Below are 57,671 nucleotides of genomic sequence, written 5' to 3'. Positions count from 1 at the left end.
TTTCAATAGCATAACAGTCAAAAGTTAATAATTAGCAACTTTTGACTGTTATGCTTTGACATAGTTATTTCTTTTAAATTTTCTGTTATATCTGTATCTTACGCTTATAAAATCGAACGTGTTAGAAAAAACGCCCCCGATTTGAGCTATAATCACAAACAGAGTTTATCTAAACTTAAATGCACGCTAGTTTGTTTGTAGTAATAAAATAAACCTAAAATATAGCAACGTTATACGCCCTTAATTAGCTGCAAGTGCAATAGTGTTGCAAATAAAATGGTTTTATTTATCTCACAGTGAAACGATTACTTTTTGGAGACATCGCTATGTCACAGTTTAATTTAAAAACGTTATTACTCACGGGTGCTTTAATTGCGAGCCCTTTTGCGAATGCGACCCTTGAAGAAGGTATTATTGCGGCAAACGAAGGTCGCTTTGAATTCGCTTTAAAAGAATTTGAATACCTTGCCGACAAAGGGTTTGCACCTGGCATTTACGAGCTCGCTAAGTTATACGAAGAAGGCCACGGCGTTACACGCGATTATTACAAAGCAGCCGATCTATACAAAAAAGGCGTAAAAAAGAATCACGCAGACTCAATGTTTGCATTAGCGGTATTATACGACGAAGGCAAAGGCGTTAAGTTAGACAAACAAATGGCTTTATCTCTATTCGAAAAAGCAGCCAAAAAAAACATGCCTGCCGCACAGTTTAACTTAGGCGTGATGTATTCAAATGGTGATGGCGTTAGTCACGACTACAAACTTGCTAAAACATGGTACGAAAAAGCCGCTGGGAATAACTATTCTTTAGCGCAATTTAATTTAGCGCTTATGTATTTTGAAGGACTTGGAATGCCTAAAAATCTTGAGAAGTCATACATATGGAATACAATTGCGGAATACAATGGCAACATGCAAGCAAGCCATAGTCGAAAGTTAGATGAGCGTTCAATGCTACCTAAAGAAATTGAAGAAGCAAAAGAAAAAGCTGACGCAATTTACACTAAAATCCTTGCAGGTACCTACGCAGGTGAAGGACGTCTATATTAGGTTAAGCAAAAAAGTAAAGCTGAACTTAGTATCATTGCGCATACTTAGATCAGCTTTTTTTGGCTTGTTTTACTTAATATATAACCACTTTAGCAACCTGGTTAGTAGTTTACTTTGCTTAAGTAACAACCCTATGCGCGGGTTAAAAGAACCAGAAACGAGTGTATTTTTAGCGTGACTAAACGTTAAAAACCCTTCCTTACCGTGATAGTGCCCCATACCTGAATGACCCACCCCACCAAATGGCGCGTCGTCAGCAGTGACTTGTACTAAAGTGTCGTTAACCGCAACGGTCCCACTAAGCGTTTGTTTAATAATGTACTCTTGCGCCTCTTTATCTTGGCCTAAAATATAAAGAGCAAGTGGGTTAGGATGCTGTTTAATATAATCAAGAACGTCATCTAATTTCTTATAACTCTTAATTGGCAATATAGGCCCAAATAATTCGTCTTGCATAAGTTGCATGTCGTCGGTCACGTTCGTTACTAAATGCAGACCCATACGATGTTTATCTGCATCTTGTTGATTTTGTTCAAGTGGCTTAATAACATTTGCCCCAAGTTCTTGTGCTTGTACTAAGTATCCGGCTAGACGCGCATAGTGTGAGTCACTAATAATAGAGGTTAAATTTTTACCTTCAACACCTTGCTTAAAATGCTTTTTATAAAGCTCACATAACTGTTTAATAAGCTGGCTTTCTAAGGTTTTAGGCACAAATACATAGTCTGGCGCGACACAAATTTGCCCGGCATTTGCCATTTTCCCGAATAACAGTGCGTGTGCTGCTTTTGTAACATCAGCTTGCTCGGTAATAATCACTGGTGACTTGCCACCAAGCTCTAAAGTAACGGGAGTTAAGTTTTTACTGGCTGCTTTCATTACTAATTTGCCAACCCCAGTAGAGCCGGTAAATAATAAGTGCGAAAAAGGAAGAGACGAAAATTCGCTGGCAACGTCGCTGCCGCCTTGGACCACACATACATGCTGACTCATTTTGTCATCAAAAAGCGTTTCTAATACGGCATTAGTATGTGGTGTAAATTCGCTGAGTTTTAACATTACTTTATTACCTGCTGCGATTGCAGTTATCACTGGTACAACCGCTAGCTGAATTGGGTAATTCCACGGTGCGATAACACCTACCACGCCTTTTGGCTGATAGGTAACACTCACTTTAGATGGCCATAAGCTAAGCCCCACAGAACGTTTACTAGGCTTTGACCATTTAGGTAACTTTTTTATAATGTGAGAAAGCCCTTGTACGGTAGGCAAAATATCACCAAGTAAGGTATCAAACGCAGTCCGGTAGCCAAAGTCTTTAGATACTGCACTGATAAGTTCTTCTTCTAGCTCTACAATGCGCGAACGTAATTTTTTTAAAATGGCAATTCGAGAATGAACAGAAGGATAAGGATTATCTAAAAACGCATTTTGCAAACTATTAAACTGGGCTGATAAAGAAGCTGATTGTGCTGTGTCTGTTGTCAAAATAGATTACTCGATTTTTAAAGTTATTGTCGACTATAACCTTGTTATGTTTTTCGAGCAATAACACTAATTTACCTATTACAACAACATACCTACTGATTAATAGTCGCGTTGCTTGGGGTACTAAGCGACTCCATTTTAAAAATTAAATACTGTTTTTGCGAGTGTTATTGTTACAAGTGTAATTAACACGATAGCGACTAGATTAAGTGCAAAACCTGCTTTGATCATATCGCGAATTTTAATTTTTCCCGAGCCAAACACAATGGCATTTGGTGGTGTTGCAACAGGCATCATAAATGCACAACTGCATGCTATAGCAGCAGGAATAACCCACACTAAAGGCGAACCAAAAACACTTTCAGCAACAGGGCCTAATAACGGCAAAAAGCCCGCCGCCGTCGCTGTGTTACTCGTTATTTCAGTTAAAAAAATAATAAGCGCAACAACCACTAGAATTCCCATAACTAACGGAATAGCACTGGCACCTTCTATCATTTGTGCAATGTATTGCGCTAAACCAGAAGATTTAATTTGTGATGCTAATGATAAGCCCCCACCAAAAAGTAATAACACACCCCAAGGAACTTTAGACGCACTCGCCCAATCTAAAATTCGCTCGTCACTGCCCTTTTTAGCTGGCAAAACAAATAACACCAAGGCTGCTGCAATCGCAATAGCTGTATCTGAAATGCCAAGACCCGATAGGTCAGCTAATAGCGGTCTAAAAACCCAACATAGCGCTGCGAGTGCAAATACTGAAAGCACTCCTTTTTCAGCGCGTTGCAACGAACCAAGTGCTGCTAGCTCATTAACAAACATGGCTTTACTGTCTGGTATGTCTTGTGCATTTTTATCAACTTTATAGCTGAATTTAGTAAGCCATACCCAACATACTAACAACATGACAATTGCTAGAGGTACACCTACTATCATCCATTGCCCAAAGCCAATATCAATTTGGTAACTTTCAGATAGGTAAGCTGCCATAAGGGCATTAGGCGGTGTTCCTATTAACGTAGCAATGCCACCAATGCTGGCACCATAGGCAATTGATAACAGTAATGCCTTTGCAAATTCATCTTCAATAGAATCAGAATTACTTACTAAATGAATAATTGATAACGCGATAGGCAACATCATCACCGTTGTCGCTGTGTTTGACATCCACATAGATAAAAATGCTGTTACTAGCATCATCGCTAATATTTGTAAGCTCGGTTTTTTACCCGCATAGAGCATAGTGGTTAACGCAATTCGTTTATGTAGCCCCCAACGTTCCATAGCTATTGATATTAAAAAACCACCCAAAAATAAAAATATGAGTGGGTGTGCATAAGGTGCTGCCGTAATTTTAATAGGGGCGATACCTACAAGTGGCGTTATGACGAGCGGTAACAATGAAGTCGCAGGAATAGGCACAACCTCAGTTACCCACCAAGAGGCCATCCAAAACGCTAAACCGGCTGTTTTAAAGGCTGTATTAGACAGGCCACTTGGCGGCTCTAATAAACAGGTTAACAGCATGACAATGGGGCCAAGCCATAACCACAAGCTTCGCATAATAGAATGTATTTGATTAATATTATTTAGATTGCTTACCATTACTGCGCCAAAAGCTTTTAACAGACGTAACAGTAAATAAGATGGTGAGGACTTGTCAAATGAATATACATCACCCAAAACAATAAATATAAAGTAAAAAATTTAGAGCGTTTAGTGAGAGTGAAAAGATTTAAGGAATAAAAAAGGGGGATTTAAAGAAACGCCGTAAACAAAAGGCCTACGGCGAACATATCAAAATTAACTAGTCGCTAATGCTGATCTATTTTTTAGGTACTTATATAAACCAATTAATGAGGCTGCGATCCAAAATATTTCTATCACAAAGCTTGCCAAATTAAAGTTATAACAGAGGCTAATTAACAATAAAATCGCTCCTGTTAAGTTCATCATGTTGTATGTCAGGCTGGTTGGTGTTGTTTTACCTAACTGAAGTAAAAAAAACGACCCTACAACTAAAAAAGTGCCTGTCATACCGATGATGTCAAATAAGAGTGCTATCACGAAACTATCCTTTATCCATTTTTTAAATAACCCAAAAAACTGGCCCAATCCATGGGGAGGGTATATTTTCATTCATTGAAACAGCAAAACCGAGCGATCATAACAACAAAGTAAATTCAAACAAGGGCATATGTCCGCTTTTGTTTTTAGCCTATTTAAATGTAACTTTTCCACCAATCATTTTGTAGGCAGGTGCACCGCGAATTAAAGCGGGCCTTGCAAAAGCCCGCTCACATCTTGGGCAAATACAAGGGGTTTTTGTAAAGTCTTGAGATATACGTTCTTTAAAACACTTAACAAGTGCTCCTTTGCCTCCTTTACGGTATTTAAAAAGCCGCGTTTTGCATGAAGAGCAAAAAATATCAACGGTTTTTGTAGGGCCTTTTTTGTTTGGTTGTGCCAAAACACCTCCGTAACTGACAATTTATTTAAGGTTAAGTAAGGTAAGTTTAATTTTGTAGCCCGTAAATTAAAACAGCTGCAATGACTAGAAGGTATTTGAATCACGCAGTTATGACTTATTGGCCGTAGCTAAAACATGATCTAAGTGATCAGCGAGGCATTTAAGGCTAAAGGGTTTAACAATAATGCCAGATACTTTAGCTGCGATTACATTTTTTATAGTTTTAGAATTATCTTCGCATGTCACCATTAAGACAGGGGTTGAGGTAAGCTGTTCGTCATTTCTTATTCTATTTAGTAAATCTTTACCGTCCATTTTGGGCATATATAAATCAGTGATGACCAAATCAAAAGACTGCTTTTTTAACAGTGTAAACGCCTGAATACCATCGGTCGCTTCTACAATATCAAGATAGTTTAGATTTCTAAGCATATTAATTAATACATGTCGCATCAGTGGTATGTCATCAACAACAAGTATTTTCATATTATTTGATGCCTTAATAAGTAAAAAGATAAACAATTTTGTGTTTATAAATCAATTATGGCCACCCGCCTAAAATTAATCCCATTAAGGAAAATTGACTTACATAGTAACCACTGTTTATCAAAAAAAGTTTTACTGGACGCTGCTCATAAAGATAACTTAAACCCAAAGAGCTGCTCACCCAAAATAAACCAATAGCAAAACCAGTCCCTACACTCAAACCCAAGCTCGACTCGTTACCTAAAAATATCGACAGTAAAAATGCAGCCAAAAATGAAAATAAAAACGTGCCAACACATACGCGTTTTTTATTCGCACTTTGCAAATCAAGCTCGGTCAAGCCGCAACTTTCAAGCCAAGCTTGTCTAAATAATAAGTTTGAATACCAAACACTACTTAACGTAAACGAGGAAAGCGCAGCAACCAGTATCGAAATAATATTAATATCCGAAAAATTCATACCACATTGAAATTTCCTGAATCATAACGTCTTTTTAATGTAGTTAATATTAACTAAAGCAGCAAATACTAAAGTGTAATCGACACTTAAATACCAACAAACTATTAGAACACAGCAAACGTTGCTTTTGTTAACCCAACTATATCGTCTATGGCTAACTTTAACTCCAACCCACGCTTACCGGCACTGACATATATAACTTCAAACTCACTAGCACTGCTGTGAATATATGTTTTAAGACGTTTTTTTTGTCCTATTGGGCTTACACCTCCAAGTATATAACCAGTACTTGCATTTACTTTTTGAGGCGCGGCCAGGGCCATTTTTTTTGTTTTTGCCACTTTAGCAAGTTGTTTAAGATTAACTTGTTGAGATACGGGGGTGATGGCAACGATTAATTCACCTTCATGTGTTTCTAGTACAAGTGTTTTAAATACTTGCTCACTATTTAAATTGAGTTTTTCAACTGCCTCTAAACCATAGTGACCATTGTTTGCATTGTGCTGATAGCTCAGTATTTCGAACTTTATTTTTTGTTTTTCGAGCAGTGCGATAGCTGGTGTCATTGCGTTCTCACTTTTTCAGAGGTGTTAGCAAATTTAAAGCAAAAAAAACGGCGCTGTAAAGCACCGTTTTTTTTAAACAACACACTTGTTACTTTGTTAAGTCATCAAAAAACTTTTTAACACCATCAAAAAAGCCTTGCTCTTTAGGGCGGTTTTTTGAGCTATCTGTGCCCATGCTTTCTTCTAACTCTTTAAGCAACTCGCGTTGACGCTCGTTAAGATTGACGGGTGTTTCAATAACTACCTTACAAATTAAATCACCTTGTGCGCCACTTCGTACAGACTTAACGCCTTTGCCACGCATACGGAACATTTTGCCCGTTTGCGTCTCTGACGGTATTTTAAGTTTTGCACGACCATCCAGTGTGGGTACTTGAATTTCACCGCCTAAACCAGATGTAGTAAAACTAATAGGTACTTCACAATATAAATTGTTACCTTCACGCACAAATATATCGTGTTCTCTTACAGACACTTGTACGTATAAGTCACCCGCTGGGGCACCATGTACTCCGGCTTCACCCTCACCCGATAAACGAATACGATCGCCCGTATCAACACCCGCTGGTATTTTCACCGACAACGTTTTAGTTTTTTCTACACGCCCTTGCCCATGACATTTGTTACAAGGGTCTGAAATAATTTGACCTTGCCCCTGACACGTAGGACATGTTTGCTGAACAGCAAAGAAACCTTGGCGCATTTGCACTTGGCCTGCACCATGACAGGTCGTACATGTTTTAGGTTTAGAACCCGCTTTTGCACCGCTTCCATCACAAGGGTCACAACTTACCCATGTTGGTACTTTAATTTCAACTTCTTTACCACGAACCGCTTCTTCAAGCGTTAGATCCATGTTGTAACGTAAATCAGAACCGCGTTGCTGACGAGATTGACGTCGGCCACCGCCGCCACCAAAAATGTCACCAAACACATCGCCAAATACGTCACCAAAATCGCCATGGCCGCCACCAAAGCCGCCATGACCACCGCCACCGCCTTGTTCAAAGGCCGCGTGACCGTATTGGTCGTACATCTGGCGTTTTTGATCGTCAGTTAGAATTTCGTACGCTTCTTTTACTTCTTTGAACTTGGTCTCAAGCTCTTTATCGCCTGCGGTACGATCTGGATGATATTTCATCGCTAAGCGTTTATACGCTTTTTTTATGTCTCGCTCACTCGCATCTTTGCTTACGCCGAGGACTTCGTAATAATCGCGTTTTGACATATCTATCACACTACTCTTTCTATTTTGCAGCGTAAGCTGCGGGATAAACCGATAAATCTCATCGATTTATCATTGAATTATGAACCTTAAATACATGCAAAAGGCGCGACAAGCTATTGCTCGCGCGCCTCATTTGTTCATCCTAACCTAAACACCTAACCGAGTTAAGTGTTTTTGGTCAGTTAGAAGCGTCGGCAACAATTACTTGTCGTCTTTTACTTCTTCAAACTCTGCATCAACAACGTCATCATCTTGCTTAGCTGATTGTTGTTGCTCACCTGCGTCTGCTTGACCTTGCTGTGCTTTAGCTTGAGCAATTTCCATTAACTTTTGAGACTTTTCAGCAAGTGCTTGCGTTTTAGCTTCAATTTCGTCTTTGTTGTCGCTCTTAATTGCAGCTTCTAAGTCTACAACTGCCGCTTCAATCGCTTCTTTATCTTCACTTGGTAGTGCATCACCCGCTTCTTCAACTTGCTTACGTGTACCGTGAACCATTGCATCTGCTTGGTTACGAACAGCTACAAGCTCTTCAAACTTTTTGTCTTCTTCAGCGTGCGCTTCTGCATCACGTACCATTTTTTCAACTTCTTCATCGCTTAAACCTGAAGACGCTTGAATCGTGATTTTTTGCTCTTTACCTGTATCTTTATCTTTAGCAGATACATGTAATATACCGTCAGCATCAACATCAAATGTTACTTCAATTTGTGGTGTACCACGTTGTGCTGGGCGAATACCTTCTAGGTTAAATTGACCTAGAGATTTGTTGTCGCTTGAACGTTTACGCTCACCTTGTAACACATGAATGGTTACTGCAGATTGGTTATCTTCAGCTGTAGAGAAGGTTTGCGATTTCTTAGTAGGAATCGTCGTGTTCTTCTCAATAAGTGCTGTCATTACAGAACCCATTGTTTCAATACCTAGAGACAACGGAGAAACGTCTAGTAGTAGTACGTCTTTAACATCACCTGCTAGTACACCACCTTGAATTGCCGCGCCTACAGCTACAGCTTCATCAGGGTTAACATCTTTACGTGGCTCTTTACCGAAGAAATCAGCAACTGTTTTTTGTACTAAAGGCATGCGTGTTTGGCCACCAACAAGGATAATGTCGTTGATGTCGCTTACTGATAAATCAGAATCAGCTAGTGCACGTTTAAGCGGCTCTAAAGATTTAGTTACTAAATCTTCAACAAGTGACTCAAGCTTAGCGCGTGTTAGTTTCACGTTCATGTGCTTAGGACCTGTTGCATCAGCAGTTACGTACGGAAGGTTAACTTCTGTAGATTGTGCAGATGACAGTTCAATTTTAGCTTTTTCTGCAGCTTCTTTAACACGTTGCATTGCAAGTGGATCCGTTTTTAGATCTAAGCCTTGGTCTTTCTTAAATTCTGCTACTAAGTAGTTGATTACGCGGTTATCGAAATCTTCACCACCTAAGTGAGTATCACCATTTGTAGCTAGTACTTCAAATGTGTGCTCTCCTTCAACTTCATCAATTTCAATAATTGATAAATCGAACGTACCACCACCTAAATCGTATACAGCAACAATGTTTTCGCCTTTGTTTTTGTCCATGCCGTAAGCAAGGGCAGCAGCAGTTGGCTCATTGATGATACGCTTAACTTCAAGGCCAGCAATACGACCAGCATCTTTAGTTGCTTGACGTTGTGAATCATTAAAATATGCAGGTACTGTGATTACAGCTTCAGTTACCGCTTCACCTAGGAAGTCTTCAGCTGTTTTTTTCATTTTTTTAAGTACTTCAGCAGAGATTTGTGGTGCAGCGCGTTTTTCGCCGCCAGCTTCTACCCACGCATCGCCGTTATCTGCTTTAATGATTTTAAACGGCATAATACCGATATCGCGTTGTACTTCTTCGTCTTCAAAACGACGACCAATTAAACGCTTAATTGCAAATAATGTGTTTGTAGGGTTAGTAACCGCTTGACGCTTAGCAGATTGACCTACTAATGTTTCACCGTCTTGCGTGTAAGCAATAATAGACGGGGTTGTGCGATCGCCTTCCGCGTTTTCAATAACACGTGCTTTGTCACCATCAAGTACTGCAACACAAGAGTTTGTAGTACCTAAATCGATTCCGATAATTTTACCCATGAAACTTCTCCAACTTCAAAATTCGTTAATACGTTCGATGACTAGTAAATAGGGATGCCATAAAACTAATTCAACTGTAAAAATGAAAAAAAATTCATTTTTTATGGTTTATTTACAAAATAACCCTAATAACTGTAAGGAATGATGATTTTTAGAGCGTTTGACACGCCTTTAATTACTGGCCTGACCAGTTGGGTTGTGTTATAAATTTATTAAATTGCACTTTTAAAGGATATTTCCCATGCACTTTGACCAACTACTTGAGCAAGCCGCTAAAATAGGTCAATCAGATAAAATCGAACAATCAATGCTTACCATGCAATTTCCTGAAAATTGGTGTCAAGGAAGAACCGCTTTTGGTGGTTTATCAGCTGCATTGTTATACCAAGCTATTAGAGGTCAAGTGAGTAATGACCGCCGCCTTCTTTCATTGAGTACCAATTTTGTGGGGCCTTTATTGGCCGATACTCCTTTTTCACTTTACGTTGAAATATTACGTGAGGGTAAAAACAGTACGCAAGTACTCGCTAAAGCTATTCAAAATGAGCAAGTAGCCGTCATCGTTCAGGCTTGTTTTGCTAAAAATAGAGAGTCAGCTATTGATGTTCCTGTTTCAAAGACGTTAGGTTTAAGCCCCGTTAACGAGCGCCATACGTTACCCTTTATAAAAGGCCAAATGCCTGAGTTTTTTCAACACGTGGATTTATGCCCGCAACAAGGCGCAATGCCTTTTACAGGGGCAGACACATCACACTTAGGTGGATGGATGCGACTTAAACATACACCTGAAACCATTACAGAGGCGCATATCATTGCATTAACCGATGCATGGCCGCCCACGTTATTACAAATGTTTAAGCAACCCGGGCCTGCAAGTAGTATGTCGTGGTATTTAGAGTTTGTTCAATCCCCCAATTTAACGCCTGGCGAGTGGCTTGGTTTTGAAGCGATCACGCATCACTCTAAAGATGGGTATGGTTTAGAAGATGGGTGTATTTGGTCACAATCAGGTGAGCTTATTGCCCTTACACGCCAAACGGTTGCTGTTTTTGATTAGGGCCTATTGATCTTTGCGAATTAAAATGTGTTCAAACTAGGGGCTATTTAATCGCGGCGCGAGGTTTGCAACCCAGTTGGCTCGGTAATTGCTCTTGTCTTATTCTTCTGGCGTACATCTATGCAGGCAGCAAAGCGTAAATAGCCCCTAGGAAGCCCATCTTGGGCAGCGCCTGTTTGGTATTAATACTGCGTTATCGCCAATTTATGGGGAATAACCATGCTGAATAGTCTCTTACTTAATACTAATAGAGACTCCTGCAAATTTAACCTTCAAAGGTCAACAAACCCATATATAAAATGCAGGCCAATCAGATACTTTCTGGCTTGGCCTGTATTCAAAATTAACAGTTCGCGTTGTATTACAGCTTCAAATATTGCAAAATCAAATAAATGCATTATTGTTTGGTACTAAATTGCAAACTGTTTGCCCCTGTTGTGACCTGATCATAGACATACCAAGAATTATCGCTAAGCAAATGGCGATATGCCCGCATTGTCATCATAAATTATGCGAAGCCAACGTAAATCACGATAATCGCATAGTGGCGTTAAGTTTTAGTGCCCTACTCATGCTACTAAGCAGTATGTTTTATCCTTTTTTATCCTTTAGTAGTAATGGTATAACCCAAACTATCACCCTCCCCGACGCAGCCCGAATATTATTCAATTACGATAGTGAATTGTTAGGCCTTTTTATTGATTTAAGCATTATTGCCTTACCAATGAGTTTATTAATTATTTTAATACCCCTTCATTTAGGTGTTTTAAAAACATTGCCACAAGGCATTGCGCGTAGGTTGCTTAAGTTTACTTTGGCACTTGAGCCATGGATTATGTCTGAGATATTTTTAATTGGTGTTTTAGTCAGCATGGTTAAAATTATGTCTTTGGCTGATATAAGCTTTGGGGCAAGTTTTTGGGCTTATGCTGGCTTTGTTATTTTATACATTGCCGCTTTAGTACACTTAAATCGTCCAAGGTTATGGGCTCAAATAAAACCAGTAAAAGTGTTAGAAGGTGCCGAGCACGCTAAACGTGCTATTGATGAAAATATTAAAGCCTGTCATGTGTGTCATCAGCTTTGTACAGGTAAGTTCTGCCAGCGATGCCATACCAAAACACATGTACGTAATCCTCATAGTGTTCAAAAAGCAACAGCTTGGCTCATCACATCTATTGTTTGCTATATACCAGCCAACGTATTGCCTATCATGAATACAACAAGCTTGGGTGATGAAATCCCGTCCACACTTATTGGTGGGGTTATTTTACTCTGGAAAAGTGGTTCTTACCCTATTGCGGGTATTATTTTTTTTGCGAGTGTTGTTGTTCCTTTAGCCAAAGCATTTGTATTAAGCTTTTTGTGTATTATGGTAACAAAACCCGCAAACAGGCATACAAAAAGTTACACTAGAATTTACCAACTCACTGAGTTTATTGGTAAATGGTCAATGATTGACGTTTTTGTTGTCGCCATTTTAGTGGCTTTAGTACAGCTAGGTAATTTAATGTCAGTTACACCAGGCTTAGGCATTGCATTTTTTACCGTTATGGTAATATGCCAAATGATGGCTGCTCATTCATTTGATCCACGCCTTTTATGGGATTCACCTAAAAATAAATCATCAGAGACTAAAACATGACCGAAACTGCCCAAGTAACAGATGAACCAAGAATCTCTGCTATCTGGATTATTCCAGCCATAGCGCTTTTTGTCGGCGTGTGGATGCTTTATCAATATCAAGCAAATAAAGGCCCCACTATATATATTGAGATGCCGCAAGCCGAGGGCATTATTGCAGGTAAAACAGAAATAAAAGTGCGCAGTGTAAAAATAGGGCAAATAGACAGCGTTCGTTTATCCGACTCCCAAGACAGTGTGATTGCACGGGCTCAAATAGATAAAAGCTATGAAGACTTACTTACCGACGACGCAAAAATATGGGTGGTAAAACCACGTATAGATGAAACCGGCATAAGTGGAATGAGTACTTTACTCTCTGGGGTATATTTAGAATTTGCACCGGGCGAAAGTAATACACTTAAAGAAAATTTCACCCTGCAAGAAGAACCTGCATTAATAGGCAAAGACGTGCAAGGTGGTCGCTTTAAACTACTTAGTTATAACGCAGAAGTACTTGATGTTAGTACCGGAATATTTTTTAAGAATTATAAAATTGGCCAAATAGAAACCGCCACATTTGATTGGGAAAACCAAGCAATGAAGTACGGTATATTTATAAAAGCGCCTTACCAAAACTTAATTACCAACAACTCAATTTTTTGGGTCAACGCCGGTATAGAAATTGATTTATCTGCTGATGGCATAAATATTAATACAGGCTCTTTAAGTAAGCTTTTAAAAGGCGGAATTTCAGTTGGCTTACCCGATAACCAAACACCGGGGGAAATAGCTAACGATGGCCACAATTTCTCACTTAGCCAAAGCTATAAAGAAGCACTAGAAGAACGCTTTTACGACTTTGACTATTACATAATAGATTTTGAACAATCAATTAGAGGCCTCAGACCCGGTGCCCCTGTTGAATATCGTGGTATTCGCATTGGTACAGTAGTTGAAGCGCCTGCAAACATAATTGTTAATGGCAAACCTGCTCACTTTAAAAGTGCAAACACGTCAGTACCTGTTCTTATAAAAATAGAGTACGGGCGTATTTATCACCACAGCGCAACAGCTAAAGACTTTTGGAAAGAAAGCTTAAAAGGCTGGATAGAAATTGGCATGCGCGCCTCTTTAAAGCCCGGAAATCTTTTAACTGGTGCAGTTTATGTTGATTTTGATATGTACCCCGATGCCCCAGAAGCGGAGTTTGAAAAACTGGGCCAGTATACCGTTTTTCCTAGTATATCGAGCGGAATTACCGTACTTGCCGACCAGGTTTCTGATGTATTAAACAAGGTTAATAATTTAAAAGTTGAAGAAAGTTTAGCCCAAATACAAGTTGCCTTTGCCGACTACCAATCTCTTGCAAATGAAATGCGCACACTATTAAATGAAAAAGATACTCAAAACTTACCCGGTGATATAAATCGTAACTTTGCAAAAATGACCAAAAGCATGGAGCAATTTGAAGTGACCATGCGACAATTTGATAAAACAATGGCGAGTTATCAGGCTGGGTCTGAATTTCATCATCAATTACAACAAACACTGCGTGAATTTAAGCGCTTAAGTGAAGAAATACAACCTTTGACACGCGGCTTAAATGAGCAACCAAACATGCTAATTTTTGACAAATCACTGCCCGCAGATCCAATACCAAGGAAGCAATAATGAAAACGCTATTACTTATAACAGGTTTGCTTTTAGTATTGTCGGGCTGTAGCTCAGCAATACAAAATTCGACTCAGTATTATCAATTTGAACAGCCTATTGATTCATCATCACGAAATATTAGTGAAACCAACGCACAGTTGAGAGTGCAAACAGTTGTTTTAAGAGGCGCATTAAACAACTTGGGCATAGCGATGAAAATTGATAATAATCAAATTCATGCTGCAAATTATCATTTATGGGGCGAGTCTCCTGACGTTATGCTTACTGCCACTGCCCAACAAACTTTATTTAAAAATATGCCCACTTGGATGGTTATTAAAGGGCTACCTGTAATAACCGAGCTTGATCAGCAAACATTTTATGAGCTTGAGTACGAAATTCATCACTTTAATGGTGATATGCAAGGTAATGCTGATATCTCTGGCCTATGGCGCTTATATTATACTCACCCAGAAACCGGCCGCCGCTTGATTAGTGTGCATAATTTCTCACGCCTAGTACCCATAAAAGACGACGGCTACGACGGCTTAGTAGCCACGCTTGAACAAACCTGGCTAAACATAAACTTAGATGTGGCTAAAGCGATAGAGCGAGCACAGCTTTAATAACCATATATATCAACGGCGGTTTTATCATCACTAATAACCGCCTTGCCTACCCTGTTAAAATCTAACTTTAATAATAGACACTAATAAACATTGTTATTATCTGTATCACCATTTGCAGCAACGCGTTTTTTATTCAGACTTCACCATGCTTACAGCACTACGTTCTCGTTGTAACTTAATGAACTTTGGAGTTATGCAATTACCTTACACATTAATAGCAGCATCGCTGGCTGTTATGAGTTTTAAAGCATGAGATAAGTACTTTGTAGATATTGAAATAAATAAAAAACCCCAATGTATCAGTACATTGGGGTTTATTTTTTGACTTATTTATCAATCTTATTTTTGTAACTTAATGCCATTGTAATAAGCATCAAGCGTAGTGATTTTGGTTTGATTAGGTAAATCAGCAAAGTCACTTTCAATAAACTTAGTACCACGCAGCTGGACATTTAAACGCGCTGCTTGTGGGTTTAGCATAGTTTGCTTGTAGTACTGTTTTATATCTGCAAGCGTTACTTTTTCTACTTCATTAATTAACTTTTGTTTTGAGTCAAAACTAAAGTTTTCTCGGTACCAATCGTTAATTAAAGGACCCATTTCATCATTTAAGTTTTTTGGTTGCTCTTTAAGTGACACCAAAGTCGCATTTTTAAGCTGTAAAAATGTGTCTTCTGTCATGTTATCAAGCTCTACCGCGTACTCTTTTTTGAACTGGTCGAAGCGAGCTTGTACTTCTTTAGGCCCTTTTACAGGGGTTTGTATGAACAAACCAACAGCAGAATAATCTTCGATTGAGCTTGCAATAGCACCTACTGCATAAGCGAGTTGTTCTTCTGTTCGCATTTTGTCAAATGCGATTGTTCTAAAGTGATCGCGTAATACAGCAGCTTGAGCCTTTTGTTTGTAACCCGGTATTGGGTGAACGGTCATATCAACCACGGCAACATCGGCTACACCTATATCCTTTTGTAATACTAACGTTTCACCCGGTTGCGGCAACCACGCTTTACTACGTGCAAACTCGCTCACCGTATGATTTTTAGGTAAAACAGCTATGAGCTCGCCTGCTATTGATTCTATATCTTGCTGGTTATAATTACCGTAGCTAAATACACGCAAATCATTATTAGAAAATGTAGCTTGTTGTAACTTTGTTAAGTCAGCAACACGTAATGATTTTGCAGTTTTGATTAATTCATCGGTATCAAAGCTACCCGTACGAGTTAGCTTAGGGTAAGCACCAAAGGCTTGAGCATAAGGAAATTGCTTTTGTTGATTCAACAAGTCACGAGTGTAACGATCAATAGCTTGCTCGAATGCTTGCGCAGAAGCTTCAACGTTTAATCCACTCAATGCCTGCTTAAGCAATACATCTTGCTTATCAGTGAATCCATTAAGTGATAATACAAGCCCATTACTTGGTGCAAGTCTAACGCCCATACCGGCTACAGCAGCTTCAGTGCTTAATTGGCTTTGCTGAATGTTATATAAATCTGCCCACACAGAATAGAGTACTTCAGCACTGATATCGCTCAGACCTGGTTGTGTATTTATGTATACCTCAACTAACCCTTTAGGTTGCTCGGCAAATTTTTGGCTAGCTTGACGCCATACTTTTATGCCTTGTTTATCGTAAACAAGCTCTGGGTGTTTTTGCTCTTTAAATTCAGCCGTTTTAATTGCAAAACTTTCAGGTAATAAGTTGTTCACACTAGGGAGCGCTAATTTAAACTCACTTGGCTTATCCCAGCTTGCTATTTCATCAGCGCTAATATCGTTTATACGATATTTACCGTCGTAAAAATTTAACTGAGAGTCTGTTTCTTCTTGTTGTGAAATGTACCAAATACGCAGCGAATCTGCATTAAGCTGGTTTAGCACATTGTTAACAGCGTCAGCATCAAATTTTGCATAGTGGTAAGGTGCGTTAATCGTATGATTAAGTGGGTAAACCTGCATACTACCTGTAAGAGCACTTACATAGTTAAACTCATCGCCCTTTTCTAAAAATTTAAATTGGTTATTGAGCGACGTACGTATTTCGTTAAAGTACTTACTATCGACCCCTTCCTTTTTAATTAAATCAATATATTGCATAACAACTGCAACAATTGCTTCGCGGTTTTCCATACCTGAATCAGTAAGCTCTATATCAACCGTCAACGCACCATAGTTTGCATATTGTGTTGGTGAAGCTGATGCCGATAGCTGTGAAACCCAGCCCTTATCTCTGAGTATTTGCGCAGGACTACCCGGCATTTCATTGCTTAATAAATATGAAACAAAACGGTTAGGTTTAACAGCAAACTCATCACTGTTGTTGGTAATAGTAAAATCAAGCTTTAACTGTTTTACATCTTCATTAGGCGAGTAAAATACGCGTTTACCGCCCGCTTTATCAAAATCTAAATTAGCAGTAACACTTGGCTTTTCGATGTTTTTATTTTTAATGTCAGCGAAGTATTTTTGCGCTTTTACTTCCATCTCTGCAATTGGCAAATTAGAAATAAGTGCGACTTTCATAATATTTGAAGAATAATATTTATTGTAAAAATCAACGGTTTCTTGATGAAGCGAACTACCTTCTTTATCGCCTAGTGTTTCTAGGTTACCAATTAAAAAACGATTAGCTGGATGCTCACTCATCATCTTACGTGCTAATTTAAATTGGCCAAAAAAGTCCATTTCACGTCGCATTGACCACTCAGCATTTACTGCGTTTTTTTCTTTTTCTGTGTATTCTGGATATAACTTGGGGGCTTTAAAAAAGTCAGAAAAACGATCAAGTCCTTCATCAAAGGCATCGTTATTTATTTTGAACATATAGTTTGTAATTTCAAGCCATGTATAGGCGTTATGCGCCCCACCATTTTTGGTCATGAAATCTGAATACCCTTTTGTGTCAGGGTAACGCTCTGTACCTAAAAAAAGCATATGCTCTAAATAATGCGCCATACCTTGTTGAGACATAGGGTCATGCAGTAAACCCACACCAACACTTAACGATGCTGCTGACTTCTCGGCACTTGGATCAGAAACCAAAATAACTTCAATTTCGTTAGCAAGCTTTAGTGTTTTATATTCTCTACTATCATTTGGGCTTACCACTAAGGTGTCTGATAATAATGATGCTTTTGGCGAGGTTGCTACCGATGAAGATGTATTCGAACAACCGCTGAGAACAGCGATTGCAATGGCACTTAGACAAATAATTTTTTTCATTTTATTTCCATTAAAGGCATGATGCAAAATAGGTTATGCTAATTCAAAAGCAAGCTTAATAGTATAAACTAACACTTTGTGCTGATCAGTTTCTAGCAATTAGCGTTATTTTGTGTAACACATTGTGAAAAATGTCTGCATACTTACTAATTAAAACAATAACAAGGAACTACAATGGAAAAAATAATAATACTTGCCATGTTTGTGCAAGTCACCCTCTCTTTAGCTGTAATGATTATTATGGGGAGAAGACGCTTTGCAGCAGCTAAAAATAAGCAGCTCAATTTAAAAGATTTTGCAACGATGCGATTAGATAACGCAGGTGACCATGTAAGGGTGGCCGATAGAAACTTTACCAACCAATTTGAAATACCCGTTTTATTTTATGTAGGTTGCTTATTAGCTTTGCAATTAAACAGTGCAAGTGTAGTGGTTGCAATTTTGGCCTGCGCATTTGTAGCAACACGCATTTTACATAGTATTATTCATTTAGGATCAAATAACGTAAGAGCTAGATTTAACGTGTTTTTAATTGGCTGCGTGTCTGTATTTGCGATGTGGCTTGCTATGATTTGGCGGCTATTTATTTAATATAGGGCGCAGCTATATAATAGCTGCGCAGTTTAAATTGCTGTTAATGAGATTACTTCTTTCTTTTAAGGCGTGGTACAGCTAACAAAAAAGCACCCAGAAGCCATATTAAAGCCCCACCCGAGCTACCGCCTGAGCCATCAGAGTTATCGGCGTCAATCAGCGTATTTTCAACAACTGTCAATCCGGCTGCCGAATTAGGATCGTCATCTAATACTGTAACGCTTTGGATTGTTACTAAATTAGCACTACTAATAGACACATCACTGCTGGCACATTGCTCTGCTGTTATATCGACTACCGGTGTTTCACCGCAATGAACAAGGGCCGCAATTTTATCAAGCGTTTCCTGACTTTCCGCTGTGATTTGTCCAAATACGGTAAAACCACCATTTTGTGTATCAAGTGCCGCACTACCTGCACTGTTATTAGCCATATTAAAAAACCATTGGCTAGTGGCACTGTTAGGGTTGCCCCCTAACTTAGCCATGGCAATGGTACCTTTAACATTAGAAAATACAGGTTCATTAATAACTGCAGGTTTGGTCGTTATAGGGTCCAATGTATCTGAAAACGTAAATCCACCGCCTTGAATAACAAAATTGTCTATTGAACGATGAATAACGGTTTCATTGTATGAATCGTCTTGTACATAGCTTAAAAAGTTTTCTACTGTTTTTGGTGTTTGCTGATCAAATAAATTAATCTGGATTGTACCTTGGCTGGTTTGCATCTCGACTATAGTTGCATGGCTAGCAAAGCTTAATAAAGCGAGCAATGAACCCAGTAAACGTTTTTTCATGTTAGATCCTATTATTATATTTATTAAAATAAGTTTTGTTTAGCTTAATGTTACTGACTCAAAAAATCGATAGCTTTAAGGCAGTTGATACAAATTAGACCGTTCTGGTAACATTTCAATTACACACTATTGATTTATATTTTCTATGAATATGTAAACCGAGTAAATGTTTAACTTAGCTCATTGTTAATTATTCAATAACACATATAACGGATACACACATGACACACACACAACACACAATTTGCGACTTTGGCCTGCATAAAGGTGAAGCATACACAAAACTCCCAGCAAGCTTTTTAACATGGATGGTTGCTACAAAACACGAAAAGTCACATTACGCTAGCCAAGAACTCAAACGCAGGGAAAATGCGGCTACAAGTCGTAATTAGCCAAAAATATAAATATCTGCCTTTTTTATATTTCAAACTAGTTTAAACTAGCCACCTACAACATTAAGTATAACTTAATACACAGGTATTTTATGCGCATAATTTTTATTATTTCTATCATTTTGAGTGTACTGGGATGCACATCTGCCACATCTAATGAAAAAACATCTTCTACACAATACTTAACCGTTCTTCATACTAACGATAATCATGGTCGCTTTTGGCATAACGAAAAAGGCGAATACGGTATGGCTGCTCGCAAAACATTACTGGATCAATTACGTAGTGAAGCGAAAATAAAAGGTCATGCAGTTTTACTGCTATCAGGTGGCGACATAAATACAGGCATACCGGAGTCAGATCTGCAGTATGCAGAACCTGACTTTAAAGGGATGTCTTTACTTGGATACGATGCAATGGCATTAGGTAATCATGAATTTGATAACCCGCTGAGTGTATTAGAAAAACAGCAAACTTGGGCTAACTTCCCTCTTTTATCAGCAAATATAATTGAAAAATCATCTGGTAAAAATGCCTTTACCCCTTACAAAATATTTAAAAAAAATGGGTTGTCAATTGCTGTTATTGGCCTAACGACAACCGACACAGCCAAAATAGGTAACCCTCAATATATTGGTCATTTAGAATTTATAGACCCCGTTTCAGTAACAGCCAACCTAGCTAAAGAGATAAAAGCAAAATACAATCCAGACATTACTATTGCTGTTACTCACATGGGCCATTTTATTGATGCTAAACATGGCATAAACGCACCCGGGGATGTAACACTTGCTCGTTCATTGCCTGCTAATACGCTTGACATGATCATAGGTGGCCACTCACAAGAGCCTGTGTGTATGGCATCAGAAAATGTAAACGATGATAGTTTTAAACCTGGCTTAGCTTGTAATCCTGATCAGCAAAATGGCACGTGGATAATGCAAGCCCACGAGTGGGGAAAGTACGTTGGTAAGGCTGAGTTCAAATTAGAAAATGGTGAATTGAGCCTACTTGATTATAAATTAATGCCAGTTAATTTATATGTTGAAAAAACACAGACTGACGGCACGTTAAAAGAGGTACTTGCGAACGAATATATTAAGCCAGACCCGTCATTAAAAGCGTTTTTAGCTAAGTACCAAACGATTGGTGCTAAACAAATTGAGGGGACTATTGGCTCGGTAGATGCTAGATTAGAAGGCGATAGAAACAAAGTACGCTATCAACAAACTAACCTTGCTCGCGTTATTATCCAAGCACAAATGAACGTTGTGGGTGCAGATTTTGGGTTAATAAGTGGTGGCGGTATTCGCAGTTCAATCAATGCGGGTGAAATAAGTTATAAAGACATATTAAAAGTTCACCCTTTTAAAAACCGTATAACGTATATGGATTGGCAAGGTGCTGAACTATGGGACTACTTAAATACAGTAACAAGCTTCCCTGCTGACGCTGGTGCTTACTTGCAATATCACAAGCTTTCTTTTGAACGCAAAGATGGCAAGCTTACAAACGTATTTATTAATGGTAAACCGTTTGATAAAAACAAAACATACCGTATGAGTTTAAATAGTTACAACGCTTCTGGTGGGGATGGTTATCCTACTATAAATACGTTAAAAGGCTTTGTAAGTACTGACGAAACGGACGCCCAAGCACTTAAAACGTTTATATCGCAACACAGCCCAATAAAAGCGGCTGAGTTTGCCCCAAAATAAACGCCTATAATAATAGGGGAGCATAATTACTTCCCTATTATTTCAATATTTCCTTTCGCTATATTTATAAGCCCGTAACTGTGCAAACGAGAGCGTGAACCTTCTCCATACGCTTTAGGTGGGTAATAAATTTGTTTTTCCTCAGGATATTCATTCAAAACGTCGTCAAGCGAAGCCCTTATTTCACTCAACGTTTTCTCAAGGCTATTATTAAAGTTCGGCCGCTTCCTTATCGTGTGCCCGAGCTCTGTTAATCGGTAAAAATACTTGTTGGCAAGTTCAATAAGCTCATCGGGTACATTTTTATTATGATTTAAAATAACATCACTATTAGTTGAACAATATTCAACCAGGGCGAGGTAAAAACACAATGGTTTATTAGCTAATTGAACGCTGTGCTCTTTATCATAACTATGTGAAAGTGTTTTATTGCGTAAGTCAATGATAAGCACTAAAGGCATCGGCATTGATGCAACGGAGTTAATACTCTTGTTTAAGCTTACATTGTTTTTCTTACTTTCTACCACTTTTAACCACACAACAACAAAGAGACTGATAAGTAAAAAAAACAAAAAGAAGATTTTATTACTAGGTGTCAAGTAATGCTCATCTACACTAAAAATAATAGTCACAGGGCCTTCACTCGTCGCTAAGCTACTAATAAATTGCTTTTGCTTTAAATCGCTGTGAGCAATCTCGCCTGTACTGATATCGATGACACGCAAGTTACTCATTCTTAGATAACTATTTAGTGAGTCAATATAGCCAACTAAAGCGTCTTTATTACCTGCATGCTTATACAGTTCATTTGGTAAATCGAGTAATGGTAAATCTAGTGCAATTTGTTTTTCAATTTGGAACTTTTGCTGCTTGGTAATACGCTCGGTTTTATTAATCATAGATATATAAAACACTAAAGAAAGCATTAAAAAAACACATGAGGACACTGCTGAAAATTTAAGCCTACTCATTACTTTTACCTATCTTAAAAACAGCTGTATTATTCTCACATTGCCAAAAGGGAGAAACATTTTGATAATAATGGAGTTCTTGGTCTTTAGACATAGCCATAAGGTGTTCTTGTACAGCACATAACAAATCAGTGTTGTTTTGTTGCATTTTTAAATACCAACGTGTGCCTGTTATATTATTGCTAATTGGGGTTATATAGTTTTTTGAGAAACGGTCTTTATCGCTTTCTTTCCAAAACGACGCAATAATATCTACTTTACCATTGGCTAATAATTCTCGTAGTTCATTATGAGAGCTTGCGTACAAAATATTTAAGTTTGCAATATTCATATCGAGATCTTTAAAGACCTGCTTTGGAAGAATATGACCAGAGCGGCTCGTTGGGTAATCAAGCAGTCCTATTTTTTTGTCTAAAAAATAAGACTTTGAAATGATGGGTTTTTCTTTTGAAGATATAAAAAATGCAGTGTAATCAGAAAAACCAACAACGGGCATATAATCATAGGTAGATTCAGCTTTAAAAGCCGCCATAATGTTGTTTTTTGCGAGTATAAGGTCTGCAATTCCTTTACCTACAAACTCTAAACTGTCTGATGTTTTATATCCCCAATATCCAACAACCGCTCCGTACTGTTTAGCAACAACATTATCATCACATAACTTCTGCGAAAGCTGTGCTGCAATATTTTTAGAGGGTGTAAATACAATAAGCTCATTATCGTTTGCGGTCGCTGTTGTACGACATATTGTTGATGTTTCAATAAGTACAGGAAAAACGAGTTCATCGTCATTTACAATTAATTGACCACACACCCAAGCAAAAACTATTACTATAAACAAAAATGTAACAATTGAAGTTTTATGCAATACCGTATTTTTAATTTTCAAGCTAAAGACATCCTAAAATACATTACCTATTCATTTGAACAATTTTAATTACTTATTACAACAAGTAATTTTACCTATACAATCTAAGATACTGATTTATAATAAATATGAATAAGAAATTATGAATTTTATTGAGTCCTTCCTAATTTCAACAAAAGTAAAGACAATTGACCTTATTACAACGCAGCAACACCACTCCAAAATCATTAAGGGATCTTTAATGCGTAGCAATGTAAAATATTCGATAACGTCAGCGCTTTTAATTGGTGCCATTTTTACAAGTAGCGATTCACTTGCTTGGGGCCAAAACGGTCACCGTGTTGTCGGTAAAATTGCTGAATCTCATATAACAGACACCACAAAATCAGCTATTCAACCATTTTTAGCGGGAGAATCACTCGCACAAGTTTCAACTTGGCCTGATGAAATGCGCTCAAATCCAGGCAAGTTTTGGCAAAAGCAATCCTCTCGTTGGCACTATATAAATGCCGCGCCTAATAAGTCTTTCACAATCAATCACGACCATACCAATAATAAAGAATCGGTTAGCAATATTCTTGAAGGCATCCACTATTCTATAAAAACACTAAAAGACGAAAACAGTAGTTTAGACTCAAAACAGTTCAGTTTACGTTTTTTAGTTCACTTGGTCGGTGATAGCCATCAACCCTTCCATGCAGGAAGAAGCGAAGATAGAGGCGGAAACCGTATTAAAGTGTCGTTTTTTGGTCAAGATACAAACTTACACAGCTTGTGGGATACTAAGTTAGTTGAAAACGAAAACTTATCATTTACTGAATACGCGCAGTTTATAAACACCAACAACAGCGAACTAATCGCAGAATATTTAGAAAGTACACCAACTACGTGGATTGAAGAGTCTCACAATTTAGCAAATGCACTTTATAAGTCTACAAGTGAAGAAGTTGGCTACAGCTATGTCTACAAAAATACACCTATTGTAAAAACACGTCTGCTACAAGCAGGTGTTCGATTGGCTGGCTTGTTAAACGCACTGTTTGACCCTTCAGCTAAAGAGCTGGAAACAGCGTTAAAAAAAGTATCTATGTAATTTGTGACACATAAAACCTACACACGGGGATTTTTTGTAAAGGCTTGTTTTACATTTCACAAGTTTGTCATAAAACATCGGTAGTATGAGCTCGCTAATAGAGTGATTACTCAAAAAAAGGTAAAAAATAGTCAAAATTTGTACTATTTATTAAAAAAACATTGCAGTTGTATTTTATTTGTAACAAACAATTGGGGTACAATAGCGATGGTTTTTAAAATATAAACCTGCATTTAGTTTATTTTTTGAAAACCAAAAAATAAAAATATAAAAATTTAATTATTAACTACACGGGAAAATTAAATGAAAACTCAAATACGCAAAACGGCTCTATCACTTGCTATTGCAGCATGTGTTGGTGTTAGTGGCGCTGCAATTGCAAATGAAACAACATCTGCAATTAAAGGTCAAATCACTGGTCCTAACGGCAACCCTGCTGCTGGCACTAAAATTACAATTTTACACGTTCCTTCAGGCTCAGTTAAAACTACTGAAACTAATGACGCTGGTTATTTCACAGCTAAAGGCCTGCGTGTTGGTGGTCCATATAAAGTAGTTGTAGATTCTGACACTTATGCAGACCAAGAGTTCAATAATATTATTCTTAACATTGGTAACGATTACCCTGTAAATGCTTCTTTAGAGAATATCTCTAACATTGAGCAAATTGTAGTTACAGGTGCTCCTATCAGTGCTATGTCTGGTGGTACAGGTCCTGCGTCTACTTTTACGCTAACCGATCTTGAAAACCAACCAGCTATTAACCGTGATTTAAAAGATATTATTCGTATTGACCCACGTATCACAATCGATGATAGCCGTGGCTCAATCAACTGTGGTGGTGGTAACCCACGTTACAACAGCTTAACGCTTGACGGCGTTCGCATGAACGATAACTTCGGTTTAAGCTCAAACGGTTACCCAACTATCCGTGCCCCTTTCTCTTTCGACTCTATTGAACAAGTTTCAGCTGAGCTAGCCCCTTTTGACGTTCAATACGGTGGCTTTACATCGTGTAACATCAACGCCGTAACAAAATCGGGTGGTAACGACGTTCATGGTGGTGTTTTCTTCGATTACACAAATGATTCTATGAAAGGCGATGAAATTGAAGGTAACGAAGTTGATAACGGTAACTACACTGAAAAGCGTTACGGTTTCAACGTAGGCCTTCCGCTTGTTGAAGATACATTATTTTTGTTCACTTCATACGAAAAGCTTGAAGGTGTTCGTCAGTTTAACTACGACGGCTTAAGCAGTGGTAGTGTGACAGCTGATGACATATCTCGTATTCAAAGTATTTCTCAATCAGTTTACGGCTATGATGCTGGCGGTATGCCATCTAGTATGCCTGTTGAAGATGAAAAAATCTTAGTAAAACTAGATTGGAACATCAACGAAGATCACCGTGCAAACTTAATTTATAACTACAACGACGGTAATACAATTTCTCAGTCGGATACAGGTTCTAGCCGCGTTTCTTTATCAAACCACTTCTACAATCAAAGTGCTGAGTTTACCTCGATTATTGGTTCTGTATATTCTGATTGGTCAGACGATTTTTCTACTGAAATTCGTTTGGGCAAATCAGAGCTAGATGCAACGGTTCAGTCATTAGACGCTGCAAGTAGCTTTGGTGAAATGCAAATTCGTACTGATAATGGCGGTACAGTTTACATTGGTCCAGATGATTCTCGTCAATCAAACGATCTAGATTACGACACAACTACATTCAAAGTTGCAGGTACTTACTACTTAGACCAACACACTATTACTGCTGGTTACGAGTTTGAAGAGCTATCTGTTTTCAACTTGTTCGTACAGCATACAGAAGGTGAGTGGCGCTTTAACTCAATTGACGACTTTGAAGCAGGTCAAGCAGCACGTATTTATTACAACAATGCTGCTGGTACTAACAACCCGAATGATGCTGCTGCAAGCTTTAAATATGCACAGCATACATTCTATGTTCAAGATGAATATGCATTCACTGACTTAGATGCAACCATTCAGTTTGGTTTACGTTACGACAAGTACACAAGTGATGACGTACCTAACTTTAACCGAAACTTCACAAGCCGTTATGGTTTCAGCAATCAGTCTACATTTGACGGCATTGACTTACTGCAACCACGTGTTGGTTTCCAATGGTATGCAACAGATGAGCTTGAAGTTCGTGCTGGCTTAGGCTTGTTCTCTGGTGGTAACCCGAACGTATGGTTGTCTAATTCGTACTCTAACGACGGTATTACAAACATTAGTACGCAGTTCCGTGGTGTAGACTTATTTAATACAGCTAACGTAAACGGTGGTACTCCTGGTTTTGACGTACCTCAAGAAATGTTCGATATTGTTGCAAACACTGAAATTGGTGTAGGCGATGCAACAGTTAATGCTGTAGACCCAGATTTTGAAATTCCTTCAGAGTGGAAATATTCACTAGGTGCTACATACACAACTGAAGACGAATACGTAATTTCTGTAGACTACTTATACTCGAAGAAAAAAGACGCTGCATTAATGCGTGATATCGCACTTCAAGATAGCGGTGAAACTACTTTTGATGGTCGCCCTATTTACGAGTCAATCGAAGGTCGTGGTAACGAGTATTTATTAACAAATGTTAGTGGCGATAGTGGTGACTCTTCTGTTATCTCTGCAGCAGTTAGCAAAATGTTTGATAATGGCGTTAACTTCAGCTTTGGTTATGCGTATACGGATGCAGACGATGTAAACCCAATGACTAGCTCTGTAGCTGGTTCTAACTACGGTAACATCGCACTTACTAATCCAGGTAACCCAGGTGTTGCGTCTTCAGATTATGAAATTCCGCACCGTTTCACTATGACGCTTGGTTACAAACACGAATTTGTAGACGGCTTTGAAACACGCTTTAACCTTTATGGTGAAGCATACAAAGGCCTACCTTATAGCTTTACGTTTGACGGAAGTGACCGTAACGTTTGGGGCGATAACAACTGGAATGGCAACCGTCAGTTACTGTACGTTCCACTTGAAAACGATCCTAACGTTGTTTACAACATGTCGGCTGATGAAATCAATGAATTCAATGACTTCATTGCTTCTGAAGGACTTAAACGCGGTGAAATTGCAGGCCGTAACCAACAAAATGCTGACTGGTTTGTTAAGTTTAACTTTAAGATTACACAAGAACTACCAGGCTTTATGGAAGGCCATAAAGGTGAAGCATTCTTCGTAATCGACAACCTTACAAACATGCTAAATGATGACTGGGGCGTACTTAAGAAAGGTCCTTTCGTAGGCGCAAGCATGATCTCAACATCTATTGATGACCAAGGTCGTTACGTTTACTCAGGCTTTAACGGTAATAACGCAAATACTTCAGTGCAAACTGGTGCGTCATTATGGGAAATGCGTGTAGGTGTGCGTTACACCTTCTAATCTAATTTGTTAGATTAGTCAAAATTATAAAAGCCCATCATTTGATGGGCTTTTTTATGCCTGTAATTTATTTTTTAGCTTATTAAGTAAGCTTATTAATAAATCTTGTTCATGTGTGTTTAACGAAGCCAATAGTTCTTTTTCCCACTTTAACGCCTCGGGTACTATTTTTTTATACAACTCCTTTCCAGCTTCACTCAATGAAAGTATGGCTGCGCGCTTATCCTCTGAATTAATTTGAGTTATTAGCAACTTTTGTTCTACTAATATTTTTATTGCACGCGACACGGTCGATTTATCCATATTTGCCTGCGTACATAAATTTTTGGCATTACTTTGACCAAATTGCGCTAAATTAGCCAAAATTCGCCATTGAGGTATCGTTAAATCAAATTTGGTCTGGTAAACCTTAGCAAGGTCATTACTTACCAAACTTGCTACATTAATTAGTTGATATGCTAAAAAAGTGTCTAAATCCAGTTTCATGGTTACCCCGTTAAATAGGTTTACTCGCTGTTCATTTATATTTACATACACATTTATAGAGCAATTTGAAATTACTCTCACTTGAGAGTATCTTAACTTAAATAAATAAAACATAAAACTAGCCTTCTCTCACAGGAGTCAGTAATGGCAGAACAGTTAAAGTACATGACCGGTTTTGGTAATGAATTTGAAACCGAAGCGCTACCCGGTGCCTTGCCTATAGGGCAATTTACTCCTCAAAAAGTTAAGTACGATCTTTATACTGAACAATTTAGCTCTACAGCATTTACAGCGCCACGAGCCGCAAATCGCAGAACATGGCTGTACCGGTTACGCCCTTCGGTAGTGCAAGGTGATTACATCGCTATTGATAATGGCCTGATTCGAACTGCGCCTATAACTGAAGCCGTAACACCTCCGACTATGCTTCGCTGGAACCCCGTTGAAATTCCTACAAAGCCAACTGATTTTATAGATGGACTCATAACAATGGCTGCTAACGGCAGTGCTAATGGGCAATCTGGCATCGGTATTCATGTGTATGTTGCTAACAAGTCTATGGTTGATCGCTACTTTTACAACGCTGACGGTGAAATGCTATTTGTACCCCAACAAGGCGAGCTACTCCTGCATACAGAGTGCGGTAAGCTATGTGTTAAACCAGGTGAAATTGCAGTCATACCGCGAGGAATGAAGTTTTCTGTTGATTTAATACAATCAACGGCCCGTGGTTATATATGCGAAAACTATGGTCATGCTTTGGAACTTGCAGAGCGAGGCCCGGTTGGTGCAAACGGCTATGCCAACGACCGTGACTTTCAATACCCTGTTGCAGCTTTTGAAGATAAAGAAGGTGATTTTGAACTGATATCAAAGTTTAATGGCAACTTATTCAGCTGTGAGATTAAGCACTCACCGTTCGATGTTGTTGCATGGACAGGTAGTAGCGCGCCTTATAAATACGATTTATCCCGATTTAATGTAATGAATACAGTAAGCTTTGACCATCCTGATCCGTCTATATTCACCGTTTTAACCTCGCCATCAGCCACTGAAGGGATGGCTAATGTTGATTTTGTTATTTTTCCGCCGCGTTGGATGGTTGCTGAAAACACGTTTCGTCCGCCCTACTATCATCGTAATATCATGAGTGAATTTATGGGGTTAATTGAAGGTGTATATGATGCAAAAGAGCATGGCTTTGTGCCAGGTGGCGCAAGTTTACATAATTGTATGTCTCCGCATGGACCTGAAGCGGATGTATTTGAAAAAGCATCTAATGCGGAACTGGTTCCACAAAAATACGAAAATACCTTAGCGTTTATGTTTGAATCACGTTATGTCATTTCACCGACTAAATACGCATTAGAAGGTAAAGAGCGCCAACCAAATTACACTGATTGTTGGCGAACAATTAAAAAACACTATTCAGCCAACAAGGATTAATTATGAAGCTATACAGTTATTTTCGCTCATCTGCTGCATACCGCGTACGCATTGCGTTAAACCTAAAAAAAATTGATCACGAGCTGGCAATTGTTAACTTATTAAAATCAGAACAGCTTGATGAGAACTACTTGACATTAAACCCACAAGGGCTTTTACCAGCACTTGAAACCGACGAAGGCGTGCTTGGTCAATCATTAGCTATTTTAGAATGGCTTGATGAAACATACCCACAGTCACCATTAATAAGCGGCTCAGCTTGGCGAAAAGCACAAATTAGAAATTTAAGCTTTGCAATAGCGTGTGATATACACCCTGTTAATAATTTGCGTGTACTCAAGTATTTATCTAATGAATTAAACGTAGACGAGGATGCTAAAAACACCTGGTACAGGCATTGGGTTGAAGTAGGTTTTGATAAAATAGAAACAATGCTCACAGACGATGATTACTGTATTGGGAACGAGCCAAGCCTTGCTGATGTTTGCTTAGTACCGCAGGTATTTAATGCTATTCGTTTTAATGTGGATATGAGTCACTACCCTAAAATCGCAGCCATTTATGAGCGATGTAATAAATTAGCTGCGTTTAATGATGCCGCACCGCAAAATCAACCCGATGCGAACTGAGTACCGCTAAGCTTAACTTTTGAGCACGCTATGAATAACCGTAACGTGCTCAATTAAATCTAACCCCAAATCCGTCAAGTAACCGCCATCAGGGCTGTCTATAACGCCTTTATCAAATAATCGTTGTGCTGCTTCTATCAAGCTTGCTTCTGCGTCAGAGTGCAATTTAATCCCCTGCATTTTGCTATCGAGTGGAAACTTTGCAAGTAATGTGAATTCATCTATCATCATTTGGTTAAATTTCATGTGTGTTCACCTTCTTATTGTTTTGTGCATTTCTTAGTGTGTAATATTACACTAGCATGTTTTATGGTATTACGTACTATTTTTAGAGTCTGTTGTAGGAGAATATTATGCGCACGTTAATTATTCTATCCGTCTGTTTTTTAAGCTTATCGCTCTCGTTATTTTGTAATGCCGAGCCGCATAACAGCCGCACTTTTGTGAACGCCAGTCAGCTGACTCAGCACCAAACAATGTGTTGGTACGATGACAAACGCTATAGTGAAGGCGCATTAATTAGCGTTAAGACATTTACTTTACTATGCAGTGCTAAAAACCCCAATCAGACCAATGGCGCATTAATGTGGCTTAAGCTTAATGAGCAAGGGGAAGTTATTTACCCAAATCGACCTAAAAAGATTACAGTGAAATAGCCTGCTTATTGTATTTAAGCTACAATAAGCATAGTTTAAATAAGCAGTATGGCTATGGATAATCAACCTAAAAACCCACTACATGGGATCACACTAGAACAAATATTGGTCGAGTTAGAGCAGAGGCTTGGCTGGAAAACGCTGGGCGAACAAGTAAAAATTAAGTGTTTTACGGATGCACCAAGCATAAAATCTAGCTTAAAATTTTTACGCAAAACCCCTTGGGCCAGAGACAAAGTTGAAGCGTTATATATTCATACAATAAATAACAAACCACTTCGCAAACCAAAAAGCGCACCTCGTAAAACAACAAACAAGGCGCCAGATACAACTGACTTTGTTTGGCCATCAATAAAAAAGTAAAAATATAAATAAAGGCGCACTTTAATGCGCCTTTATATTTTAGTTTTACTAAATTTCCTTACTGATCACATTAAGCGATGCTGGCTGTATTTCAACCACAAGCCTATCAGCCGTTTTCACTTCGCCATCAATGACATACTTAATCCCATTATCTGAAGATATTTCGACTTTTTTAGCATTTGTGTGTTGAGAGTTAATGGCTAAATGACTTTGCGTTATACTGCTAAACATAAGCTCGGCAATACTCAGTACCGTAGTGGAATTTTCTTTATTGGGTATAAGCCAATTTATATCAAGTAGCCCATCACTGTGATTAGGCTGCCCTCCCCCTTGAGCAAGTAGCGTTGTAAACGGTGCTGCATTAGCAACAACAAAACTGCTTGTTGTGATCATCATTGGTTTGTTATCGTCCAATTTTACGTTGAGCTGTTGCGATTTTTGTTCCGAAAACGCCTGAAAAAATCCTGTTAAATAAGCGAGTTGCCCAAATTTATTTTTAAACTCGCGGTCAGCTTTTTCAATCATTGCATGTTCAAAACCTATCCCGGCTAAAAGTAGCATTAGCTCGTCGTTACAATAAGCGGTGTCAATTAAAGTAGATTGACCATCAATAATTAAATCACACGCTTGCTCTACAGGTATAAATTTTGAACTTATTCCCATTAAAACGTGAGCAAGCGCATTTGCGGTCCCCAGTGGAATAATACCTAATTTACAGGGTGTATTAACTAATACGCTCGCAACTTCGGCTACTGTTCCATCGCCACCACAAGCAATAACAATATCAGGCTTTTCTGTAATCGCTTGTTTGGCAAGCTCTATCCCGTTAATGTCAGGACTTGTGGTCATTACGGTTAAATCGTAATAAGTAGACAAACGGGCAATTATAAATTGTTCTTTTTCTTGCCATATTTTTGTACCCGATACGGGATTTGCAATTAAAAATGCACGATTTTTAATTACTAGTTCGCCACTTTTATGTCGCTTTGCTAGGTGGCGCAGTTGGCGTTTATTTAGATTAGCGGTTTCACGTGTTTCTTTAATTTGGGCAAGCACATCATGCACATCGGCATGTTTATTTTGACTAAGTAAGTAAGCAGCCATTACAAACACTGAACGTCCACGGCCCAACGCGCAATGCACAACCACTTTATTGTTTTTTTGGATTTGATGATGAATCCAATTTATTGCCTGGTTAAGCTGAGAGTGTGTTGGCACGCTATGATCAAGTACTGGAATATTTAAGTAGTTAATACGCTCTTGTGTCGAGCTCCACTCTAAACCGTCAAACTCACAAGTAACATCTAATATAGCGGTAATATTATTGCTTTTTAACGTGTCTATATCCGAGGGAAATAAGCGGCATGCTAAAAAAAGGTTATCGTTAATTTGCTGAATTGGTGGAACTTTATCATGCTTACGCGACCACGCGTTATACACTTGCGCCCCCAATAAAAAAGGAATAAACGCCCAGCGTATATAAAATGGAATAACGCCGTTTTCTCGCTTTCTGAAAATTTTACCTATATTAAAAATGTATGCCCCACTGACCAATGACAGTGATAGCGCGGTCCAGTAAAAAAATAACGAAAAATAAATTGAATGTATTTCCCACCCTATAAAAATAAGTACACACGCTAATATCAAATAACTAATTGCAGCCCACATAAAATCTCCATTTATATTTATCGCTATTCATTAATTAACAAACAGCTTTTATAATTGTGTTTGCAATTTACAAGCCACAAAACAGTAAAGCGTACGCCACCACTTTTTACTTATGTTATTGATATTTAATAGCTATTTAAACATCATGATTTTTGGTTTATATGGACTTTGCTCTTTTTACACAATGAGTGTGTTAATTTTTCACACGTATCACAGTAGTATCTAACTCAGTCTTAGCTCCATATTAGTAAATCTAACTCACCAAGCTAATTTAATTTAAGTGTAACTTAGGGGGGCGACTCTGCTATAAACAAAAATCGGCTCAACCATCACAGATGCTTTCCTCTGATATAGTTTTTAAACTCACAGAATCATACCTAATAATAAACCACAGATAGCCATTGCAAAAAAGAGTAAAAAGTATACTGTTGCAAGCTACTTAACTTTTTTGCATCCAAGTTCTAACCTCATACGTTTTTAAAAAGAGAATAAAAATAAATAGGATATTTATGGAAAACGATAATTTACTGTCTTTGTTATACGATACGTCGCAAGGCGATAAGCATGCATTTTCAACCTTGTATCAACAAACAAGCGGAAAGCTTTTTGCCATTAGCTTAAATATGCTTTCTAACAGAGCACACGCCGAAGAAGTGCTGCAAGACGCCTTCATTAAAATATGGCATAACGCCTCAGAATACAATGCTTCTAAAGGCACCGTCATAAGCTGGATGATAAGTATAGTACGTTATAGAAGTCTGGATGCGCTGCGTTACAACAAAGTAAGAAAAGAGCAAACGATGGGAGATGATGACTTCGATATTCAGAGCGTCGATGTTAACTACGACGAAAATACTAAATTAGTAAACTGTATAGAGCAGCTTGAACCTCAACAAAAGCAGGCTATTCATTTAGCTTACTATAAAGGGCTTAGTCACAGCGAGCTAGTAGACCATATAGAGTCGCCATTGGGCACAGTTAAAAGCTGGATCAGACGCGGGCTTACACAACTTCAGAGGTGTTTAACATTATGAATTATACAAAACCCGAGCTGTTAGACGCGCTAGCAGGACAATATGTGCTTGGCACACTTAAAGGGCTGGCACGAAAGCGTTTTCAGCGTTTATTACTTAGCTCAAGCAAAGCACGTGAGGCAATTTTTATGTGGGAGCAAAACCTTAATAATCTAGCAAGTGCAATTACACCTCAAGCGCCTAGCGATTCTGTTTGGGAAAACATTTTGCAAGGCATTGAGTCAAAAACACTGCCTAGTCAAACAGTGGTGCAAACTAAGCCGTCGATTTGGCAGACATGGTCGTTTATAGCCACCGCCGCGTGTATTGTGTTGGCATTTTTAGTCATTCAACCGGCCAAAGAAGTGTCGCAATATCAGCAAATTGCACTCGTGCAAAACCAAGATAAACAGTCTTTATGGTTTATTGAAGTAAACGAAGATGCATTAACTATTAAAGCCAGTAGTCAATTAGTTGCCCAAAGAGATAAAGATTATCAACTATGGATGATCTTAAAAGGGCAAGATTTACCTGTTTCGTTGGGTATATTACCTAAACAAGGCGGTAAATTTTTGCTAAAAGATAAACGCTTTAACGCTGACGATATTTCACTATTAGCAGTCAGTTTAGAGCCTTTAGGTGGTTCGCCAAACGGCTTACCTACCGAGGTACTTTATACAACCGAACTCGTGCTTCTTTAATCCCTTGTATGGCTGCTTACATAAGCAGCCATTTTTTATTTAAATAAAATTTAACTTTTTTGCATCCAATCTAAATTCCCCCCCGTTATTAGCTATGACTTCTATTTAAAACTAAAGGAAAAAGTCATGAAAGCTTTAACACCATCAATACTCGCAGTAGTAATATGCAGCACTTTTATTAGCGCACCAAGTAACGCATCAAGTCACCGAGAAGCGCCAAATATTAGTCGCTTTCCGACCTTAGATTCTACCGATTTTTATGTATTTAATAGCTATGAACAAGGAAAAGAAGAGTACGTCACACTAATTGCAAACTATATTCCATTACAGGATGCCTACGGCGGCCCTAATTATTTTGCAATGGACCCAGATGCAACTTACAGCATACACATAGATAACGATGGCGATGCAATTGAAGACATTACTTTTGCATTTGATTTTCAAAGCATGCTACCAAACGATAATCAAGGTGTGCAATTAGCTGTAGGCCCAGAAGGTAACCAGCGTACTGTTTCTGTGCCACTTAAAAATGTGGGCGGTGTATCAGCCGGTGATAATAGCGCAACTAACTTCAGTGAATCATATACTCTGAGTATGATTAATGGGCCGCAGCGTACAGGCGTTGCAACCTTATTAAATAATACCACTACGGGCACATCTACATTCAGTAAGCCACTTGATTATATTGGTAATAAAACATTTACCTCTAAAGCTGACTATCAAACTTACGCAGATCAATTTGTATATAATGTGTCAATCCCGGGTTGTGAAAGCATGGCACAAGTATTTGTTGGCCAAAGAAAAGATGCGTTTGTCGTTAACCTTGGTAAAACATTCGATTTAGTAAACTACGTACCGGTAGAGGGCGACAGCGCTCCGGGTGCTGGTGATGCAGGTGGCTTCCCTGGGGGCATCACCCAATCGGCTGACAATGACGATCTTGCAGATAAAAACGTGACATCAATTGCTATTGAAGTACCAAAAAGCTGTATTGTAGGCGAAGGTAATGGCGTTATTGGTTCGTGGACCACTGCAAGTTTACCGCAAGCTCGCATACTAAACCCGAATGCTAAATTTGCTAATAATGCAGTTAATGGTGGTGCACTTACACAAGTATCGCGTTTGGGTAATCCACTTGTTAATGAGCTTGTTATTGGTATAAAAGATAAAGATACGTTCTCTACAGCACATCCTAAGGATGATGGTCAGTTTTTAGATTATGTGTCGCATCCTGCTCTTCCTGAACTGTTAAACATATTATTTAAAGATGCTGTTAATACGACACTTGGCGCTAACCTTGAAACATTAGCACCAACAAACTTCCCTCGTACCGATTTAATTACCGCATTTTTAACCGGTTTTGCGGGTGTTAATCAACAAGCCACGGTGACGCCGTCTGAAATGCTTCGTTTAAACACAAACATCGCGGCAACAGCGCAAAGTGAGCAGTCTGCATTTGGTGTTGCAGGAAACGATTTAGCTGGCTTTCCAAACGGCCGACGCCCTGGCGATGATGTTGTTGATATTGCTCTGCGCGTAGTAATGGGTCGTTTATGTCATCCTATTCCTGTTGCAGGCGAAGATACTGACCTTGGCTTGTGTACTCCCGAAGATGCAAGCGTTGGTACAGTACCATTTACCGATGGCGCACCTGTTGATGCAACAATGATGGACTCAACCTTTCCGTACTTAGCTACCCCACTTGCGGGCTCTAAATAAGGAGTAAACTAATGCAACACTTAAAAATAACGCATATAGGTATTCTGCTTAGCGCATTAATACTGGGAGCGTGTAGCAATGATGACGACAATAAAAAGCCGTTGCCTGTGGTTAATACAGCGCCTTCAGTTAGCGACATCATGTTAACAACGCAAACGGAGGTGAATATTACCGACTCACTTACAGCCATAGATATAGAAGGTGATTCACTTACTTATTCATTGGTCAGTGAGCCTTCACTAGGCATGGTAAATATTGACGCTGATGGCAACTTTACTTACACACCAAATAAAGAGGTTACGGGCACAGATAGCTTTACATTTGGCGTATCTGATGGCGTAAATAGCCAAGTAAGTGCAATAGTAAATATCACTATTGAAGCCTTGCAAGTTGACTTTGCTCAGTTTGCTAGCGATGCATTTAACCAAGCACCGAATGCAGAGCCACTCTCTGTAAATGGAAGAGAGTTTACAAATAAAGACACAGATATTAATAATTTAATTAGTAATCAGTAAATAAGCTGACCGGCCATGGATGGCTATTTTAAGGATATAAATATGAAATCACCTTTAGCAAACCTGATGATTACATTAAGCTTAGTGTGCTCATTTGAGCTTTTTGCAGCGGCTTATACACCTAATGACAACGACGTAATAGCAGTCACTAAATCGGATTTAACTGCCTCACTATCGATAAATGAAATAGAAAACCTAGTCAATAAAAGCCAATTCGTTGGACAAACGGAGCATATGCAAGGAGTACTCAAAAACAGGCTCGCAGAAATATATTTAAATGAGCCAACGCCACAAGTAGGCTATTTATATGCACGCGTTTTGCAAAAAGAGCATTTGTTTAATGATGCGATAAACATTGCTAATAGTGTTTTAAAAATAATGCCTGATCACAGCAATACTCATCTATTACTCGCAAACTTGTACATGACACAAGGCCAATTTGAACTTGCTAAACAGCATTGCTTAGCACTAATAACTAGAGTAAGCACATTAACTGCAAGTACTTGTGTACTAGACGTGCAAAGTCAGCACGGTAATTTATTAGGTAGCTATCAGTCTTTAGTGAAGCTTGCGAATAATAAGCCTATTGACCTCAACACAAAACATGTCCTAGCTGAAATGAGCTTTAGATTACAAAACTACACAAACGCATTAAAGCACCTTGAAAATATAAATTTAGTAAACTCTCCAGTAAGCCTAATTGCTTTATGGGCAGACATACAATTGGGCTTAAATAAGCCACAGCAAGTAATCAACAAATTAAGTAACTTAATAAAAGAACCACACGATCTAGAAGACGCGCTTTTACTTCGCTTAGCCATTGCAGAAAAACAACTAAACACGACGCAATACACATGGCAAAACACCATGAAGCAACGAGTAGAGCTAAGAGAAGTGCGCCACGACAGTTTTCATGCCAGTGATTTAGCAAACTACTATATTCATGTGCAGCCAAACAAATCTAAAGCCTTGTATTGGGCCAATATTAACTGGCAACAGGCCAAGATGAATATCGACCAAGCACTTATTATTCACGCTAAAAGGATGTAAATAATATGAGTAAATTAATACGCGTATTTTCTATTATGTTGTTAAGCTTATTATTTTCAACAGCAGCTTTTGCACACCAGTTAAGTACTGGCTACATTACACTTAATAGCAACAATACAGCTCAATACAGCGGAAATTGGGAAATCAACGTGGCTGATTTAGAGCACGTTATAGCACTCGACTTAGACCAAAACGCCAACATTACTTGGGCTGAAATAAAAGCAAAACGCGACTCAATTAACGCATTTATTAAAAACAATCTTATCGCGGAACAAAACACGCAAACGTGTGCACTTACTGTAAATAATAATTACCAGCTAAATGAGCACTTTAATCAGCCTTACTTAGTATTGCCCGTGTCATTTTCATGTTTAACAAATGACCCTATTACTCTTAAGTATTCAGCTTTTTTTCAAGATGACGCAAATCATAAAGTTATTGTTAATGTAGACAACATAGCACGTGTTTTTAGTATAAATGAACCTAACCAAACCTTTAATACTAAGCAGTCGAGCTATTTAGACACCTTTACAGAATATGTATACCAAGGCGTATTACACATTTGGATAGGCATTGATCATATTTTATTTTTAATTGCGCTATTACTAACTTGTGTTTTAACCCGTGATAAAAACACCTGGCAGCCCATTAGCTCTAAAAAACACATTATCAAACACACTGCATGGATTGTTACAGCATTTACGCTTGCTCATTCTATAACGCTTACAGCAACAGCGCTTAATTTAATATCTCTCAATACTCGCTGGGTTGAACTAATTATTGCAATTTCTGTATTGTTAGCAGCCATTAATAATGTTTGGCCCGTTGTTTTGCGTTTAGGCTGGCTGACATTTGCTTTTGGGTTACTTCACGGAATGGGATTTGCGAGTGTACTTGGTGAATTAGGTTTGTCGAGTAACTATCAATTAATGAGCATATTGGCATTTAATTTAGGGGTAGAGATTGGCCAACTAAGTATTTTATTAGTAGCGTTGCCTTTATTAATTGCATTTAGAAAAACCGCTTGGTATGTAAAATGGTTAATGCCTGCAGGGTCTATAGGTATTGCAGTAGTGGCTCTAAACTGGTCTGTAGAACGCTTTTGAACATAATTATACCCATTCGCCTAATTAAGTAATCTATTTTGAAGATGGAAAAACGTCTTGATAGCTAGGAAAAGAGTTCGCTATTTAGGTGTTATCGGCAATTGCTCTTGCATTGCTCTGCATACATGCAGTCGTAAATGATAATTTTTAACGCAAATAGCGAGACATTTAGCCCCACAAAATGATTAAGTATTATTGTGGGTTGGTATTACTTTAAACGGTTTTAATACTATAAACCCGCTAATATAGCGGGTGTATAGTATCTACATTTTAATAGCACTATTTTAATCTTCAAACGGCATTAATAACGTTCTCATTGCAGGGCGAAGCGCAATTAAAACAGTCTCTTCGGTAAGTTCGGGGTAAAGTACTTTTCGTAAAAGTAAGCCCGCCATTACTGAAAAAATAACATTTATGCGGCTTTCTAGTTCTGCCTCATCTATGTCTTTTATCACGCTGCGTTCATTTATTAAAAGCTGGCGCATTCTATTACGTGCTTGCGTATCTGCATCACGTAATAATTTAGCGACTTTATTATTTCGCCCGGCCTCCGCTAACATCTCTAAATCGACCGCACACTCCCCAGTATCCATGTGCCTTTGTACGCCTATGTTTAAACCGTTCAATAATACTGTGAGCGTATCTTCTGGTTGTCCTTCAAAATGTTCAAAAATAGAGAACATTTCTTCCATATCTTTTTCAATAATACTTTCTATAATGGCTTCTTTGCTTTCAAAGTAATTGTAAATATGGCCAGCACTCATCCCTGCTGTTCTGGATATTTCTGCCATTCCTGCAGCGTGAAAGCCTTTACGACGAAAGCATTCAGCCGCCGCAGTTAAAACCTGATCACGACGCGCTTTGGCTATAGCTGGATCGGTTTGTCTTTTAGTTTTCATACAAAGCTCCCCTGTCGAATTATTAAACTCGACAGTAGGGCAAATACTTACTTATTTTTAAACAAACCTGCCACTAAAAAATAAGTATTTAGCCCTTTTAAAATCTAGTTAACTTTAACTAGCTGCAACACAGTGTTTACAGCTATAAACCTTTACTTAATTGGCTTGAGCGCTTTTTTCCCAGCCACCACCAACCACTTTATACAAGCTAATTTGGCTAGCTAACAAAGCCTGTTGACCCAAAATTTGCTGTTGCTGTGCAGCGTACCAGCTGCGTTGTGCATCAAGGACTTGTAAATAGCTATCAACACCTTTATCGTAACGCGCCTTTGATAGCGAAAACGTAGACCCTCGGCTTTGTAGTAACATATCAAGTGCGCTTAATTGCGCTTGATAGCCTTCGTTATCGGCTAACGAATCAGACACTTCACGAAATGCTTGCTGAATTTTTTGCTGGTAAGTCACTACCGCAATTTGTTGGTCAGCTTTAGCAACATCTAACTGAGCTTGATTCCTGCCCATATTAAAAATAGGTAAAGTAACTGATGGAATAAAACTCCACGTACCCGAACCTGCATCAAATAAATCACTTAAATCGTTAGAGGCAGTACCCGCATTAGCCGTTAAACTAATACTGGGGTAAAAAGTAGCACGCGCTACACCAATGTTGGCATTAGCGGCCAATAACTGATGTTCTGCTGCTTTAATATCTGGGCGTTGAGTTAATAAATCAGAAGGTAAACCAACCGGTATTTTAGGCAACGCCAATAACGAGTCCAGCACCTTATTTGGCAGAAGCTCAGGACTTACTGGTTTTCCTACTAATAAATCAAGTGCGTTTTTATCGCGCTTTAATAAACGTTTATAAGTTGCAATATCAACCTTTGCGCTGGCAACAGTACTTTTCAATTGCTCTAACGTAATTTTAGATGCTGCGCCTAAATCAAAACTTTTTTGAGTAAGCCCAAGCGACGCTTGTTGTGATTTTAACGTTTCCTCAGCAAGCCCAAGTAATTGTTGATCGGTTGCATAATTAAGCCACGCATTAGCCAGCTCTGCTACCAGCGACACTTGCGTACTGTATTGGGTAAGCTCAGTAGAGTATAAATTTTGCAGTGCTTGTTGAGTTTGGTTACGAACCTTACCCCATATATCTAATTCGTAAGATGTAATTCCTACAGTAGCACTGTATTGCGAGCTTATAGTGGCCTCATTAGTACTTGTTAAACTGGCAGGCAGACGCTGGCGAGTGCCCGAGCCATTTACACTTAACGACGGATACAATGTTGAGTTTTCTATTTGATACAACCCACGCACCCGCTGCACATTAAGCATCGCAATTTGTAGGTCTTTATTGTGCTCAAGGCTCTGATTTATAAGCACCTGAAGTTTTTTATCGCTAAAAAACTGCTGCCACTTTAGCGTATTAACTGTTGCCAGTTCTGTCTGAGCTGCATACGATTTTGGCACTGGCAACACTAAATCTTGCTGTTCAGGCGCCAACTGGCACCCACTTAAAACAATTAGAGTCAGTGCACTTAACGAAAACGTTTTTATAGCCATTATGCAGCCTCCTCGTTAGTGTCTTTTTCTTTTGCAGGAAAAACCCGGCGTACTAATACAAAAAATAACGGCACAAAAACAACAACTAATATAGAAGAGGCAAGTGTTCCACCAATGATAGAAATACCTAACGCATTTTGCGCACCAGAACCCGCACTTGATGCAATAGCGAGTGGAATAACGCCGCAAATGAAGGCCATTGAAGTCATTAAAATTGGGCGTAAACGCAGTCTTACTGCAGCCACGGCCGCTTCAACTAAACCAAGCCCCTCATCTATTTTATGTATGGCAAACTCCACAATTAATATGGCATTTTTAGACGCTAACCCTATCGTAGTTAATAAGCCCACTTGCAAGTAAATATCGTTTGATAATCCGCTACCTAATGCAGCCATAGCAGCACCAAATATACCTAACGGAACAATCATCATGACGGCAAACGGTACCGACCAACTCTCATAAAGTGCCGCTAAGCATAAAAATACAAATAACAACGACAAACCATATAACAAAGGTGCTTGGCCACTACTAGAACGTTCTTGGAACGAAATACCTGTCCACTCTGACGAAATACCATTTGGCAGCTGCTTTACTAAACGCTCCATTTCATCCATTGCTTGCCCTGTACTGTAGCCAGGCGCAGCGGTCCCTTGTATTTCCATTGCAGAAAAACCATTGTAGCGCTCTAAACGAGGCGAGCCGTAAGTCCAATAGGCAGTTGCAAAGGCAGAAAACGGAACCATATCGCCATCTTTATTGCGTACATACCATTTATTTAAATCTTCAGGCACCATTCTAGATTTAGCATCACCTTGCATATACACCTTTTTAACTCGCCCACGGTCAATAAAGTCATTGACATAACTACTACCCCAAGCAGTAGCAAGGGTATTATTAATATCGGTTTGCGAGACACCCAATGCTTGTGCTTTAGCTAAATCAGTATCGAGTTGTATTTCAGGCATATCTTCTTGACCATTAGGGCGCACACCAGCCAATACCGGACTTTGGCTTGCTAAACCTAATAGCTGATTACGCGCAGCTAAAAGCGCATCGTGGCCCAAGCCTACTCTGTCTTGCAAAAAGATATTAAAACCATTCGCTGTACCCAGCTCTACAATTGCAGGCGGTGGGAAAGCAAACACAAACGCTTCTTTAATACTGGAAAAATACCCCATAGCTTTACCTGCCACACCTTGCACAGATAAATCATCACGTTGTCGTTCATCCCAATGCTTAAGATTAACAAACCCTATAGCTGAGTTTTGCCCAGAACCTGCAAAGCTAAACCCGGTAACAGTAAAAATACCGTTTACTGCCTCAGATTGTTCGTTCAAGTAGTGGTTTTCTACTTTTTTAACCACTTCAAGTGTTTGCTCGGTTGTAGAACCCGCAGGTAACGAAACTTGGTTAAATAATATGCCTTGGTCTTCATCTGGTAAGAATGCGGTTGGTAAATTTGAAAAAACATAAGCCATTCCACCTACAATTAAAAAGTAAATAACAAGGTAACGTTTAGCATGCTTGATCATGCGGCTCACAAAGCTTTGCGCACCCGAGTTTGTTTTATCAAACCCGCGGTTAAACCCTGTAAAAAATTTACCAAATAACGACTTATCATTATGAACATGGCTAGGCTTCAAAAGCGTTGCACACAGTGCCGGCGTAAGTATAAGCGCCACAAGTACCGATAAACCCATAGCAGAAACAAGGGTAATTGAGAACTGACGATAGATTATGCCCGTCGAGCCGCTAAAAAAGGCCATCGGAATAAATACAGCAGAAAGCACCATTGCAATACCAACAAGCGCCCCTTTAATTTCATCCATAGATTTGCGGGTTGCATCAAGCGCTGAGAGTTTTTCTTCGGTCATCAGTCGCTCTACGTTTTCTACAACAACAATGGCATCATCAACTAGTAAACCGATGGCAAGCACCATGGCAAACATAGTTAGTGTATTGATTGAGTAACCAAATGTGTATAAAATACCAAACGTACCCAGCAATACCACTGGCACTGCAATTGTTGGAATAAGCGTTGCTCTAAAGTTCTGTAAAAACAGATACATAACAACAAACACCAACACAACCGCTTCTATAAGCGTATGAATTACTTTTTCAATTGAAAGCGCCACAAATGGTGTAGTGTCGTAAGGCACAACCGCCTCTAGTCCTTCAGGAAAAAATGGCTCTAATTCAGCAATGGCATCTTTTACACCCTGCGCAGTATCAAGCGCGTTGGCGCCACTGGCCAATTTAATCCCTAAGCCAGAAGCTGGTTTTCCATCATAACGCGCGACAACTCGGTAGCTTTCACCACCTAGCTCAACACGGGCAACATCACTCAACTTTACAAAAGAGCCATCAGCATTGGTTTTAACTAAAATATCTCTAAATTGTTCAGGTGTTTGTAAGCGGCTTTGCGCAGTCACAGTTGCGTTGAGTTGCTGGCCTGCAACTGCAGGCATAGCACCTAGTTGCCCAGCCGACACTTGCGCATTTTGTGCACTAATAGACGCGCTAATATCTGCAGGCGTCAATTTATAGTTTTGAAGCTTAGCCGGATCTAACCAAATACGCATTGCATACTGCGAGCCAAATAACTGTACTTCACCCACACCTTCAACACGCGAAACAATATCTTGCACGTTTGATGACACATAGTCGCCAATATCAATGTTGGTCATGCTGCCGTCTTTAGACATAAACGCATAAACCATCAAAAAGTTACGGGCTGACTTTGCAACCACAACACCTTGCCTTTGCACGGCTTCAGGTAATAGTGGCGTTGCAGTAGCTAACTTGTTTTGCACCTGAACCTGAGCAATATCAGGATCGGTTTCAGCGCTGAATGAAAGTGTAAGCGTTGCTGAGCCGCTAGACTCTGACGTTGACGACATATAAAGCAAGCCATCTAAGCCTTTCATTTTTTGCTCTATAACCTGGGTAACGGTATCTTCAAGCGTACGAGCCGATGCACCTGGGTAGGTTGCCGTAATACTTATTGCCGGTGGCGCTATAGATGGATACTGCGCAATAGGCAAACTTTTAATAGCTAATATACCTGCTAGCATCACTACTATGGCAAGTACCCAAGCAAATATAGGTCTATCGATAAAAAATCGTGACATGTAAATTCTCCGTTATTGCGCTTTAGCGGTTTGAACTTCAGATGGACTAACCAGTGCGCCTGGGCGAATTTTTTGTAACCCTTCTACAATCAGTTTATCGCCTTCCATTAAGCCATCGGTTACAAGCCAATTAGATCCAATGGTGCGGTCTGTTTTCAAAACACGGCTCTCTACTGTGTTACTTTTGCTAACAACCATTGCTGTTGGTTCACCTTTTGAATTTCGACTAACACCACGCTGTGGAACTAAAATAGCGTCGCTTTTAACGCCTTCAACAATTGAGGCACGAGCATACATCCCCGGAAGTAGTAACTTTTCAGGATTAGGAAATTTAGCGCGTAATGTAACCGACCCTGTACTTGGGTCAACTGTCACCTCAGAAAACTGTAAAGTGCCTTTATGAGAATAAACAGAGCCATCTTCCATAGTGAGTTCAACATCGGTTTGACTGGTTGAATCTACAATTAAATCGCCCGAAACAATCGCTTTTTTAAGCTTGGTTAATTCGTTACTCGACTGCGTTAAATCAATATAGATAGGATCAAGTTGTGTCACTGTTGCCAAAGATGTGGCCTGATTTGCACTCACTAATGCACCTACGGTGACATTCGATTTACTAATTTGCCCACTTATAGGCGAAGATACATGGCTGTATTCTAAATTAATTTTTGATGTTTGCAGCTGCGCTTGAGCAGTAAGAAGTTCTGCTTTTGCTTGTTTATAGGCTGCATCAGCTTCGTCGTAGTCTTGCTGGCTTACCGCTTTGATTTTTAATAATTCACTATAACGAGACGCTTTAGCTTTACTGCTTGCAATGCTTGCTTGAGCACGGGCAACAGCAGCTTCACTTGCTGCTAAGTTAGCTTCAAAAGTTGCAGGATTTATTTGATACAGCGCTTGGCCTTTTTCTACTTGAGACCCTTCGGTAAATAAACGTGATTGCACAATACCACTTACTTGCGGACGGATTTCTGCAATTTGAAATGCACTAATACGTCCAGGCAGCTCTTGCCTTAAAGTTAACGTTTGTTTTTTTAGCGTAATAACCCCGACGGGTATAGCTTTAGGAGCTGACGCCTGCGACTGCTCTGCCACTTGGTCACAACCAGTCAACGCAACTGAGCCTAGGAGAACTGAAAATACAAATAAAGCGGTGCGAGAACGCTGCATGTTAAATACCTTTAATTTAGAGTGAACGATCATTCTAAATTAAATGTTAGTGAGAATAAATCTTAATAAGCAGATCTTTACACAAAATTACACTCAACCATTCAGTCTCATACTTAAACACTAAGTAATGTTAATAAAGTTCTTTGTAAAATATATTTACACCTACAAGCTAGCTATTGCCTTCACTGCAAGGAGTTATCTTAAAATCGAAGATGACTTACGCAAAAACCTGCTTGTTTATAGTAAAGCCTAAAAGTAGATAGTGAAGAGATTTAAATTTTATATTTCAGATAATTAAAAATAAAAGCCATTCTGCTACGTAACAGTCTAAGTATAGCCATACATAGTTTATGTAATGAACAAACTAATAAACTTTTATTAACAAAAAAGCCAAGGCAAGCTTGGCTTTGATTAAAATGATGAAGTTAAGCGCTTATTAAATCGGCTTATAAAGTGGCTAGGATGACAAATTTGAGGCTAACCTAGATACAAGCAACTGCTCAACACGGATACCTTCAACATCAACAACTTCAAATTTAAAGCCCGCATAACTAATGTGTTCAGCGCGTTTTGGTATACGCTTCATTGTGTAAATTAAAAAGCCTGCCACCGTCTCAAAATGTATTTGCTCTGGGAACTCCTCTATATCGAGCACTTTAGCTAAATCGCTAATTGGCGTCAGTCCGTCAACTAACCACGAAGTTTTATCTCGCTCGATTATTAGTTCATCCCCTTGGTGGGTTATTAAATCTCCCATAAAGCCTTTCATTAAATCTTTTACAGTAACAATACCAACAAGTAATGCATATTCGTTTACCACAATAGCAAATGGTTTAGCGGCACTTTTAAATGCATTTAACGCCTCTGATAAACTTAAAGTTTCTGGTAAGTAAAACACATCGGTATCAACTAATTCGTCATTGATGTTAGCAGCTTCACCTTTGAGCACTTGGCGTAAAATATCTTTTGATTCAACAGAGCCATGTAACTTATCTAAGTTACCCGACACAACTAAAAAATGATTATGCGGATGATCAATAATTTTGGTCGCAATGTCGTGGCTACTTTCGTTTAAATCAAAGTACACAATTTGGTCGCGCGGCGTCATTACGCTTGATAAAAAACGCGCTTCTAAATCAAACACATTACCTATTAAATCATATTCTTGTTTTTGCAAACTGCCATACTCAGCGCCAGCTTCCATCATGGCCACAATGTCTTCTGTGGTTACATTATCTTCACGCTCTGCGGGGACTTTAAATAGTCGCAGCACAAAGTTAGTTACGCCATTAAAAAACATCACCAAAGGCGTTAACGCAAATGTAACCCAACGCATTATATTAACGACCTTAACAGCAACAGCTTCTGGCATGATCATCGCTAATCGCTTAGGCATTAAATCAGCGAATAAAATAAATAACGAGGTAATAGTAAAAAATGAGAATAAAAAGCTAATTTTCTCTACATACGCACCCTGATAAAATAAAACCAATATTTTTTCAACGTATGGCGATAACGCTTGTTCACCTACAATGCCGCCTAATATAGCGATAGCATTAAGTGCTATTTGTATCATGGCGAAGAACGCGCCCGGATTTTCTTGCAGTTTTAATACTGCGGCTGCATTTAAACTGCCTTCGTCTGCCATTACGCGAAGTTTTATTTTTCGTGATGCTGCAATTGCTATTTCCGACATAGCAAACAACGCACTGATCAAGATCAATAGACTAATCCCGATTAAATCACCCATTTAACGCTCCAAAAAGTTAGCGCTTTTTATATAAAAAGCAGCTGATTATAGTCGCTTTTTTAAGCGCAGCAATTGATATTTTTATTTTATCTTAAAGATTTTATTATTCAGTTAGTTAAATGAATTTTAGCCACTAATTAAGGGAGGAAGTTTGTCTAAATGCAAACTGTAATTGTGCAATTAACGACTCATCCATATTTATGTTACACGCAAAATATAACGGAGATTGAGCCGTATTTAAATCAAGCACTGGCTCGAGTAAGTTTAATTTTGGTGATGTTTTAAGACGGTAGTTAAATTGTTTTTTACTGAGGATAACAAAATCAAGAATGTCACGGCGTGCACTAATTAACTTATCTATTTTATCTAAGTTATCAATCAGTAAAAGATGCCGGCTTTCGTTAAAACCGCGCTCAAGTAAATAATGATGACTAAAGTTATCTCTTAATACTGCTATTTTATAGCGTTTAGCATCATGTAAGGTCTTTAACTTTATGCCACGAGATTTTAGTCCATAAATCGCTGACTCAAACTCTTCAAGTTCTGCTATCCACACAAATTTATTTTCTCTTGGTGGCAAACGAACAATTGAAAAAATGCAGGTGTTTTTATCTCGAAGGGCTGCGTTATAAGACACACTCCAATTGTTAGCCGACATAGTGTAACTAATACCAGCAGCATCAAGGGCGTTTTTTACCTTTTCTACAGAGCGACCTGCCAATTGGTTGTTTGCATCGAGATATTGAAAGTCAGGGAAAACTTCCGTAACTATATTAATTTCGTGTGCTTTTACTGTCGTACACAACACGCAAAGTAAAAAAACAAATCCCTTCATTGGGTAAAAACCTCAACTAAATTAGTGCAATTATTCAATAAATATAGTTGAGGCTTTATAGACTGCTAGTTTTGAGTATTTAATAAAATAAGATTAAGTCAATAGTATTAGTTTTGAAGCACTTATTTATTCATCGCATTAATTAAAAACGCTGAAATTTTTGCGCCTTCTTTTAATGTTGTTTCAGAACTTGCTTGGCCTACTAAAGAACTGTCGGTAAATGGTGCTATTTCCATCATATCAGCGCCCGTAATAGGAAACTCATCGGCAATGGCCGATAAAATGTCTAGCGCATGCTTAGGTGTTAAACCGTTAACTTCCGGTGTACCGGTTGCAGAAGCAAATTCAGCATCGAGTGCGTCAATATCAAAACTAACATACACTTCGTCAACATTATCAGCTTTTAATTGTGCGATAGTGTCTGCAGCAACAGCGGCTGCACCGCGTTCAATAATTTCATGCGCCCAATGTTGTTTAACCCCAAATGTGTTTTCCCAGTGTGATTTTGGTTTTCCACTTGAGCGTATGCCAAATTGAATTAAGTGATGTGGTGCAGGTAAAAACTCTAAAATATGTGTACACCAAGACCCAAAACATAAATCTATGCCTAGGCGCTCCACAAGTAAATCGGTGTGCGCATCAAAGTGAATAATAGCCGTACGCTTCCCTTGCTCGCGTTTTGCTTTTAAATAGGCTTTGGTTAATGGATAACTAATAGAGTGGTCGCCACCAATACCAAAAATACCTTTATCTTTAAACGTCGCATAAAAGCTGTCGCACACATCTTCGGTAATTGATAGCGGACTGACGTAGTAATCGTTATTTTCGTTTCCGTATAGCGCTTTTTGGCAATTAGAGATAGTTGCGTCGTTTAGGTACTTGTCGTGCAATAAATGAGGAATAACACGCACATCGCCTAAGTCGAACGAATGACATTCGGGATGCTGATCAATTAATGCTGAGCGAACAAACAAAGGCCCCCAATTGGCACCACGTAAAATACCGCCACCACAATCAGAACTAATTCCAAGCATTACCGCTTTATGGGGAGAGTGAGGCAACTCATTTAACGATTCGCGCCATAGCGTATCTACATTTTCGGTTTGACCATACAGTTTATTTCGAAGTACCGCTTTTCGCTCTTTTGCAGTATTAACGGTAAAAACACCATCGCCAGGAGCACATAAGCAGTGCTCTACTTTACTATTAAATGCTTGAATTTCTTGACTCATAATAAATCCTTATGAATTGTTCTGTGCGTATTTTAGTGATTATTTATGCAAAACGATTAAACAGGCCTAAACTTTAAATAATTAAAAATTATCTTTGTCTGTATCATTAACCCCCTTTCAAAATCAACTTAAAATAAAAGCATAAGAAACTGATATATAAAAAGTTTTAATTAATACAGGCAATCATCATTTATGACTAACCACTTGGTTGAGTGATACTTATAATGCTTGCGCACACAAGTCAACCGCACAAGTAAACCAGCAATCCATGGGTGTGCTTGAATATTCATAGTTGATGAATAAAATACGCTAAAGCCCTATTTTACTGGCCTAAACAAGCACTCGATTATATTAATACGGACATACGTCCTGTACTTAAGAAAGGTTTCTAGCAATTATGCTAGATTAATAAAAATTATTTTAAAAAGGCTTAGATATGGAAAAGGTATTTCACTTAGGACTATGTATTGACGATCTACAAGGTGCAAAACTTGCGATTGTGCCCGGTGACCCAGATCGCGCTGCACGCATTTCAAAATTCCTAGACAACCCAACCTGCCTTGCTCAAACACGTGAGTTTCATGTATATCTAGGTCAACTAAATGGCCACTCTGTGGTTATATGCTCTACAGGTATTGGCGGCCCATCTACATCGATTGCAGTAGAGGAACTTGCTCAATTGGGCGTGCGTCAATTTTTACGCATTGGTACTACGGGTGCTATTCAACCTCACATTAATGAAGGTGAAATCTTAATTAGCCAAGCGTCTGTGCGTTTAGACGGTGCAAGCCAACATTTTGCACCACTTAGCTACCCTGCCGTGTCTGATTTTTATGCAACACAAGCCATGGTTGAAGCATGTAAAAATTTAAATATTGACTTTCATATTGGTATTACAGCGTCTAGCGATACATTTTACCCAGGCCAAGAGCGCTACGATACTCATTCTGGTTATGTGCCAAAAGCATTTCAAGGTAGTTGTGAAGAATGGCAAAAGCTGGGCGTAATGAACTACGAAATGGAGTCGGCCACATTATTCACTATGTGTGCAGCCCTTGGCTTGCAAGCAGCCTGTGTTGCCGGAGTATTAGTTAACCGTACTCGTCAAGAAATTCCTAACGTTGACCACGGTGAAATAGAAAGAAAATCAGTGGCTGTTGTATTAGAAGCCGCCAAGGTACTACTAGGTTAATTTTACTTTACAAGTAAAATTAATATGAAAAAGCACAGCTTATTAGCTGTGCTTTTTTGACATTATTTAAGCGCTGCACTAATTACTTTTAGCTCTGGCAAATCAGTAAATCCCGATAGTACCGCTTTCGAAACACCTGCTTGATTTTCGTGCCCTTTCGTTTCTAACAGTGTGATGCCTTTCACCGTCTTTTTATCAAAACTAAGGCCAGCTAAAAAGAACTGACTCAACGCGCTTTGTAGAGGCGATAAGCTTGGACTATAGGCTGCGTTTTCTGCATAACTGCCGTAAAAATCCCCATTATTAAATGTACTTACTTTTACCGCACTAAAATTTTGACTGTACGGTACATACGCATTTAACGCAAAGCCAGCAAAAATCTCTTCGATCTGTTCATCATCAAAAACCGCACACTGAGGTTTTGGATTAAACAAGCTAAATTCGTTACCTAAATCGGTTGGTCCAAACGAGTGAGGTAATAGCTCTGCTAATTTAAAATGTTGACTTGGAAGTAAAATATCAAATTCTTTCGCGTCGGCTAATTCATTCATAAATTGGCGACAGTAGCCACACGGAGCATCGCTTATAGCAATTTTAAGAATTTTTTTAGCACCATTTAACCAAGCGTTATTAATGGCAGACTGTTCTGCATGAACAACTAAACTCAACGCTTGGTGATCAAACTCTACGTTAGCGCCAAAATAAAAATTAACTTGCTGCTGATCATCTAGAGCTTTGACAATTGCACCCACATGAAAATGTGATACTGGAGCCACCGAAAACTCAGACGCTAAAGGCACTAAACCTTGTAACAATGAATCGACTGAAACATTAAACTCTTCGCACAGCTGTTCAATGTTGTTTGCGTTTAATATGCCGCGTTGCGACTTTAATTGGCTACGTAAAGACGCTGTTTGCGCTACGTTTAGCGTGATATGAGAATTTGTAAGTGCTGTGTCTTGTTGCACAGTAAAAGTTGATGAAGCCATAACATTTTTTAATTATTCAATGGCTAAGTAGTTTAAAAGGTTAAGACCCAAATTGCTAGTGCCTGTTGACCTTTCAGGATTAAAATTCGTTCTAACTAGGGACGATTTGATCGTGGCGCGAGGTTTGTAATCTAGTGGGCTAACTAAAAACCGAGCAAAGCTTCCGCGTCCTGCTCACGCCCCTTACCTACATCCATGTAGGCAACAAAGAGTTAATCGTCCCTAGGACGAACCTTCTGGCAGCGCGTGTTTGGTATTCATGCTGCGTTATCATCTATTTATGGGGAATAACCACACTACATAGGCTCTGCCTTGCCTAAGTACCAAACACACTGCTGCAAATTTAACCTCGAAAGATAGACAGCCCTCGGTTATTAAACATAAAAAAAGGGAACACAGCGTGTTCCCTTACTAAATAATAAACGTTAATGATTAACCAGTATTACGCATACCTGCAGCAATACCTGTCATCGTGATCATTAATGCATTATCGATGTCCCCTTCGTTATGCTCCTCGTTAGAACGAGCACGGCGAAGCAACTCAACCTGCAATACATTAAGCGGATCGGTGTATGGGTTTCGTAAACTAATCGACTCTTTTATCCAAGGCTGAGCAGCAAGTAAGCTTTTTTGCGGGCTTAGTGACTGCACAAGCTCAATGGCTTCTTCAAGCTCTTTTCGCAACGTTACACCTAATGGCTTGTACATATCTTCCACCAGCGCATTATCATAATGCTCACTTAACCAGCTATCTGCTTTACTAAATACCATTTCAAGCATTTCTAAGCGAGCTCTAAAAAATGGCCATTTGAGGCTCATTTCGTTTAGTGTTTCTAAACCATATTGATCTAGCGCCTTTTTTAAGCCTGTTAACGCGCCCAACCAAGCAGGTAACATTAACCGGTTTTGACTCCATGCAAAAATCCACGGAATAGCACGTAAACTTTCAACGCCCCCATTAGGGTTGCGTTTTGCAGGGCGAGAGCCAAGCGGAAGTTTAGAGAGCTCTAATTCTGGCGTTGCCATTCTAAAGTAAGGAACAAAGTTTTCATCGTGGCGAACAACATTGCGGTAATGCTCACACGACTGCTCACTAATAAGCTTCATAACTTCTCGCCATTGTGGCTTAGGCTCTGGCGGTGGTAATAAGTTACTTTGCAGTACTGCCCCTGCATATATATTTAAGCTTTGTAGAGCAACATCTGGCAAACCAAATTTAAAGCGTATCATTTCACCTTGCTCTGTTACCCGTAAACCACCTTTAAGTGAGCCTGGCGGTTGCGAATGCAGTGCTTGCGCAGCCGGTGCACCACCTCGACCAACAGTTCCTCCCCGGCCGTGGAATAACACAAGCTCAATGCCACGCTCGTCTGCAAGCTGCACGAGTTTATCCATGGCTTCGTATTGGGCCCAACCTGCTGCCATCATACCGGCATCTTTAGCCGAGTCTGAATAACCAATCATTACATTTTGCGTATTTTGAATATGGCCGCGGTACCACACATTATCGAGTAGCGTCGTGATCACGTCGCTACCATTATTCAAATCGTCTAATGTTTCAAATAATGGGGCAACTGGCAATTCAAAACTACAGCCGCTTTCTTTAAGAAGTAACTGTACAGCTAAAATATCGGATGCAGTACGTGCCATTGAAATAATATACAAACCAAATGTTTTTTCATCTTGCTGTGCAATTACATCGAAGGTGTCGAGCACTTCTTGTACATCAGGGCTTGGTTGCCAATGCTTAGGAATAAGCGGACGACGCGAATTAAGTTCCGCTAATAAAAATGCTTGCTTGTCTTGCTCTTGCCACTGGTTGTAATCCCCTAGCCCTAAATAACGCGTAAGTTCAGAAAAAACGTCGCTGTGGCGCGATGAGTCTTGACGCACATCTAATTTTGCCAAACGCAAGCCAAAGCTGTTTAAACGATGCATTAAATCAAGCAGTAAGCCGTCAGCAACGACTTTCATGTTACATTTTAATAACGAACGATAACACATCTCAATTGGGTGCTTGAGCTGGTTAATATCAGTCACAAGATCTTGTGCATCAGTGCGTTTGTGTTTAATTTTTGCACCTAAATGTGCCACTGTTTCAGACACTTCGCCTTTAAGTTTTTTGAGCACTGTGCGGTAAGGTTCAAAGTCTTGGCCAGCTAACTCAATAAGCTCTTCGCTAGCATCAGACATAGATAACTCGGCGCATAACGTATCAATATCTCGGCTATATAAATCAAGCGCCATCCAACGACCATGGTCAAGAACTTGCGAAGTAACCTGTGCAGTAACAAATGGGTTACCGTCTCGGTCTCCCCCCATCCAAGAAGTGAATTCAATTGGACTGTAGTCAATGGGTAGCTCTAGGCTTAACTGCTCTTTTGCATGCTCCGAAAACTCACGTAAAAAACGCGGAACAGCATGCCAAAGGCTATTTTCAATAACTGCATACCCCCATTTAGCCTCATCTACAGGCGTTGGGCGCGAACGACGAATGTCGTCTGTATGCCAAGCTTGACTTATTAGCTGAGCAATTCTATTTAAAATAGCTTCGCGCTCATGCTCCAAGTTATCTTTTCGCTCAAGCGATGCTAAACAATCGCTCAACTCTACGTGCTTGTTAATAATTGTACGACGTGTAACCTCTGTGGGGTGTGCCGTTAGTACTAAGTTAATGTGGAGTTTTGAGAGTGTGTCAGCAAGGTGGTTCGAATCTAGCTGACCTTCTTGTGCTTTCGCGGCTAACGTTTTTAATGTTTGAGTGAGAGGGTTTTGCTGGCCAAGGCCAGCATCATTAAAACGCGATACAGTATGAAACTGCTCTGCCACATTGGCTAAATTTAAAAAATGATTAAATGAACGGGCAACCGGTAAAAGCTCTTCATCACTAAGCGCATGTAATACTTCAATTAACGCCTTGCGATCGCCTTCATTACCACTGCGAGAGGATTTTGATAAAGCGCGAATTTCTTCTACTTTATCTAAAATTGCTTGGCCTTGGGCATCTTTTATAGTTTGACCTAATAATTGTCCAAGTAGACCTACATTACCTCGCAGGGCGGCATATTGTTCACTCATTTCTCAGTCTCCTTTGTTTCATGGAAGACTATTAATATCATTAAGAGCGCATATTTAATAGATCCATTTGCAATGTCATGTCGTAAAAAAGTATAGATAAAATAATCACAAAGCATTGTTATGATCATTTTTTACGACGGCAACTGCCCCCTTTGCAGCACCGAAATGCAGCAGCTAAAGCAAGCCGACAAGCACAATCTCATTACGCTTGAAGACTTAAATGCAAACGACTTTAACCATCGTTATGCTCATGTGAATAAAACTCAAGCACTTACTTACTTGCAAGCGCAATTAGATACTGGTGAGATGATTTATGGGCTAGATGTAACTTACCAGTCTTGGAAAACAGTTGGTAAACACAGGTGGTTGAAATTACTTCGTCTACCCGTTATTAGAATTTTTGCAGATTGGGGGTATGTTTTTTTTGCAAAGCATAGGCACTCTATTAGCCAGTTTTTAATGCCTAACACCCAATGCAATAACGGGCAGTGCGCCATAAAATCAAAAGGTAAAAAATGAAAACTATCATCCTTTTTGGTGCTAGTAGCGCGATAGCTAAAGCCTACGTAAAGCACCTTCAAAACCAAGCAACTAAATTTAACATTGTATGTGTAAGCTCAAGCAACACATTTTCACAAAATAGTGACAACATTAGTTATTATAATACTGACTACTCTGCGGATAGCTTATCTGGATTGACTCAGCATTTAAAAGATGAACAAGCCGACATACACCAAGTCATTATGTTTAACGGTAAATTACATAACTCCGAACACATGCCAGAAAAAAAGCTTGAAGATATCAACGCTGATTATTTTAATTTGTTAATAAACGCTAATACGCTCACCCCATTGCTTTGTTTGCAAAGCGTTTTACCTTTAATTAATCATAAAACGCATTGTACAATAACAGCTCTCAGTGCACGTGTGGGAAGTATCAACGATAACAAAATGGGAGGCTGGTACACTTACCGTGCATCTAAATCAGCCCTTAACATGTTATTTAAAACTGCCGCAGTAGAGCTTGCTCGTCGTGCAAAAAACACCAAGCTTGTGTTATTTCATCCTGGTACAACCGATACCGAGCTGTCTAAGCCTTTTCAAAAAAATGTACCCGAAGGCAAATTGTTTACACCTGAATTTGTAGCACACCAACTTTTTGATTTAACAAATAATAACCCTGATTTAGAACTAAATGGCGAACCGGCCTACTTAGATTGGCAAGGCTTAACTATACCGTGGTAAGGATTTAAAATGCATTTTACTAAAGCGCGTATCGACGCACTTGAAAAACGTACTCGTACACATTTAATAAACTCGTTATCTGGGTTTAAAAGTGCAAACCTAATAGGCACACAAGACCTACTAGGCAACACTAATTTATCGATTGTCAGTTCGGTTATTCATTTGGGTGCTCACCCTCCCCTCGTAGGTATGATAATGCGCCCACACAGTGTACCGCGCCATACGTTTGAAAATATATTACAAACAGGTGTTTACACTATCAATCAGGTAAATAAGTCTATTTATAAACAAGCGCATCAAACATCAGCACGCTACGACAAAGACGAATCCGAATTTGAAGAAACAGGGTTAACACCTGAGTACTTAAATGAGTTTTCGGCCCCTTTTGTCAAAGAGAGTCGCTTAAAATACTCAGTAAAATTTGTTGAAAGTAAACATCTTGAAATTAACGGAACTGAACTAGTGATTGGTGAAATTGTCGATGTGTATTTAGATGAAACCGCTCTGCAAAGCGATGGCTTTCTAGATTTACAAGCCATTGATACTGTCGCGGTTACAGGCCTTGACAGCTACCACACAGCCAATAAATTAACGCGCCTTCCCTACGCAAAAAAATAACTTTTAGGGGTGTATTTCACCCCTTTGTCATGACAAACGCACAACCCAACTTAACCCCAACGCGCTCAAAACCTCAATCGATGTTGCTGATCGCAGAACATTGAATTTTAAAAATGCATTGCGCACAATAGCGAAAATTCCAAGGAGAATCCCATGAGCACAATCGGTATTGGCACGCAAACCCCAGAGCAAGCATTGGCCAGCTTAAGTAATATGACCCAATCGTTAACACCTATTCAGGCTGACGAACACCTTGAACGTATAGCAAAAGCACAAGCCTATATGGCGGCTAACAACATCGATGCCATATACTTAAATGCAGGCACTAACCTAACCTACTTTACAGGCATGAAGTGGTACGCCAGTGAGCGAATGGTTGGCGCAATACTACCTGCGATTGGTGAAGTACAATACATAGCCCCGTACTTTGAAATTGGTACCCTTAATGGCTTTAAAGTGGTTGAAGGACCAATACACGGCTGGCAAGAGCACGAAAATCCTTATGCACTATTTGTTAGCGTATTGAAACAACTCAATATTAGTAACGACGCCACCATTGGCATTGATGAAAGTGCGCAATTTTTTATATTCGATGGAATTAACAAAGCACAAAAAAGCTTAAATATAATTAATGCACAAAGCGTTACTGCACATTGCCGCATGCATAAATCGGTGAACGAATTAGCGCTTATGCAACGCGCT

General features: G+C 39.1%; 50 protein-coding genes (1 of these 50 running past the window's edge). 25 read left to right on the top strand and 25 right to left on the bottom strand.

The window, feature by feature from the left end; translation table 11 throughout:
* The first annotated feature begins 326 nt into the window (after positions 1-326).
* Positions 327-1,052, top strand: coding sequence for a tetratricopeptide repeat protein (locus ACFI34_RS06340; RefSeq protein ID WP_462672840.1), 726 nt, complete (start codon positions 327-329; stop codon positions 1,050-1,052).
* A 69-nt stretch (positions 1,053-1,121) separates the two neighbouring features.
* Here the strand turns inward: ACFI34_RS06340 and ACFI34_RS06335 are convergent, their stop codons facing one another.
* From ACFI34_RS06335 to dnaK, 9 genes are all read right to left on the bottom strand, one after another.
* A complete protein-coding gene (locus tag ACFI34_RS06335) occupies positions 1,122-2,540 on the bottom strand; it encodes a coniferyl aldehyde dehydrogenase (protein ID WP_462672839.1) in 1,419 nt (472 codons plus the stop codon).
* A gap of 138 nt (positions 2,541-2,678) precedes the next feature.
* Entirely contained in the window at positions 2,679-4,145 is a 1,467-nt protein-coding gene (locus tag ACFI34_RS06330) for an SLC13 family permease (protein ID WP_462672838.1), read from the bottom strand.
* A 198-nt stretch (positions 4,146-4,343) separates the two neighbouring features.
* Positions 4,344-4,607: a CBU_0592 family membrane protein gene (locus ACFI34_RS06325; RefSeq protein WP_058404086.1), complete on the bottom strand. Its 264-nt coding sequence runs from the start codon at positions 4,605-4,607 to the stop codon at positions 4,344-4,346.
* 151 nt (positions 4,608-4,758) lie between these two features.
* A complete protein-coding gene (locus ACFI34_RS06320; RefSeq protein ID WP_462672837.1) occupies positions 4,759-5,010 on the bottom strand; it encodes a hypothetical protein in 252 nt (83 codons plus the stop codon).
* A 108-nt stretch (positions 5,011-5,118) separates the two neighbouring features.
* Positions 5,119-5,496 carry a response regulator gene (locus ACFI34_RS06315; protein WP_462672836.1) on the bottom strand — a complete coding sequence of 126 codons (378 nt, stop codon included), beginning with the start codon at positions 5,494-5,496 and terminating at the stop codon, positions 5,119-5,121.
* 55 nt (positions 5,497-5,551) lie between these two features.
* Positions 5,552-5,956, bottom strand: coding sequence for a DUF1761 domain-containing protein (locus ACFI34_RS06310; RefSeq protein WP_462672835.1), 405 nt, complete (start codon positions 5,954-5,956; stop codon positions 5,552-5,554).
* A gap of 104 nt (positions 5,957-6,060) precedes the next feature.
* Positions 6,061-6,522, bottom strand: coding sequence for a Cys-tRNA(Pro) deacylase (ybaK, locus tag ACFI34_RS06305; RefSeq protein ID WP_462672834.1), 462 nt, complete (start codon positions 6,520-6,522; stop codon positions 6,061-6,063).
* An 88-nt stretch (positions 6,523-6,610) separates the two neighbouring features.
* Positions 6,611-7,750, bottom strand: coding sequence for a molecular chaperone DnaJ (dnaJ, locus tag ACFI34_RS06300; RefSeq protein WP_462672877.1), 1,140 nt, complete (start codon positions 7,748-7,750; stop codon positions 6,611-6,613).
* 201 nt (positions 7,751-7,951) lie between these two features.
* Positions 7,952-9,868 (bottom strand): molecular chaperone DnaK, encoded by a 1,917-nt coding sequence (gene dnaK / locus ACFI34_RS06295; protein ID WP_462672833.1) that lies wholly within the window; start codon positions 9,866-9,868, stop codon positions 7,952-7,954.
* 241 nt (positions 9,869-10,109) lie between these two features.
* On the opposite strand from dnaK, the gene ACFI34_RS06290 reads away from it, so the two are divergent.
* The 4 genes from ACFI34_RS06290 to ACFI34_RS06275 all read left to right on the top strand — a co-directional run bounded on the left by ACFI34_RS06290 (position 10,110) and on the right by ACFI34_RS06275 (position 14,830).
* The gene (locus tag ACFI34_RS06290) at positions 10,110-10,925 is read left to right on the top strand and encodes a thioesterase family protein (RefSeq protein WP_462672832.1); all 816 of its coding nucleotides are present in this window, start codon (positions 10,110-10,112) and stop codon (positions 10,923-10,925) included.
* Between the two features lie 478 nt (positions 10,926-11,403).
* Positions 11,404-12,570, top strand: a complete 1,167-nt coding sequence (locus ACFI34_RS06285; protein WP_462672876.1) for a PqiA/YebS family transporter subunit — start codon at positions 11,404-11,406, stop codon at positions 12,568-12,570.
* The gene (gene pqiB, locus ACFI34_RS06280; RefSeq protein WP_006791693.1) at positions 12,567-14,222 is read left to right on the top strand and encodes an intermembrane transport protein PqiB; all 1,656 of its coding nucleotides are present in this window, start codon (positions 12,567-12,569) and stop codon (positions 14,220-14,222) included. Before ACFI34_RS06285 ends, pqiB begins: the two co-directional genes overlap by 4 nt.
* The gene (locus tag ACFI34_RS06275) at positions 14,222-14,830 is read left to right on the top strand and encodes a PqiC family protein (protein WP_462672831.1); all 609 of its coding nucleotides are present in this window, start codon (positions 14,222-14,224) and stop codon (positions 14,828-14,830) included. Before pqiB ends, ACFI34_RS06275 begins: the two co-directional genes overlap by 1 nt.
* A 342-nt stretch (positions 14,831-15,172) precedes the next feature.
* Here the strand turns inward: ACFI34_RS06275 and ACFI34_RS06270 are convergent, their stop codons facing one another.
* Positions 15,173-18,058, bottom strand: coding sequence for an insulinase family protein (locus ACFI34_RS06270; RefSeq protein ID WP_462672830.1), 2,886 nt, complete (start codon positions 18,056-18,058; stop codon positions 15,173-15,175).
* Between the two features lie 174 nt (positions 18,059-18,232).
* Between ACFI34_RS06270 and ACFI34_RS06265 the strand changes: the two genes are divergently transcribed.
* Complete coding sequence (locus ACFI34_RS06265) at positions 18,233-18,649, top strand: MAPEG family protein (RefSeq protein ID WP_462672829.1); 417 nt, start codon at positions 18,233-18,235, stop codon at positions 18,647-18,649.
* A 52-nt stretch (positions 18,650-18,701) separates the two neighbouring features.
* Here the strand turns inward: ACFI34_RS06265 and ACFI34_RS06260 are convergent, their stop codons facing one another.
* Complete coding sequence (locus ACFI34_RS06260) at positions 18,702-19,451, bottom strand: peptidylprolyl isomerase (RefSeq protein WP_462672828.1); 750 nt, start codon at positions 19,449-19,451, stop codon at positions 18,702-18,704.
* A gap of 221 nt (positions 19,452-19,672) precedes the next feature.
* Between ACFI34_RS06260 and ACFI34_RS06255 the strand changes: the two genes are divergently transcribed.
* Both ACFI34_RS06255 and ushA read left to right on the top strand, forming a co-directional pair.
* Positions 19,673-19,843 carry a hypothetical protein gene (locus tag ACFI34_RS06255; RefSeq protein WP_462672827.1) on the top strand — a complete coding sequence of 57 codons (171 nt, stop codon included), beginning with the start codon at positions 19,673-19,675 and terminating at the stop codon, positions 19,841-19,843.
* 92 nt (positions 19,844-19,935) lie between these two features.
* A complete protein-coding gene (ushA, locus tag ACFI34_RS06250; RefSeq protein ID WP_462672826.1) occupies positions 19,936-21,561 on the top strand; it encodes a bifunctional UDP-sugar hydrolase/5'-nucleotidase UshA in 1,626 nt (541 codons plus the stop codon).
* 26 nt (positions 21,562-21,587) lie between these two features.
* Here the strand turns inward: ushA and ACFI34_RS06245 are convergent, their stop codons facing one another.
* Both ACFI34_RS06245 and ACFI34_RS06240 read right to left on the bottom strand, forming a co-directional pair.
* Positions 21,588-22,532 carry a hypothetical protein gene (locus tag ACFI34_RS06245; RefSeq protein WP_462672825.1) on the bottom strand — a complete coding sequence of 315 codons (945 nt, stop codon included), beginning with the start codon at positions 22,530-22,532 and terminating at the stop codon, positions 21,588-21,590.
* Positions 22,525-23,421 (bottom strand): hypothetical protein, encoded by an 897-nt coding sequence (locus ACFI34_RS06240; protein WP_462672824.1) that lies wholly within the window; start codon positions 23,419-23,421, stop codon positions 22,525-22,527. Before ACFI34_RS06240 ends, ACFI34_RS06245 begins: the two co-directional genes overlap by 8 nt.
* A 220-nt stretch (positions 23,422-23,641) precedes the next feature.
* On the opposite strand from ACFI34_RS06240, the gene ACFI34_RS06235 reads away from it, so the two are divergent.
* Positions 23,642-24,493: a S1/P1 nuclease gene (locus tag ACFI34_RS06235; protein WP_462672823.1), complete on the top strand. Its 852-nt coding sequence runs from the start codon at positions 23,642-23,644 to the stop codon at positions 24,491-24,493.
* A gap of 303 nt (positions 24,494-24,796) precedes the next feature.
* Positions 24,797-27,916, top strand: coding sequence for a TonB-dependent receptor (locus ACFI34_RS06230; protein ID WP_462672822.1), 3,120 nt, complete (start codon positions 24,797-24,799; stop codon positions 27,914-27,916).
* Positions 27,917-27,970: 54 nt separating this feature from the next.
* On the opposite strand, the gene ACFI34_RS06225 is transcribed toward ACFI34_RS06230, so the two are convergent.
* Positions 27,971-28,402, bottom strand: coding sequence for a MarR family winged helix-turn-helix transcriptional regulator (locus ACFI34_RS06225; protein ID WP_257903558.1), 432 nt, complete (start codon positions 28,400-28,402; stop codon positions 27,971-27,973).
* A gap of 144 nt (positions 28,403-28,546) precedes the next feature.
* Here ACFI34_RS06225 and hmgA point away from each other — a divergent pair, with 144 nt between their 5' ends.
* Both hmgA and maiA read left to right on the top strand, forming a co-directional pair.
* Positions 28,547-29,848, top strand: coding sequence for a homogentisate 1,2-dioxygenase (gene hmgA, locus ACFI34_RS06220; RefSeq protein WP_462672821.1), 1,302 nt, complete (start codon positions 28,547-28,549; stop codon positions 29,846-29,848).
* 2 nt (positions 29,849-29,850) lie between these two features.
* Complete coding sequence (gene maiA, locus ACFI34_RS06215; protein ID WP_219422080.1) at positions 29,851-30,477, top strand: maleylacetoacetate isomerase; 627 nt, start codon at positions 29,851-29,853, stop codon at positions 30,475-30,477.
* A gap of 12 nt (positions 30,478-30,489) precedes the next feature.
* On the opposite strand, the gene ACFI34_RS06210 is transcribed toward maiA, so the two are convergent.
* Positions 30,490-30,723 (bottom strand): TIGR02647 family protein, encoded by a 234-nt coding sequence (locus tag ACFI34_RS06210; RefSeq protein ID WP_219422081.1) that lies wholly within the window; start codon positions 30,721-30,723, stop codon positions 30,490-30,492.
* A gap of 107 nt (positions 30,724-30,830) precedes the next feature.
* Here ACFI34_RS06210 and ACFI34_RS06205 point away from each other — a divergent pair, with 107 nt between their 5' ends.
* Complete coding sequence (locus ACFI34_RS06205) at positions 30,831-31,133, top strand: DUF1496 domain-containing protein (protein ID WP_462672820.1); 303 nt, start codon at positions 30,831-30,833, stop codon at positions 31,131-31,133.
* Between the two features lie 54 nt (positions 31,134-31,187).
* Entirely contained in the window at positions 31,188-31,496 is a 309-nt protein-coding gene (locus ACFI34_RS06200) for a VF530 family protein (protein ID WP_008126252.1), read from the top strand.
* Positions 31,497-31,544: 48 nt separating this feature from the next.
* Here the strand turns inward: ACFI34_RS06200 and ACFI34_RS06195 are convergent, their stop codons facing one another.
* Positions 31,545-33,164 (bottom strand): diacylglycerol kinase family protein, encoded by a 1,620-nt coding sequence (locus ACFI34_RS06195; protein ID WP_462672819.1) that lies wholly within the window; start codon positions 33,162-33,164, stop codon positions 31,545-31,547.
* Between the two features lie 509 nt (positions 33,165-33,673).
* Here ACFI34_RS06195 and ACFI34_RS06190 point away from each other — a divergent pair.
* The 6 genes from ACFI34_RS06190 (at position 33,674) to ACFI34_RS06165 (ending at position 39,268) form a co-directional block, all read left to right on the top strand.
* Positions 33,674-34,198 (top strand): sigma-70 family RNA polymerase sigma factor, encoded by a 525-nt coding sequence (locus ACFI34_RS06190; protein WP_006791673.1) that lies wholly within the window; start codon positions 33,674-33,676, stop codon positions 34,196-34,198.
* Positions 34,195-34,878 (top strand): anti-sigma factor, encoded by a 684-nt coding sequence (locus tag ACFI34_RS06185; RefSeq protein ID WP_462672818.1) that lies wholly within the window; start codon positions 34,195-34,197, stop codon positions 34,876-34,878. Before ACFI34_RS06190 ends, ACFI34_RS06185 begins: the two co-directional genes overlap by 4 nt.
* 126 nt (positions 34,879-35,004) lie before the next feature.
* The gene (locus tag ACFI34_RS06180) at positions 35,005-36,597 is read left to right on the top strand and encodes a DUF4331 domain-containing protein (protein WP_462672817.1); all 1,593 of its coding nucleotides are present in this window, start codon (positions 35,005-35,007) and stop codon (positions 36,595-36,597) included.
* Positions 36,598-36,608: 11 nt separating this feature from the next.
* Positions 36,609-37,112, top strand: coding sequence for an Ig-like domain-containing protein (locus tag ACFI34_RS06175; protein WP_462672816.1), 504 nt, complete (start codon positions 36,609-36,611; stop codon positions 37,110-37,112).
* 42 nt (positions 37,113-37,154) lie between these two features.
* Positions 37,155-38,162, top strand: coding sequence for a tetratricopeptide repeat protein (locus ACFI34_RS06170; RefSeq protein ID WP_462672815.1), 1,008 nt, complete (start codon positions 37,155-37,157; stop codon positions 38,160-38,162).
* 5 nt (positions 38,163-38,167) lie between these two features.
* Positions 38,168-39,268, top strand: a complete 1,101-nt coding sequence (locus ACFI34_RS06165; RefSeq protein WP_462672814.1) for a HupE/UreJ family protein — start codon at positions 38,168-38,170, stop codon at positions 39,266-39,268.
* Positions 39,269-39,552: 284 nt separating this feature from the next.
* Here the strand turns inward: ACFI34_RS06165 and ACFI34_RS06160 are convergent, their stop codons facing one another.
* The 7 genes from ACFI34_RS06160 to ACFI34_RS06130 all read right to left on the bottom strand — a co-directional run bounded on the left by ACFI34_RS06160 (position 39,553) and on the right by ACFI34_RS06130 (position 49,848).
* On the bottom strand, positions 39,553-40,167 hold the full coding sequence (locus tag ACFI34_RS06160) for a TetR/AcrR family transcriptional regulator (RefSeq protein WP_462672813.1): 615 nt from the start codon (positions 40,165-40,167) through the stop codon (positions 39,553-39,555).
* 156 nt (positions 40,168-40,323) lie between these two features.
* The gene (locus tag ACFI34_RS06155) at positions 40,324-41,730 is read right to left on the bottom strand and encodes an efflux transporter outer membrane subunit (protein WP_462672812.1); all 1,407 of its coding nucleotides are present in this window, start codon (positions 41,728-41,730) and stop codon (positions 40,324-40,326) included.
* Complete coding sequence (locus tag ACFI34_RS06150) at positions 41,730-44,861, bottom strand: efflux RND transporter permease subunit (protein ID WP_462672811.1); 3,132 nt, start codon at positions 44,859-44,861, stop codon at positions 41,730-41,732. Before ACFI34_RS06150 ends, ACFI34_RS06155 begins: the two co-directional genes overlap by 1 nt.
* Before the next feature lie 12 nt (positions 44,862-44,873).
* Positions 44,874-46,031 (bottom strand): efflux RND transporter periplasmic adaptor subunit, encoded by a 1,158-nt coding sequence (locus ACFI34_RS06145; protein ID WP_462672810.1) that lies wholly within the window; start codon positions 46,029-46,031, stop codon positions 44,874-44,876.
* A gap of 457 nt (positions 46,032-46,488) precedes the next feature.
* On the bottom strand, positions 46,489-47,781 hold the full coding sequence (gene paeA, locus ACFI34_RS06140; RefSeq protein ID WP_462672809.1) for a polyamine export protein PaeA: 1,293 nt from the start codon (positions 47,779-47,781) through the stop codon (positions 46,489-46,491).
* Positions 47,782-47,914: 133 nt separating this feature from the next.
* Positions 47,915-48,616: an amino acid ABC transporter substrate-binding protein gene (locus ACFI34_RS06135; protein ID WP_462672808.1), complete on the bottom strand. Its 702-nt coding sequence runs from the start codon at positions 48,614-48,616 to the stop codon at positions 47,915-47,917.
* 122 nt (positions 48,617-48,738) lie between these two features.
* Positions 48,739-49,848, bottom strand: coding sequence for an arginase family protein (locus ACFI34_RS06130; RefSeq protein ID WP_462672807.1), 1,110 nt, complete (start codon positions 49,846-49,848; stop codon positions 48,739-48,741).
* Between the two features lie 436 nt (positions 49,849-50,284).
* Between ACFI34_RS06130 and udp the strand changes: the two genes are divergently transcribed.
* Complete coding sequence (gene udp / locus ACFI34_RS06125) at positions 50,285-51,040, top strand: uridine phosphorylase (RefSeq protein ID WP_058404050.1); 756 nt, start codon at positions 50,285-50,287, stop codon at positions 51,038-51,040.
* Positions 51,041-51,102: 62 nt separating this feature from the next.
* On the opposite strand, the gene cdd is transcribed toward udp, so the two are convergent.
* Both cdd and ppc read right to left on the bottom strand, forming a co-directional pair.
* Positions 51,103-52,029 (bottom strand): cytidine deaminase, encoded by a 927-nt coding sequence (gene cdd / locus ACFI34_RS06120; protein ID WP_462672806.1) that lies wholly within the window; start codon positions 52,027-52,029, stop codon positions 51,103-51,105.
* Positions 52,030-52,461: 432 nt separating this feature from the next.
* A complete protein-coding gene (ppc, locus tag ACFI34_RS06115) occupies positions 52,462-55,107 on the bottom strand; it encodes a phosphoenolpyruvate carboxylase (RefSeq protein ID WP_462672805.1) in 2,646 nt (881 codons plus the stop codon).
* A gap of 120 nt (positions 55,108-55,227) precedes the next feature.
* Here ppc and ACFI34_RS06110 point away from each other — a divergent pair, with 120 nt between their 5' ends.
* The 4 genes from ACFI34_RS06110 to ACFI34_RS06095 all read left to right on the top strand — a co-directional run.
* Positions 55,228-55,626: a thiol-disulfide oxidoreductase DCC family protein gene (locus tag ACFI34_RS06110; RefSeq protein WP_058552999.1), complete on the top strand. Its 399-nt coding sequence runs from the start codon at positions 55,228-55,230 to the stop codon at positions 55,624-55,626.
* On the top strand, positions 55,623-56,351 hold the full coding sequence (locus ACFI34_RS06105; RefSeq protein ID WP_462672804.1) for an SDR family NAD(P)-dependent oxidoreductase: 729 nt from the start codon (positions 55,623-55,625) through the stop codon (positions 56,349-56,351). Before ACFI34_RS06110 ends, ACFI34_RS06105 begins: the two co-directional genes overlap by 4 nt.
* 9 nt (positions 56,352-56,360) lie before the next feature.
* A complete protein-coding gene (locus ACFI34_RS06100; RefSeq protein ID WP_006791655.1) occupies positions 56,361-56,969 on the top strand; it encodes a flavin reductase family protein in 609 nt (202 codons plus the stop codon).
* 153 nt (positions 56,970-57,122) lie between these two features.
* Positions 57,123-57,671: the beginning of a M24 family metallopeptidase gene (locus ACFI34_RS06095; protein WP_462672803.1), read on the top strand. It continues 672 nt past the right edge of the window; only the first 549 of its 1,221 coding nucleotides appear in the window; it begins with the start codon at positions 57,123-57,125; its stop codon lies beyond the right edge, outside the window.

Source organism: Pseudoalteromonas sp. PSi26 (assembly GCF_054960575.1).
Note: the sequence above shows the minus strand (reverse complement) of the source record. Positions and strands in the feature narration are given on the sequence as shown.

Bases quoted from the DNA above. Each gene is read 5' to 3' on its own strand.
- ACFI34_RS06340 (WP_462672840.1), top strand. From the start codon at position 327: ATGTCACAGTTTAATTTAAAAACGTTATTACTCACGGGTGCTTTAATT.
- ACFI34_RS06330 (WP_462672838.1), bottom strand. From the start codon at position 4,145: ATGGTAAGCAATCTAAATAATATTAATCAAATACATTCTATTATGCGA.
- ACFI34_RS06315 (WP_462672836.1), bottom strand. From the start codon at position 5,496: ATGAAAATACTTGTTGTTGATGACATACCACTGATGCGACATGTATTA.
- ACFI34_RS06310 (WP_462672835.1), bottom strand. From the start codon at position 5,956: ATGAATTTTTCGGATATTAATATTATTTCGATACTGGTTGCTGCGCTT.
- ybaK (WP_462672834.1), bottom strand. From the start codon at position 6,522: ATGACACCAGCTATCGCACTGCTCGAAAAACAAAAAATAAAGTTCGAA.
- dnaJ (WP_462672877.1), bottom strand. From the start codon at position 7,750: ATGTCAAAACGCGATTATTACGAAGTCCTCGGCGTAAGCAAAGATGCG.
- dnaK (WP_462672833.1), bottom strand. From the start codon at position 9,868: ATGGGTAAAATTATCGGAATCGATTTAGGTACTACAAACTCTTGTGTT.
- ACFI34_RS06290 (WP_462672832.1), top strand. From the start codon at position 10,110: ATGCACTTTGACCAACTACTTGAGCAAGCCGCTAAAATAGGTCAATCA.
- ACFI34_RS06285 (WP_462672876.1), top strand. From the start codon at position 11,404: ATGGCGATATGCCCGCATTGTCATCATAAATTATGCGAAGCCAACGTA.
- pqiB (WP_006791693.1), top strand. From the start codon at position 12,567: ATGACCGAAACTGCCCAAGTAACAGATGAACCAAGAATCTCTGCTATC.
- ACFI34_RS06275 (WP_462672831.1), top strand. From the start codon at position 14,222: ATGAAAACGCTATTACTTATAACAGGTTTGCTTTTAGTATTGTCGGGC.
- ACFI34_RS06270 (WP_462672830.1), bottom strand. From the start codon at position 18,058: ATGAAAAAAATTATTTGTCTAAGTGCCATTGCAATCGCTGTTCTCAGC.
- ACFI34_RS06265 (WP_462672829.1), top strand. From the start codon at position 18,233: ATGGAAAAAATAATAATACTTGCCATGTTTGTGCAAGTCACCCTCTCT.
- ACFI34_RS06260 (WP_462672828.1), bottom strand. From the start codon at position 19,451: ATGAAAAAACGTTTACTGGGTTCATTGCTCGCTTTATTAAGCTTTGCT.
- ACFI34_RS06255 (WP_462672827.1), top strand. From the start codon at position 19,673: ATGACACACACACAACACACAATTTGCGACTTTGGCCTGCATAAAGGT.
- ushA (WP_462672826.1), top strand. From the start codon at position 19,936: ATGCGCATAATTTTTATTATTTCTATCATTTTGAGTGTACTGGGATGC.
- ACFI34_RS06245 (WP_462672825.1), bottom strand. From the start codon at position 22,532: ATGAGTAGGCTTAAATTTTCAGCAGTGTCCTCATGTGTTTTTTTAATG.
- ACFI34_RS06235 (WP_462672823.1), top strand. From the start codon at position 23,642: ATGCGTAGCAATGTAAAATATTCGATAACGTCAGCGCTTTTAATTGGT.
- ACFI34_RS06230 (WP_462672822.1), top strand. From the start codon at position 24,797: ATGAAAACTCAAATACGCAAAACGGCTCTATCACTTGCTATTGCAGCA.
- ACFI34_RS06225 (WP_257903558.1), bottom strand. From the start codon at position 28,402: ATGAAACTGGATTTAGACACTTTTTTAGCATATCAACTAATTAATGTA.
- hmgA (WP_462672821.1), top strand. From the start codon at position 28,547: ATGGCAGAACAGTTAAAGTACATGACCGGTTTTGGTAATGAATTTGAA.
- maiA (WP_219422080.1), top strand. From the start codon at position 29,851: ATGAAGCTATACAGTTATTTTCGCTCATCTGCTGCATACCGCGTACGC.
- ACFI34_RS06210 (WP_219422081.1), bottom strand. From the start codon at position 30,723: ATGAAATTTAACCAAATGATGATAGATGAATTCACATTACTTGCAAAG.
- ACFI34_RS06205 (WP_462672820.1), top strand. From the start codon at position 30,831: ATGCGCACGTTAATTATTCTATCCGTCTGTTTTTTAAGCTTATCGCTC.
- ACFI34_RS06200 (WP_008126252.1), top strand. From the start codon at position 31,188: ATGGATAATCAACCTAAAAACCCACTACATGGGATCACACTAGAACAA.
- ACFI34_RS06195 (WP_462672819.1), bottom strand. From the start codon at position 33,164: ATGTGGGCTGCAATTAGTTATTTGATATTAGCGTGTGTACTTATTTTT.
- ACFI34_RS06190 (WP_006791673.1), top strand. From the start codon at position 33,674: ATGGAAAACGATAATTTACTGTCTTTGTTATACGATACGTCGCAAGGC.
- ACFI34_RS06185 (WP_462672818.1), top strand. From the start codon at position 34,195: ATGAATTATACAAAACCCGAGCTGTTAGACGCGCTAGCAGGACAATAT.
- ACFI34_RS06180 (WP_462672817.1), top strand. From the start codon at position 35,005: ATGAAAGCTTTAACACCATCAATACTCGCAGTAGTAATATGCAGCACT.
- ACFI34_RS06175 (WP_462672816.1), top strand. From the start codon at position 36,609: ATGCAACACTTAAAAATAACGCATATAGGTATTCTGCTTAGCGCATTA.
- ACFI34_RS06170 (WP_462672815.1), top strand. From the start codon at position 37,155: ATGAAATCACCTTTAGCAAACCTGATGATTACATTAAGCTTAGTGTGC.
- ACFI34_RS06165 (WP_462672814.1), top strand. From the start codon at position 38,168: ATGAGTAAATTAATACGCGTATTTTCTATTATGTTGTTAAGCTTATTA.
- ACFI34_RS06160 (WP_462672813.1), bottom strand. From the start codon at position 40,167: ATGAAAACTAAAAGACAAACCGATCCAGCTATAGCCAAAGCGCGTCGT.
- ACFI34_RS06155 (WP_462672812.1), bottom strand. From the start codon at position 41,730: ATGGCTATAAAAACGTTTTCGTTAAGTGCACTGACTCTAATTGTTTTA.
- ACFI34_RS06150 (WP_462672811.1), bottom strand. From the start codon at position 44,861: ATGTCACGATTTTTTATCGATAGACCTATATTTGCTTGGGTACTTGCC.
- ACFI34_RS06145 (WP_462672810.1), bottom strand. From the start codon at position 46,031: ATGCAGCGTTCTCGCACCGCTTTATTTGTATTTTCAGTTCTCCTAGGC.
- paeA (WP_462672809.1), bottom strand. From the start codon at position 47,781: ATGGGTGATTTAATCGGGATTAGTCTATTGATCTTGATCAGTGCGTTG.
- ACFI34_RS06135 (WP_462672808.1), bottom strand. From the start codon at position 48,616: ATGAAGGGATTTGTTTTTTTACTTTGCGTGTTGTGTACGACAGTAAAA.
- ACFI34_RS06130 (WP_462672807.1), bottom strand. From the start codon at position 49,848: ATGAGTCAAGAAATTCAAGCATTTAATAGTAAAGTAGAGCACTGCTTA.
- udp (WP_058404050.1), top strand. From the start codon at position 50,285: ATGGAAAAGGTATTTCACTTAGGACTATGTATTGACGATCTACAAGGT.
- cdd (WP_462672806.1), bottom strand. From the start codon at position 52,029: ATGGCTTCATCAACTTTTACTGTGCAACAAGACACAGCACTTACAAAT.
- ppc (WP_462672805.1), bottom strand. From the start codon at position 55,107: ATGAGTGAACAATATGCCGCCCTGCGAGGTAATGTAGGTCTACTTGGA.
- ACFI34_RS06110 (WP_058552999.1), top strand. From the start codon at position 55,228: ATGATCATTTTTTACGACGGCAACTGCCCCCTTTGCAGCACCGAAATG.
- ACFI34_RS06105 (WP_462672804.1), top strand. From the start codon at position 55,623: ATGAAAACTATCATCCTTTTTGGTGCTAGTAGCGCGATAGCTAAAGCC.
- ACFI34_RS06100 (WP_006791655.1), top strand. From the start codon at position 56,361: ATGCATTTTACTAAAGCGCGTATCGACGCACTTGAAAAACGTACTCGT.